The sequence below is a fragment of the Porphyromonadaceae bacterium W3.11 genome (genome assembly GCA_030434245.1).
In the GTDB taxonomy this organism is placed as follows: Bacteria; Bacteroidota; Bacteroidia; order Bacteroidales; family Porphyromonadaceae; genus Porphyromonas_A.
The window spans coordinates 1-57,671 of the sequence record JAUISX010000003.1 but is presented as its reverse complement, the minus strand read 5'-3'; the positions used below and the strand labels follow the sequence as shown (position 1 = coordinate 57,671).

The following is a 57,671-nucleotide window of genomic DNA, read 5'->3' as shown; positions in this document are numbered from 1 at the left end:
AACTAAAAAAAAGCAAGACAATCAAGAAAAAAGTATATAAAAATAGTTTTTTAGTGTATTCTCCAAACATTCAATCCTTTAATTAAAGATTTGATGATATTTAATTAGTTTATTTTTACATTCTTTTTTGGTTCTAAATACCCTTTTTCGGCGTATGGCTCTTTTTTGAACTTACAGTCATTTTCCTTTTTCAGGATAGAGGTATGAGTTCTTCATTGCCAGTTACGATTTATGAGGTCTTGTATGGCTGTAATTTTGAACTTGTCTATCGAGTTAACAGTGGGTGATGAATCGAAAGGTATTGTCCCGAAAATAGGTGTCTGAAGTCGTAAGAATTTATCCTATGTCTAACCGATCGCCTTCTCATAGGAAAAAGATTTTTTCTATATGAGAAGCATTTCTGTTTTATATAACTAAAAAATATGTTCTCTTTTTATGCTTTTAGAATTGTGGTGAAGATACCTTTCGGTCATTCCATTACTTTCTTATTATCAGTCTGTTATGGCCATAAATATTAGGCTGCCTGTTTTTTAGAAGCAGTATTGCTCAGGTTTGCCATCGAATGGTAATGATTAAAGTAGCTAGTAGGATGTTTTTATGGTTGTGATAGGATATTTTATGGTCTTTTGTGCTGTGTTTATAATGAATGATAGATACTAAAGAGAGTGGGGGATCATTCTGATGCGTCAGCTCTCGTTATCATGGATGAATCTTATATTAAATCAGCAGTTTTTTGTAAATTGCGGAAACTTTTCATCCTATCGGGATATTACTCAAATTTAAGACATGAAAGAAATAAAAAGCCCTATATCAAGTTTTGATTACATAGTCGTTGGTGGTGGGCTATCTGGACTCTACTCAGCTTACTACTTATCCAAGTCTGGGACGGTAGCCTTGATAGCCTTAGCGACCTTGGAGGATAGCAACTCCTACTATGCCCAGGGAGGGATGGCGGCCGTAACACACTCATCAGATACTCCAGCAGAGCACTATAGTGATACCATGGTAGCAGGTGCTGGACTGTGCGACTCTGAGGCCGTAAGAGTCCTTACAGAGGAAGCACCTGACCGCGTAGAAGAAATGATCCAGCACGGCATGAAGTTTGACACGGTTAATGGAGAGTTAGCAAGAGGGCTAGAAGGTGGACACCATCATCATAGAATCCTCCATGCTGGGGGGGATGCGACAGGGAAGAAAGTCACTCAATTCATGATCGGAGAGATTAAGAGCGAACCTAATATTCAGGTTTTTGAGCAGCATACCCTGATCGAACTTATTATGAGGGATGGTGAGTGCTATGGGGTTTGGGTCATGAATGCGGAGACGAATCAAATAGAAGGGTTTGTCTCTAAGTACACCATATTAGCTACTGGAGGTGCCGCTGCACTCTATCAGCCAACGACCAATCCACCATCGGCCCTTGGAGATGGACTGGCTGTTGCGTATCGTGCTGGAGCGAAAGTCCGAGATATGGAGTTTATCCAATTTCACCCTACGGCACTTCACAAAGAGGGAGCTCCATCTTTCCTGATTAGCGAAGCCGTTAGAGGAGAAGGGGCTCACTTATTAAATCCAGATGGCGAACGCTTTATGCTTAATAGGCACCCACTTGCTGAGCTAGCACCTAGAGACATAGTAGCAAGGGAAATATACAAGGAGATGGATAGGTATAAGGTAGATGAGGTTACGCTATCTCTCAAGCATCTCAACCCCGACTTTATCAAAAAACGATTCCCCACTATTAGCTTAGAGCTGCAGAAGTATGGTGTTGACTTTACTCATGAGATCCCTATTGCCCCCGCCGCTCATTATACTGTTGGAGGGTTGGAGGTGGATCTAAATGGACGCACCTCTATAGAGGGGCTTTTTGCGGTGGGTGAGCTAGCCTCAACGGGCGTTATGGGGGCTAATCGTTTGGCCTCTAATTCGCTTATCGAGTGTACTGTCTTTGCCAAAAAAATCGTTGAGTACGTCAAGCTGAATGACCGTCCAATGATTTCAGATGATGTAGTCCAAAGTCTTGTGCCTACACTCCAGTTAGACCCGACTTTTTCTGAAGAGGAGTGGCGAAGCAGCATAGGGGATAAGCTAATGAGAAAGCTCGGAAAGCAACTGATGAAGAGGGCTGGTATCATTCGCAAAGAGAAGAAGCTACTAAAGGGCTTGCAGAAAATCGAAAAAGTGTTGGATCGCTTAGAAGAAGACCAAAATAGGAGCGTGCAGGTTAGACTGATATACAATAGATACGTGGTGGGCAGTTTGATCATGTTATCTGCACTTCATAGAGAAGAGAGCCGTGGAGGGCATTACCGCAGTGACTTCTCCGAGCGATTACCCGATGATATGAGCTACCACACCATTATTCAAGATAATAAACTAACACACGTTAAGCATCATGGAGAATAATAACTTATTAGACGAATTAATCGACCTCGCGATCAAAGAGGATATCGCGACTGGAGACCTTGCGACGCAGTCTATAATAGCATGTCACGAAAGAGCTACAGCAGTTATCACAGCTAAGGCTGATGGGGTTATATCTGGATTAGGCGTAGCTGAAATGGTGCTTCGCAAGTTGTCAGATGACTATACATTTACCCCTTCCGTAAAGGATGGTGATAAAATTATTAAGGGGCAAGAAGTCTTACGTATTGAAGCCTCTTTTGATGCACTTCTATCTGCTGAAAGATTGATGCTCAACTTTATGCAACGGATGTCTGGGATCGCAACGCATACCCACAAATTGGTTCAACTGATTGATGGCACCAAAGCTAGGCTTCTTGATACTCGCAAGACCGTGCCCGGACATCGTACGACAGACAAACTTGCTGTAAAGCATGGAGGTGGACTTAATCACCGTATGGGGCTCTACGATATGGCGATGCTCAAGGATAATCACATCAAGGCTGCCGGTGGTGTGTACGAAGCCATTACTCAGGCGAAGAGCCAACTCCCCATCTCCATCAAGGTAGAGATAGAGACGACCAATTTGGACGAAGTCAAAGAGGCTATAAAGGCTGGTGCAGATATCATCATGCTAGATAATATGAGTACCGAGATGATGTGCGAAGCGGTTGCTCTCATTGATGGTAGAGCGAAGACCGAAGCCTCTGGAAATATCACCTCTGCTCGTATCCGTGAAGTTGCCGAGACAGGGGTCGATTACATCAGTGTAGGAGCTCTTACACACTCCGTCCAAGCTCTTGACCTGAGTATGAATTTTATTAGTTAAGGTCAGCTCTTATCGTGACCTTAATATCTTTAAGTTAAATTGAGTGGTCACATTTTATGTAGTAGATAGATAATAATACAGCTCTATGAGAGCGAGAAATGTTTTGATCGGAAACGTTTCTCGCTCTTGTTTTTAGTAAAAGCATCCTCTTCGGATTAAAAGTTATAATGGTGATGTCCTATGATACTGTCCCCAAAAAGTGTGTAAGTCCCAAGAATGTTATCTTTGAAAAGTTAAAAACAAAAGATAAACAAGAAGATGAGACTTACACAAATGCAATTTAATGAAATTCTATCAAACTTGATGACAGAGCCAAATGGAGTTGGCCGTTTAATGGAGTTAATCATCGAAATAGCGATGCAAGGGGAGAGGGAACTGTATAAAGAAGATAGTGGCGATGTGAGCAATGGATACCGCTCCCGTCGCATCTTTGCGAGTGGTAATATGCTAGAATTACGAGTACCCCGAACTCGACAGCAGGGCTTCATGCCCTTGATTTTAGGCGTTCTCAAAGATCAAGAGAAAGAGATGGGAGAACTAGCAGGTTATCTATATAGCTGCGGTAATACGATGGAGGATATCTCTGGAGTATTCGAGCGTTTGTATGGTAAACGTTATAGTACGAGTCAAATCAATCGTCTCTCCTTATCGACCCAAGAAGCAGTAGAAGAGTGGCGTCAAAGACGTCTACCGAGGACTTTAGAGGCACTTGTTATCGATGCTACATATCTTCCTGTACGGAGAGGAGAAAGTGTGAGCAAGGAGGCATTTTTTGTAGTGATGAGTTTAGATAGCGAAGGACGTCGAGACATCGTGGGTGTCTATAATAATCCAACAGAGGGAAGCGGCATCTGGGGCGAGTTTTTTGAGGATCTAAAAAGCCGAGGACTCGAAGAGGTAGGACTAATCATTTCAGACGGGTTGAATAACATTGAAGAGGTTGCACGTGAGCACTTTACAGAAGTGGAAGTCCAGCTCTGCACGGTGCATCTACAGCGAGAAATAACTCGAAAGATACGCCCTCGAGATAAGTCAGCCATCGCAAGTGATCTACAGGAGGTCTTTAGTAAAGACGGCTCAAGAAGCTCACCTTTAGATGGCCTAGAGAGCTTTAAAAACTTTGCGTTCAGATGGCGTAAGAGCTATCCTTTTCTCACAAAAATAGCTAACGGTCAGAGGATAGAGTATTACTTCACATACCTAAAATACGACGTCAGTGTTCGCAAGTACATTCATAGTACTAACTGGATAGAACGCTTCAATAGACAGGTAAAGAAAGGGGCTCGATATAAATGTGCATTACCTAGCGTAGAATCCGCTCTACACTTGATAGGTAGTATTGCAATCAATGCAAACTATCTGAAGAAAAGAATAGGAGATCTAACTCTTGGACTTAGGAAGAACAATGAAAAGTAAATAACAACAATGTGCTTTATTTTCCAACACAAAGATATCAACCTAAAAGAATACGGCAAGGCGGTGTCTCCGCGGTGCTACGACAGCCTTGCCTTAATTCTTTATTGGTCTATCTTTAATGTTTATGGAAAACAAAGCGAAAAAATATGTAGGTTTGCTTTTCAGAGACGCATTCTGCCGTACACACTTTTGGGGACACTACCTGTCCTATGGAGTTTTACGATGCTGTCCCCTATCTAGACTGAGTCATGCTTTCAGGTCGTTTTATGCCTTGGTCTCTCTATAATCTGTTCTTTTGTGTGATAATTAACTATAGAGTCTTCTTAAATAACTAACGGTTGTCAAAAAAAGGAAACGGACTTTTTCTCTTGAATCGGGCTTCATCATCAATAAAAAATGTATCTTGTGCTAACTGAGATTAAATTATAGAATGATGACTGAGATACAAAGCGGCCGAGCTGAATCGTTCATACCTAGAGTCGGAATGTGTAAAGCACTCAGTAGATCGCCATCGTGCAACTCTTACTAACAGCAGTTGGAAACGAGAATTTCTGATTAATTAATATACGATAGAGCCAAAATCTATATCTGGCAATATCTACCTAAAAAATAAACATATATACCATGAAAGAGAAAATTACTTTACTATGTACCATGTTACTAGTTGCCTCTACTGTCTTATGTGGGCAGGAGATAATTGGTAGTGCTGCTGCTAATCCAGTAGATAGTGCTGCATCTATAACTTATGACAGTTCCCAATATCGGGTCTATTATCAACTAAGTCGTAGGAAAGTTCCCAAGGGCACTAAGAAAGAGGAGGGCTTTACAGTCTTACAAATTGGTAAAAAGGGATATGTCAAAAATATGGACTACGCAACCTTCCGTACCGACTCCATAATACGTATTGCCGCACGCAATAAAGAGTCTATGGGGAGCTGTTTTGGAAAGTTGATGGGTCTGCATAAGCAGGTCGTACTAGATATAGACCTTTTATTCAGTCCAGCAGATAATCAATTTGTAGTACAAGAAAAAGTCCCCCTTTCTGAGCGATTTCAGTACACCGATGATATAAAGGACCTTGAATGGAATATGGTCGAGGGAGACACCATTGTGGCGGATTATAAGTGCCAAAAGGCACTAACCACCTTTAGAGGGAGAGACTATATAGCGTGGTATGCACCAGAAATTGCTTTACCCTATGGCCCCTATAAGTTTTTTGGATTACCAGGTCTTATCCTATGTATCTATGACACAGATAGAGACTATGTCTTTACCCTCGCTGGTCTTCAAACTATCAATGACTATGACCCCATATTTACCAAAGAAAAGTTCATAAAAGAATCTAGGGAAAATATACAGAGTATGATAGCTAATTACCATGCTGACCCGTCAATAACCATTAGAAACAACTCCAGAATTCATATTGATGAGAAGGATTTAGGAGATATTCCGCCCAAACCTTATAACCCTATAGAGCGACAGTGAATACTGAGCTAGTCTACCAGTCGTAAGAAAAAGTCTTGCACGATGTTTTTATCGTGTAAGGCTTTCGATAATAGACATTCTTCTAACTGCATAAATCCAATGTGTAATGAAGAGAAAAAACACTTTACTATGTATCGTCTTACTCGTTACATGCACGATCTTACAAGGTCAGACAGTAGGGGGAGCAGGAGCAGCTACTGCTGTAGATAGTACAAAGACGATCATTCATGACAGTTCCTTGTATCGTGTCTACTATCAGCTGAGCCGTAGAACTGATCCAGAGGGCAATAAAAAGAAAGAGGGATTTACAGTCCTTCAAATTGGCAAAATAGGGTATTTCAAAAGCTCAGACTACGCATCGCTTCGCACGGACTCCTTGACACGTGTTGCCGCTAGGAATGGAGACTCGTTTGGTTCTTATTTCGGTAAGGCTATGACTTTGGGTAAGCAAATGGTACACGATATAGACCTACTGTACAGCCCCGAAGAAAGTCAATTTATAGTACAGGAAAAAGTCCCCTTCTCAGAGCGATATCAGTACGCGGATGATATAAAGGATCTTGTGTGGTATATGGTAGCGGGGGATAGTATTGTAGCAGAGCAGAAGTGCAAAAAGGCTGTCACTACCTTTAGAGGTAGAGACTATATTTCGTGGTACGCACCAGAGATAACTCTACCGTATGGACCCTACAAGTTTTGTGGATTACCCGGTCTAATCCTATGTATCTATGATACGGATGGAGATTATATCTTTACCATTGCAGGCCTACAAACGATTGATTACTATGATCCTATTTTTACTCGTGAAAAGTTTGTAAAAGAATCTAGGGAGAATATTCAGAAGATGCAAGCCAACTACCATGCTGACCCTGCTTTCTCGATTAGAAATAGGCCCGGTATATACATTTCAGAAGAGGATTTAGCAGAGATTGAGCCATCACCGTACAATCCGATAGAAAGACAGTAACAGAGCTTATTCATATGAAAAAGAGTTATATATCAAGGGGGGTGTACATAGCCATACTTCTGCCATTAGTGATACTTATGTCCCAAGCACAGGTATATGGTACAGCAACTTACCGCTTCTTGATTAAAGATAAAGAGGATCATAGTATTATCTCTAACGCTATCGTACATGCCATAAGTAAGGATGGTAAGATTATTGGGTATAAGCTCTCTAATGAGAAAGGGGTAGCTGAGTTGGTCATAAAGAGTAAAAAACCTCAAAAGTTCAGATTTAGTTTACTTGGCTACGAAATGCTAGAGGTTCCTGTTGATAAAGTAAAGGAGGGAACCTCGAATGAAGTTTTTCTCGAATTTGGCAGTCATCAATTACAGGAGATAACGGTTACTGTTCCTCCCATTAAGGAGAAAGGAGATACCATCGTGTATAATGCCAGCTCATTTGTGGGAATAGAGGATAATTATCTGGATGACCTCCTTAAGAAGCTACCTGGCATCACCGTAAGTACGGCTGGGGTGATTAGCTATCAAGGCAATCCTATTAGTAAATTTTATATCGAAGGACAAGATCTATTAGGGAGCAGATACAATCAAATTACTCAAAACCTAACAGTGGATGCTGTGTCGAATGTAGAAGTCTTGGAAAATCACCAGCACATCAAGATGCTTAAGGATAAAGCCTTCACGGACAAAGCCGCACTTAATATTAAGCTGAAAGAGAAGTTTAAGCTACGACCTGTGGGTGAGGTAACACTAGGGGCAGGAGCTAGTCCATTTCTGTGGAATGCAGAGCTATTCGCCACACAAATCAGTAAGCACAATCAATTTCTGCTAACTGGGAAAACAAATAATAGCGGAGATGATCTCGCAAACTCTGTCGCCGAACTTATCAAATTTGGGACCTTGGATAATTATCAACTCCCACCTCCTCCCTTCTTGAGCATATCTAATCTGGGATCAACCCTTCAAAAAGAGCGGTGGCTGATGAATGAGGCCTACTCATTTGGTACCAACTACTTATATGCTATCAATGAGGATAGCAATCTAAAACTGAATATCGTTGGTTATCTTGATGAACAAGACAAGGATGACTATAATTCAATGAATATCAATGGCCCTCACCCCATTATTATCGAAGAGGGTAAAAACTTCATGACCAAGTGGAGGGAATTTGTGCCCTCTCTTACTTATGAATACAATAGCACGAGTAACTACCTCCTTAATGAACTAAAGTACAAGAATTCGAGGACTAAGCAGAGAGGAGTAATCAATAATCAAAGCAACCAGTATAGCCAAAATATAATTGATGACTATCAGTATATTGAGAATTCTTTGAAATCCACATTCGATCTGAATGAAACGCTCTTAGACCTGATGTCCTTTACTCGCTACCATTGGAGAGAGGAGACACTGCAGACCTTGGATGATACAATCAATCAGACGTACAAGAGCTCTAATTTCGTCACGAATAATTCGCTCTCCTCTCAAGTCGTCAACCGCACTAAACACAAGCTATTTCTTACAGCTCAGTCAAATTATGAGAAGAATCAGTTTCGAAATAGCTCTAAAGTCAATACTTCCCAATTAGAGCTAATACTCAATCCCAAATATACCTATAGCTATCAAGATGATAGCTATATAAATCTAGTGTTACCCATCAAATGGAATCATGATCAGCTGACCTTTGATGAGCACGCTGAAAAGGATCATACCCAACAATACTTCTCGCTCTCACCTAAGCTATTCTGGACCAATAAGTTTAATCAACGCTGGATTATGTCCACGAACATTTCGTATAGCAGACGCTCCTCCATGGCTAACTTTTACTCTCTAGCTCCTACTATGCGTAATTACAGGACCATATATGAGAGTCCTACGACATTACTCACCACCAAATCATTTCAAAGTGGCATTAGAGTTCAGTATAGGAATCTCCTTAAATTATTATTTGCCAATTTCTCAGCATCATTCACTCATAATAATATGGACCATCTCTGGGACTATACCTTTGAAAAAGAGGTCACAAGAATGAAGTTACTGAACATCCCTAATCAAAAACGCTCGTATCTGGCAAATATATCGGTTGATAAGTCCATTACGGCTCACCGACTGACACTAAAAGGAGATATTACTTACAGTGGAAGTCAATACGTTATTTCTCAAAATGGAGTACTTGTAGACAACCTCTCCAATACCATTAACTATTCGACTACATTCAATTGGCAACTTTTAAAATGGATGCACATTCTGTACTCCTTTAATGGGGCTAGTTTTTGGCAAAATAATAAGATGTATGATGCTGAAGTACGGTCGATATTTTCAAATAAACTCAAGTTCTTTTTCTCCATCACACCTAAGCTTCAAACAGCAGTTCGTTACGAGCATAACGCCAACCAAATCGAGTCTGACCGATATGTACATAATCACTTCTTTGATGCCGATCTGAAATATAAAGCCTCATCAAAGATAGAATTTACGGTAAGGCTTAACAACCTATTCAATAACAATGTGTATGAGGTCTATAGCCAATCTGGACTTAATACAACTTACTATAAACTCCCATTAAGAGGACGGGAACTATTAGCCTCGTTCAAATGGAAGTTTTAGACGCTGATAAGAGCTGTTTTTTTCATGAAAAAGGCTTGGCTTTTTTTATTCTATAAACTGGCAGATATTTTTGGTATTGTAACAAATTTGCCTTATCTTTGTCACGCTTGAAGATTCAAGCAAGGGAATATTAAGACATATCGACGACAATTGCGTTTACCTAATTACGAGACGCTTGGTGCTATAAATATATTAAGGAAAGGTGCTAAGTGTTTTCACTACACCTCTTCTTAGACGGCAGTGAGGGTAGGCAAGAGCCCTCACAATTGTCAGTCTCATTTTGAGTTACTGACAAAATACTTATGGGATTTTAAATGATGATTGCAGGTCACCTCAACGTCTTGTGGACGTTGGGGTGATGATTTTTTATACCCATTAGAAGAATACCCCATTTAGTTATATATATTCGATTGTTTTTTTAGGATATTATGTTTTAAAATAGGTACAATATCTTGAAGGTATCGGTACCTTCTTTTTATAACTCCTGTTGGTTTTAATGTAACTTCTGTAGAGATACGTGTTTTTGATGACGGAGCAATTTTCTACGACTGATAGGGTGAACACTAAAAATGTAGTAGATTTGTTGAGCCAATGAATTATACCTTGCCTTTTTATAAAAAAATTATTATGACATGGTCTTCTATCCTTTATCCTAAACCTACGCTTTCGGAAAAACGTTTGCACCATTTTTTTTCTGGTCGTATTGTGATAGTTACGGGTGCATCCTCTGGGATTGGTGAAGCCTTGGCCAGACAGTTGATAAACGTTGGTGCTAATCTGTTGCTGATAGCTCGGCGAGAGGAGCCTTTGCGAAAGCTTTGCGAGGAAGCACACGAAGCAGGGTGCTCTGCAGAGTATTATGCAGTGGACTTACGTGATCCTATAGCTTTGAAACATCTCTGTGAGGAACTACCGCAGAGGCTTTCTCAGGTCGATTACTTTTTTGCCAATGCCGGTAAGTCTATTTGTCGCTCACTCTTGGAGTCGCTCAATCGGGCACATGACTTTGATCGTACGATAGACCTCAATTATAGAGCAGTTGTACATCTATCTTTAGCCCTCATCCCGTTGCTTTCCAAGACGCAGGGTGCTATCATATATACTTCATCAGTTAGTTTACTCTATCCATATGCCCCTCGATGGAGTGCCTATCATGCTTCTAAGGGAGCGGCAGATATCTGGTGCCAGACTGCAGCATTAGAGCTTCGTTATGTAGGATGTTCACTCGGTATTGCCTATATGCCTCTGGTGGATACGCCTATGTCTGCAGCAAATGAGCTGTATCGTAATCTTCCCTCATATTCAGCTGACGATGCGGCACAAATCTTATGTCGCTTAGCGATTAGTCGTAGGCGTACGTATATTCCGTGGTGGGCAAGAGTTACGGCTCCTCTTGCACGACTCTGCTCTCCTTTGGTACGTACTTATTATCGATCCTTTCCCTAATTCTTTTGAAGCTGATATTTTTAATTTAGTTAAATTGGTTCGTCTAAAGATAATTCCATAGCATATTAACGCACAAGATCATTATTTCAACTATGAAATCGATTATACCCAGTACATATTCTCTATGGCGAGCCTTATGGCAGCTCCGTTTTATTACCCCTAAAGGGATCTTTTATTGGGGTGAGAGTATTTTTCGTGAAGGGGTTACTCTAATGGCTTTACTTCGATTCTCCGCCAAGAGTTATCCTAATCAGCTTGCTCTGGTGTCCAATGATGAGAAGATAACGTATTCCTCCCTGTACCGATCTGCTCAATCACTTACTTATCTGCTCTATAGACATTATGGACTTCGTAGAGGTATGCGTGTCGCTCTCCTCTGTCGTAATCATGCGTTAGTACCTTTTATCCTCGCTGCACTTTCTAGGCTAGGGGTGGCCGCTCATTTGCTCAATACAGATATGGGAGCAGAGAAACTTGGTCAGCTATTGGCTTCCAAGCATCGGTATGATCTATTTATTATTGATTCATCACTGATGGAGGGTTTTGAATTGTCTCTTAAAGGAGAACGAGTGGTGTATTCTGAGCAGCTATCTCAGGAACTTCAAGATTCCGCACTGACAGCTAGTATCTCTCTTCCATATATATGGAGAGGAGCTGAGATGACAGTCCTTTCGGGAGGCTCCAGTGGTCATTACCATGAGGCTGCCCGTCGTCCCTCCGCCGTACAGTTTTTACCCCCTTTGGTCGCTCTCCTTAGGCAGATCGGTATCCATCGCTATAAGAGTGTTTATATCGCTCTACCTTTGTATCATGGCTTTGGCTTGGCCACTTTGATTACTTCGTTGGTGATGGGTAAGATGGTCGTGCTCACACGTCGTTTTTATACAGAGGAAGCCCTTCATACAATTGAAAAGTACCAGGTGCAGGTAATGCCTTTGGTGCCTGTAATGTTGGCAAGGTTACTTCAAGAGGATGGAGCCTCAGAACAGTTACGCTCACTCCGTTGCATCTTATCCGGAGGTGATCGCTTGGAGCGTAAACTTGTTACTGACACAGAGCGTTTGTTAGGAAAAGTGCTGTATAATCTTTATGGCACTTCTGAGGCTGGCTTTTTTCTCCTTGCTACTCCAGTAGATCTTGCTAATAACAAACAAACGACTCTAGGCAAACCTATTGCGGGGGTGTATTGTCGTATCGAACGCCCCGATGATCAAGGTATTGGTACGCTATGGGTGCGATCTCGTTGGGCGATGAACGGTCGTCGCAATCGGTGGCAATCAACGGGGGACAGAATGTGCCGTAATAAGTTCGGCTACTATTTTCATGAGGGGCGTGTCGACTCAATGATCGTCAGTGGAGGGGAGAACCTCTATCCTGATGTGGTGGAGCGTACTATAGCAGCACATCCAGCTGTTCTTACCGTACAAGTACGACCAATTCCTCATCCTCAATGGGGACAAGTCTTGGAGGCTCTGGTAGAGCTTCACCCTAATCATTCTCTTAGTGAAAAGAACCTTAGAGAGTGGCTACGCCCTCGTATAGCACGTCATGAGATGCCTCATAGGATATATTTTGGTAAGGTACATCTTTTAGAGACTGGGAAACGACGTTGGGAGAGGTGATAGTATACTTCTTATCATATGTTATTCATCGATGGGAATACACCTCTTAGATAAAAGGATAGGTTTATACTAGAGCTTCAAGCACGGGTATTATTCACCTTCTCTTTCTTGAAATGCTATTTGGGGGAGATTATGGTAAATTTTATTTCTTAGATAAATAAGAGGGTTGATGCTATTGATTATTGGTGGATATGGCTTCTGCCAACATCTCCTGACGAAGTCGCTTACGTTCTCTAAAGTACCATGCGAATGCTACCGCCCCTTTGAGAATAGAGCTGATACTGATGATCCACCAAAGGACGATGATATCGGAAAAGATGGGCAGTAGTATCAGGGCGAATGGAATGCGTAGGAGGTTACCTACCATACTGATAAGTGATGGCGGTAGGGTGCGTCGGATCCCGTAGAAAAATCCCTGTGATGTGATCTCTAGCATTGAGAATATCTGGGCAATGGCTTGTATCTTAAGGTAGGTGGCTCCTGCTTTGTATGCCGCTTCCTCTGGGACAATGAGACGGAAGAGCGATTCTCCCCAAAAGAAGTAAAAGAAGAAGCCAAAGAGACCAACCCCAAGGGCAAGTTTGAGTGTAAAACGGAAAGCGGATATTATCCTATCCCTCTTTCCTGCCCCAAAGTTTTGTGAGACGAATGAGCTGAGGGCTGTAGAAAAACCTTGTGCTGTGTTCCAGCAGATCCCCTCTAGTTGTCCACCTGTGGTTAGGGTCATCACACCGATGTAACCACCAAATTGTGAGGCGATTCGTCCAAGAGCCATATTAATGAGAGCAAAAAGGCTATTCATAATCGCTACCGGCATCCCTAGCTTCAGTATAGTGCTACTGATCTTTCCTTGTAACTTAGTGAAAATCTGAATCCCCCCCAGTAGTTTATCCCGTTTTAATATCTGTATGAGGAAGAGAGTGAGTCCGATGGCCTGTGAAAGTACTGTAGCACAAGCGGCTCCCTTTATTCCGAGATCTAAGAGAAAGATGAAGATAGGATCCAGGACCATATTCAGCACTAGACCAATCGTGCTGATGATGAAGGGTATCTTAGAGTGTCCTGAGGCATTGTAAGTGCCAGTATAAGAGACCATCATGAAGATTAGGGGCATCCCCAAAGCTGCAATTCTTAGGTACTCTACACCCATCTGATGGATATGAGGTTCCAGTTGGTAAAAGCCAATGAGAGGTCCTGCTAGTAACCCATAGATAAGCATCATGCCAACCCCCATGATGAAGGCAATGGTGGAGGTGTGACTGGCATAGGTAGCTGCGTCATCTAGCTCTCCTCTCCCGATGGCGTTAGCAACCGTTACTTCCGAACCTACCTTATTGACAAGAGAGAATGAATTTGCAAGCCATATGAAGACTGAGGCCGCTCCTGCTGCCGCCACAGACTCTCCACTCAGTCGCCCCAGCCATGCCATATCGGTAAAGCTGTAAAGCAACTGTAGGAGGGAAGTCCCTAGGATAGGGATTGCTAGGCGTGTGATATGTCCGCCTATATGACCTGTAGTGAGATTTTTTACTTCTCTCGCCTTGCTCATTTATGTCACTAATTATAGACTTTATATCATCGATTTTTGACCGCTAGCATTCCGCAGGCAGCCGAGATATCTTCTCCTCTTGATCGACGAATGGTACAGCGAAGACCGTTTCGATTGAGGTAGTTTTCAAACCAAATGATTTGGCTCTCAAATGAAGAGTTGAGCTGAACATTCGGAATGGCATGGTATCTAATGAGATTGACCCTGCAATCCAGTGGGTGTAAAAGTTGGATCAGCTTATCTGCATGGTTCTGAGTGTCATTCATCCCACCAAAGATAATGTACTCAAAACTCAGTCTCCTCTGACCTGAAAAGTCGTAGTCTGCTAAAGTTTCTATCACTTTAGAGATAGGGTATGCCTTTTCCACCGGCATCAATTTCTGTCGCTCCTCACCAAATGGATTATGAAGGCTGATGGCTAGGTGTACGTTAGTCTCTTTTAGTAATCTTTTCAGCCCCGAACGAACCCCAATAGTACTGACAGTAATCCGTTTTGGACTCCATCCCAATCCATAATCGGCAGTGAGGATTTCAATGGTTTTGGCTACTGCTTCGTAGTTATCAAGTGGCTCTCCCATACCCATAAATACTAAGTTGGATAGACTTTCGGAGTGGGGGATGGATAGGACTTGATTGATAATATCGCCAGAGGTGAGATTTGCATGAAATCCCATCTTGCCAGTCGCACAGAAGTAGCAATCCATCTTACATCCTACCTGACTACTCACGCAGATGGTAGCTCTGTTACCATCAGGAATATAGACGGTCTCAAAGAGTGCCTCTGGATCATCCATGGTCTGAAAAAGGTACTTCTCAGTGCCATCAATAGATGTCTGAGTGGTGACGGGCTTGCTCCTACCTATGGAGTAAAACGTATTTAGTTTCTCGCGTAGGACCTTGGGGAGGTTCGTCATGTCATCGAATGATGTCGCTCCCTTCTGATAGAGCCATTCTGCTATTTGACGTCCTCTGAACCGAGGCTCAGCCATTCTAGATACTAGCTCCTGTAATTCATCTAGGGTTTTTCCTAGTAGTGCTTCTTTCATCATTTTATTTCCTCTACCTCAGTTAAATTGTACCAGAGATACCCTCGTGTCTGAAATCCACTGTTCTGAAAGTGCTTCATGTAACGTAGTACTTGTCGATGGTATCTAGAGTCTTTTTGTCCGAACTTATAATCAATTATAGTGGCTTCCTTTTTGTTATCCTCATATTGGTCTAGGATAACTCTATCGGGACGGAGTGTTTTGCGTTCCATTTTGTTGTATAGCATGGCTTCATTGAGGATGGTACGATGACATAGGGTGGGGTGCATCTTTTGTTTTTCATCCTCCAGCATAAACCAATCTTGTATAGTTGGATTATCCTTAATACTCTCTTGAGCTATATTTAGTAGTCCCAGGTACTCATCCTCACTGATGTCGTGCTGTAGTACTAGCCTTTTCAATGCTTTTTCGATGTCTTTCGTATCTAGAGACCGTGACATGACGTCGTGAAGCATAATCCCTTTTTCAGTGTATTCATCGGAATACTTTTTTGAATCACGTACCCCAGACTCTGTGTTGAGTAAGGAGTTGGGAACGAAGGATCTTTGTAATGTGATGGGTGGTACTTGAGCCATTGTTGGCTTAGATGCTTTGTCACTCTTTTCACCATATACTTTAGGAATGCCCGCCCCTTCTATATTTATCCTATTATGGATGATGTCGCTAACAAGATTAAATGGTTCCTTAGAACTAACCTTATTGCAAACAACGTATAATCGATTGACAGCACGAGTAAATGCTACGTATAGGAGGTTAAGATTATCCATATAATTTTCCTCATAAATACGCTTATACAGCCCGCCCAAATTGGAGTTCAGGTGAGTTTGAGATGTGGTGTCGGGGACGATATAGTGAGAGAAGAGTGGAATCTCGCCAGGTAATTCAAAGCCTTTAATGTCTTCTCGGCTACAGATCGTGATGCCATAACCTGAGTTTTTACTGATTTTCCAATCGGCAAAAGGTAGTATGACAATCGGAAATTCAAGGCCTTTGGACTTATGGATAGTTAGAATCTGAATAGCATTCAGATCGGCATCCCCCATCTCTATATACTTTTTATCCTTAATATTGTCCCACCAAATGCAGAATTGGACGTATGTCGGGGTCCTCTTCTCCATAAATTCTGTCACAAGATCTAGGAAGGCATTGAGATATATCTTTTCCTCATTCGGAATGTCGCCTAGCTGTGTGACGATTTGGAGAGAAAATTCTAGGATAGAGTATTGCTCTGCAGGTAAGTGGAGTAGGGTATCTTTGATACTCTGTACATCTACAGGGGTATGCTCATTGTAAAAGAACCTCTTCAGCATTACCTCCAGAATGACGTCTGTGGAGTATGCTCCCTTCAGTACCTGGTGACGTATCGTCGCCACGATGATTTGGACAATCGTCGAGTGGTTTATGAGGAGGGCTTCGTTTGATAGAAACTTATATGTCTCTGGATGAGAGTCAGGTGAAGTCCCATCTAAAGCCTCCACTGAGAATGACTCAAGCATCGCCGCAATCGTTACAGCCTCCTTATTATCTCTAACAAGGAAGGCGATATCTCGGGGCTCGTATCCACTATCTATACACTCGTCAATATAGCTCTTTAGTCGCTCAGCTTGCTTGATGGTTATTCCTTTAACCAGCTCTTCTTGTTCTCCTTTTTTCTCCTTCTCCGCAAGTACTACACTGACATATCCTTGGTCTGTACTCTCATTTTTACCTACTTTCTGTTCTACTCCCTCGTTATAAACAGTAGCTACTTTCTTTTGTGTTCCTGAATCCATAGCACTTTTAATGCTTGTATGAGATTCGAAGTCGTAGATGTTATTGAAGAAAGTGTTATTGAAATTGATAATGTTCCCATCGCTACGCCAGTTGGTTCCTAATAATCTTTCTTCAACTCTGTGATTGAAATCCTCTCCCACTTTACTATTTAGGATGGAACTATCTGCACCACGCCATCTGTAGATGCTTTGCTTAACATCCCCCACGAGGTAGCTATCCTTATTTCCTTCTCCACTGTCTAAGGATTCCTCTAGGAGTGGACGAAAGTTTTCCCACTGTGTATGATTGGTGTCTTGGAATTCATCAATCATATAGTTACTAATCTTCCCACCAACCTTTTCATAGATGAAAGGAACACTGGAGCCCGCAATGATCTCTTTCATCAAGTCGTTAACCTCGCTGATTAGTAGTATGTTATTATCATTTTGATAATCTTCTAGCTTACTCTTTAGTGCCCTCATGATAGGAATGAGGTCGAGGTGCTTGATAAGAATGTTAGCGGTGGTATGCTTACTTGTATGTTTATTAACAACATCTATAAAGAATTTGAGGAGAGGGATTAATTCTGGCTTGACCTTCTCTAGTTTATCTTTTGACTCGGGGCAAGCAGGATTTTTTTTGTATAGATCAAAATCCTCTCCTTTTTCCACCTTAGATTGGACCGTTTTGTGGAAAATATAGCCACTATCAATACAATCCTTAATGAAGTCAGAGACTTCATTAGTGAAAAACTTTTTCAGAAAAGTATAATATGAATCTTCGGCTAGTTGGATATCATTGTCTAAGAGATTTCTAATCTTCTCCAAAACTTCGCCAATTTCTTCTTCAGCCGCTGTAATAATACTTTTAAGGGCTACTTTCTGTCTTGCAATATTCTCTGGAGTGTACTCATCACTCTCTGTGATGATTTGTTCATACTCAGAATATAGTAGCTTCTCTGCTACACTAGCTGCACTTTGCTGGACATTGAACCTATTACCTTCCTTAAGAGCCTCATCGTATAAGGTTTGTACCCATTTGAAGATCGGATCTTCTTTGTCCAGCTCCCGAAGAAGCTTCTCTAGAGACGTGTTGATGGCTTCAGTATTACTTAGTTCTATCTCGGCACCTGCTTTAGCACTGCTTAATTCAAATACAAAGCTCTTTACTACCTCCTGAAAAAAGGAGTCTATGGTCTGTACTCTGAAAGAAGTATAATCTCCTAAAATTTCTTTTAGCAACTCAGTAGCCCCGTCTTGATAGCGAGACTTAAGAGATTGGTAGTCTAGGGTGGGGGTATCATGGCGTTGCTCCTCTATGATTTGTTGGAGCATAGAACTATCTTCCCCGATACTCATTTTATAGAGCTCGTCTAGAATACGCTCACGTAGCTCTGCTGTAGCTTTGTTGGTGAAGGTGACGATCAGTATGTGTCGGAACCTCTCCGGCTCGCGATACTTTTCACCCACACCTAATAGCAGAGCTATATACTCCTTCACAAGGGTGAATGTCTTACCACTCCCAGCAGAGGCCTTATATATGATTAGATTCTTTGCGGTGCCTTTCACGGTCATACCTTATAGCCCCATCCTCTAAGCAGGTCTTTGACTCTATCTACTAAGTTACCCTGAATGATTATTTCTCCATCTTTTACGGAGCCACCCACCCCACAAGAGACTTTAAGCCTCTTGCCTAGGTCCGTAAGGTCTTCGTCTTTTCCTTCGAACCCATTGATAAGAGTCACCATCTTCCCACCGCGTCCCTTACGTTCCATCCTTACTTTCAAGCGTTGTTGTGCAGGAGGAGGTGTGATGATGTCGTCATCCGATTGGTTGATGCTATCAATGTAGTCGCTATTAGTGGAGTATATTAAGCCCCCAGCTCTTTTCTTTGACATAGTCGTTATTATTCTTTTTTTGAAAGAATTTCTATTAGCTTCTGATCATCTTGTAGAAGGTCCAATGCTAGATTAGCCGTAGGATCTTTTTCTAGAGTGACTTGGTACTGCCCTTTAGCTCCAAAGTAGTGCTGAGCGAGGAGCCCACGCATCATGTTCTTGGTTTGTTCTTTGCTAGCAGCAAGATCTTTTCTGAGATTAGGGGTCAGAGTCGCTCGTAACGCTTCAAAAGCTTCTTTACTCTGTTCTTCAAATCCTTCAAACTCCGCCAGCTCCTTTAGCTGGTCTAGAGCACGAAGACTCATCTCTGAGGGTTTGAATTTCTTCTCCTCTAGGTAAGCAATAAATCGTTCGTAGTCTTCGTCTGTGATCTTAACGTCACCGACGTTATTAATGTTTGGACGCTCAATGTATAGCTGGTTAGTAAATTGGAATATCTCTCCCTGGTTCATTAGCTGGAATACCAGTAGAGATAGGCTCTCGTCCTTTACTTCAATATCAGGGCGAATTCCACCGCCATCCCTAACGGGTCTACCATTAGCTGTATAGAATACTTTTGTGAGACTATCAGGCACAGCCGCTACTGAACCATCTGGATTTCTGTGGGAGTAATCGAGCTGCTGGATACATCTACCACTTGGGATAAAGTACCGAGAAATGGTCACCTTAAGTATCCCATCGTTCGGTGCTGGAAGTGTGGTCTGGACCAAACCTTTACCAAAACTCTTACTGCCGATGAGTACAGCCCTATCTAAGTCTTGAAGAGCTCCTGCTACGATCTCACTGGCTGACGCCGATGAGCCATTGATTAGAACAGCAAGAGGCATATTAAGAGCGATTGGATCTGATTCTGTGAAATATTCTTTGGAGGTCTCTGGCATACGCCCTTCAGTGTAGAGGACTTTCGTACCTTTGGGTACGAACATGCCGATAATGTCGATTGCCTGATCCATAACACCTCCAGTATTACTACGGAGGTCTAGTATAAGACGTTTGAGTTTCCCTGTTTTATTCAGGTTGTCAAATGCGTCTTTGACATTGTCATAGCTTTTGTCAGTAAAAGAGGATAGCCTGATAAATCCAATGCTATCTCGATAAATAGCACTATGAACTACCTGGTCCACCTTAACGTTGTCACGAGTGATGGTTACTTCTACCGGCTCCTCTATGCCAAGCTTTTTAAGCTTTACCTTGACGGTTGTTCCGATAGGGCCTTTCAGTTTGCCACTTACCGTAGCAGGGGTCCCTGGAACTACACTTTCACCATTTATCTCTAAGAATGCGTCGCCCATTTTAAGTCCCGCACGCTCGGCTGGAGATCCTGGCATAGGATCTTGCACGTACACTATGCTATCAACTAATTGGATATAGGCTCCGATACCTCCGTATTGTCCAGTGGTCATAAACGTAAAGTTGTCTCGCTCCACTTCAGGCATGTATTCAGTATATGGGTCTAACTGAGCTAGCATTGCATTGATGCCTACTTGTGTGACTTTCTGTACATCGATGGTATCAACATAATAGTTGTTGGCTCCAATAAGCACGGTGCGGAATATATCCACCGCTCGTCTTACATCCAATTGACTCTTTCCATTCGTGTCACTTTGTGCTGAGGTCAGTGCTGGCAATAGTATAAGACAAAGCAGCAAAGCGATAGGTCTAATTTTTTTCATATTTATAGTGTATGTTTCTATTAATCTATATCCTTAGAGGTATCAAGAGGACACCTATTTATATTAGTGCAAATTTCGTTTTTTTCTTGCACCTAAACAACCGATCTATTCCTAATATATTAAAAATCAACTTTTTTTATCTCTAATCTAAGGCGTTTATTCCTACTTTAAGTAATGAATTGGTTTTATTTCTGTCTAAGGAATATAATAAAGCTTTTTTATGAATATTATTATGAGGTGGTTTTTATTCCTATTGTCTATATCTGTTTTAGGGTATATATCAAATTAAAGGGAAGAATAAGTAAGTGAAGAACCAATTTGCTAATGGATTTAGATAAGTGGACATTACAATTGTCTCTTTGGATATTACATATTAAAATATTTTAAAAACTAGTATGTGTTATTTGAATGTTAATATCCACTGTAAATTATCTATTTGTATGTAAAAAGCATTCCTTATTTCTTTCTTAATGTTGTGAATATTCCGTAAAGTTGTTGTATAGCAATATATAGTTGATTTATATCTGTAATTTCTGTAATTAATTATGGTAAATAGGATGTTTTTATTATTTGTGAACTTTGTTTTTATTTATACGATATTTCTTATTTTTTTTCATGAGATATAATCTATACATTTGGACACTATTCAAGATAAGAAAGGAATTTTTAACCACAAACACGAGAAATTAACAACTATGAGAAAAACCATTTATGGTATCTTCAGTTTGTTCTTGCTCATATCCTGTACTAACCAAACAGGTCCAGAGCTGAGAACAAAGAGTGATGAAGTACAGTCTGTTATTATGGATGAGTATTTTATCCCTCAGTCAAAAGCGAAACAGATCGCTGATAACTTTTTCCCTGACGGAGAATTAGTTTTGGTCGGGGCCGAAACAGCTGAGGCACTTAGATCTTCTACAACTAAGGATCTTCCAGCTTATTACATTTTTAATAACTCTAGTAACGGTTTTGTGATTGTTTCTGGGACTGAAACAGCCTATCCAATTCTTGCATATTCTCAAGAGGGTAGTATAGATATTAATAATTTGCCAGATGGACTTAGATATTTGCTAAACCAATATTCTGGAGATATTAATATTGCAAGAAAAGGTGGAGTACAACCTAGCGAAAAGATAAAGAGACTAAGATCTTATCTTAATCTCACGTGAGTTCGATGTAAGAAAAGGATATAATATTGTTAGTCGTTAGATGTTCTAACAGTTTAAAATAGAGGAGATTATATTAGGAAAAGTGGTAAATTATTTGTATCTTTATAACTGATAATCAATAAGATAAACAAATAAAATACCACTTTTATGTTCACAAATATAGTTGAAGTTTTTTGTATTCTAGATGATTTCTCCAAAAAGTTTGATCAGGTGATGAAGGCTCATTCTATGGAAACTGGTCAGACAAAGAGAAGAAGAAATAGGAAGTTTAAGCTTTCTGACAGTGAGGTGATGACCATTCTCATAATGTTTCACCACTCTCATTACCGTGATTTGAAGTCTTTCTATCTGAAGTACATTTGCACACAGTGTCACTCTCTTTTTCCCGAAACGGTCTCCTATAATCGCTTCGTGGAGTTGCAACAAAAGGTAGCCTATAAACTGATTGCTTTTCTCAATATGTGCTGTTTGGGGGAGTGTACAGGCATCTCCTTCATTGACTCTACACCGTTAAGGGCTTGTCATATTAAGCGAGAAAGGAGTCACAAAACAATGAAGGGGTGGGGTGCAAAAGGAAAGTGTACAATGGGATGGTTTTATGGCTTTAAGCTACATATAGTCATCAATGACAAGGGAGAGATTATCAAATATCAAATCACTCCTGGTAATGTTGATGATAGGGCTCCACTCAAGGACGATGCCTTCACAAAGAAGCTTTTTGGGAAATTAATAGGAGATAGAGGATACATCTCTCAATCTCTATTTGACAAACTCTTCATTGATGATATACACATAATTACAAAAATCAAGAAGAATATGAAGAATTCACTTATGTCCCTTTACGATAAAATTCTTTTGCGAAAGAGAGCTATTATCGAAACCGTGAATGACTTACTAAAGAACGTCTGTCAAATTGAACATACAAGACATAGAAGTGTGAATAACTTTGTCGTTAATCTCATCTGTGGTTTAATTGCATACAACCTAATGCCTAAGAAGCCAGAGCTGAATTTAGAAATTATCAAAAAAACTAACGAAATCGCTATCGCTTAGGTCGAACTCACGTTAATCTCAGAGCAAAGGATCCTGCTGGAGAAGTGGTAGTAGAGCCATTGTTAGGAGATATTGCGTGGGATCAGATGCCACATTATAATGCTCTTGCTCCTAATCCCCAAGTACCTATAGGTTGTGTCGCAACAGCGACATCCCAAATCATGAGATATTGGGAGTATCCAGAAAAAGCTATAGGAAATTATTCATATCGATCTAAGATCTTTGGAGTGATATCCTTTGATTTTAATCATACATTCGATTGGGAACATATGCCTAAGGAGACCTTGACCGAACCAAATGAGGATATCGCTATTCTTTGTTATGGTGTGGCAGTTTCAATTAATATGAATTTTGATTATGCTTACAATGGCGGTAGTGGTGCTATTCATGGTGATGTACCTCCTGCTCTATATCGTCATTATGGTTATCCTAAGACTGTCCAAAACGTTCGTAGAAGTGATTTCGATGATGCTACATGGACTCAGATGCTTAAGAAAGAGTTAGATAATCGCCGTCCTGTACAATATGGTGGTACTGGTTCCGGAGGAGGTCACTCTTTCGTTCTTGACGGTTATGACTCTACAGACCTATTCCACGTAAATTGGGGTTGGGCTGGACAGTCTAATGGTTGGTTTAAGTTGAATGCATTAGATCCAGATGATCTTGGTACTGGTGGTGGATCAGGTGGGTTCAATAAAAATCAGGATATGATTATCAATTTTGCTCCACCTGCTCGCATTGATGGTGACCATAATGATTTAATTCAAGATGACGAAGAGACGGACCATGCTATACTAGATAATGGTGTTAGCTATGATGAGGTTTATGTCCCTAACGTGCTAGATTTCTATATCCGTTATACTAAGTTCGGTACCTTAGCAACCACCTCAAGAGGTTCTGGATATTCGGCATATTTGGATAAGGCTATTGACGTAGTCGCTGGACAAAACCTAGACTTTACTATCGAATATGTGCAGAATGCTGATAAGGTATTCCCAAAGATTGCGATTTTTATTGACCTCAATGACGATGGTAAGTTCGATGCAGACTCTGAGATGATGTACGACACACCAATTGGTGAATATAGTGAGTTACAGAGTGGTAGCTATTCAATTAAATCAGATGTTAAGAAAGGTCTACACCGCATGAGAGTCATTAATTATAATGCACACCTTAAAGACCCTAATACCAAAGTATTAATCAATGGTGAAGTTGAGGATTATTACGTTAATGTCAAGTAATCAGAATTATTATGAAAAGAATATATAAGATATCAGCACTGTTAATGGCATCTATGATGCTCATGTCAGCTTGCTCAAAAAAGAATAATGAGATAGACGCACCAGTGCCTGGCGTGTTAAGAGTCTCTTCATCAAATATCGAGGGCCTTCGTACTCAAGGAAATGCTTGGGAAGTAGGTGATGCTATCGGACTATTTACCTATACCTCTGGTGAGGAACTTTCAGAGAGTAGCCTTTACGATAATTATAGTAACATAAAGTTTATCACGAAAGTTGGAAATGGGGTCTTTACGCATGAGTCCAATCCGATCGTGCTACCCAAGGTTAACTCGGTAGATGTTGTTGCTTATTACCCATATAGTGCCGATGTTAAGGACTTCAAATACAGCTTTAATAATAGTGATCAGAGCAATCATGCTAAGATTGACCTGCTCTATGCTAATGATGCGAAAGAACTTAGCTCTAGCAAGTATAATGCGGAGATGACATTCAAGCATCAGCTGACAGCAATCCAAGTGGAGCTTAACACTAATGGTGTCGAAGTCGTGAACCCTGTACTAACACTAAAAGATGTGCTAGTGGATGGAACAATGTCTATTATAGACGGAAGTATAACTACAGGTGCTACTATGGACAGCCCGTCTATTACTCTAACTGAGAAAAGTGCTGAGGGGAAAATGTTAGGCAGTATGATTTTGCCACCTCAGAAGTACGAAGGTAAGATGTTGACCCTAAAAGTGGATGAAAAAGTGTTTGAGGCTAAAATTCCTACTTTTACTTCATTAAGTGGCTATCGTTATGTGTTAACTATCAATTATGTAAAAGCCGATGGCAAGGTACAGCTTCGAGTCTCAGGAGCGAATATCTCAGATTGGAATGAGGGAGAAACTCTTCCTGGCGTCGATGTCAATGATGGTGAGATCACGGTAGAGGTAACCCAAGTAACTGTTACACCCGAAACTTCGACAATGAAAGTGGGGGAGTCTATGACGCTTGCTTATAATGTGTTGCCAGAGACTGCAACTGACAAAAGCGTAACATGGGCAAGCTCTAACGATGCTGTAGCTACAGTAGAGAATGCTGTTGTTAAGGCCATCGCTGCTGGATCTGCAACTATTACAGCTTCCTCCAAAAATGGAAAGAAGGGGACTTGTGTTGTAACAGTGAAAGCAGATAATCCTGATAAGTCTATCCCAGATGTGCCAGGTGAGAATCTATAACCCTAGAAGAGTATTTTAACGATGAAAAAGATATATACATTAGTTGTCTCTCTACTGCTCCTCTCTATTGCAGGGTGTATTCAGCAGAGGGAAAATATGCAAGAGTTAGAGCAAAAGGCGTACGATGGTACCCTTACGCTAACCACATATGCACCCTCGTGGGATGCCGAGACCCGTGCCATGGTTAAGGAGCAAGAGGGATCATTGGAATTGATTTCCTCATTCAAGTCAACAGACAAAATTCGTCTCTTTGTCGTACAGGCAGAGAAAATTCATGATTTAGGAGATGTCGCTTTTGCTTCACTATCTGAGGACGGACAGGTGGCTAAGCTGACTATTACCCTTCCTGATGATGTAGATGCCACTCAGCCTGTAGATATTATAGGCTATAATGGTCTTAATCAAAAAAGAATTAAGATGGTTGATGGTCATCCAAGGGTTAGTGCCAATGCTTTCTTGCATCATGATATAGAGAAGTTTGATGCCCCTGTTTATTTCCGTGTGAAAGGTTTAGTTCCATCTGAGGAAGCAATTACTGAAAGGTCAGTGAAGTTTGAACACTTAGGAGCCTATGCAATTGTTCACTTTGAGAATAAAAGTGCCGAGACGATTAAAGGTAAAGTGACGATTTCAGAGGTAAGTAGTTATGGACCGAAAATGTCATGGGCTTATATGGATGGCTATGATAGTTCACAAGGAGGGTCAGTTTATTATCAGTATGATATCATTACTGGTGAAGTGATAACCAATACAGAGAGAATTATGGCTGATTGGTATCAGGAACCTGATATTGAACCTAATGAGACGAAGTCGGTTATTTCTTGGATGTTACCAAGAGATGGTGCTACGATTCCAAACCTAGTCCTTGATTATGTGAAAAAAGGTGACTATAAGTCGATACAATCAAAAGGGATGATTCCTGGGAAGTCTTATGGCATGCAAGCGGGTAAAGTGTACCATGCGTATGGCTATTGGGATGGAGAGGCAGTTGTCTGCATAGATCCTGAAACAGATGAGGTCCGTCCTCAAGCTTTCTTTTCAGTGACTACCAATATTCCAGTAGGGAAAACTATTACATTGAAAACTTACACTCCTTACGGATCAGATGCATGGGTTGACCTCAATAATAATGGAGTCAAGGATGTTTATTATGAAAATGCTCCTAAAAACTTTAGTCCAGCTACTCTTACGGTAAAGGATCCTAAGATTACATTCTATGGGGCTTTTGAGTCTATAGAGATTGTTAAGCAGGGTATTACAGAGGTTCACTCAAGTCCAGTGGCACCGGTAACTCAGATTGACCTTCGTGATAATGAATTGTCCAAAGAGGCTCTAAATACACTTTTTGAAGAGCTGCCTGATATTAATAATATAGAAAAGTCAATCTTGTCTCCTAAGACGCTTAAGATAAGCGGTAACCCTGGAGCAGATAGGTGTAATGCTAAGGTCGCAATAAAGAAAGGATGGATTCTTGACGTGCTTATTGTCGATGAAAGCCAGCCTTATGGTATGCTTGGTCTTGGATCGTATGGGTCTAAGGATTTTTATATCATTATCGATGCTCCTGAAGAAAGTCGGGAAAATGTCTGGATTGATCTTAATGGAGATGGAGAGAAGAATGAAGGCGAAAAGGTAACTGTCTTTGGAAATCTATCCAAGTACACAGCACTTAATGATAATGTAGTCTTTTATGGTGATATTACTACTATTAACCTTATTCAGGGTAATGCATTTGCTTACTTTGGAGGCAATAATGATAAGTTGAAGTATCTTAACTTAGCCAACACAGGCGTGGTCGCTGCCGTAACTAAGGGGCATCCTAACCTAGAGGTTCTTAACCTAAATGGCAATAAACTCTATACCGAAGCTGTGCCTCTAGATGTTTCTAATTTGACAAAGCTTAAGGTCCTCGATATTGGTAATTGTGAGGCAGGTCAAATTGATTTTTCTAATAATACAGCACTTACTTATCTCAATATAGAGGGTAATAAAATGGAGGCATTAGACCTCACCCCATTGACTAAGATTAAACAGTTGATCTGTAGCTCTAATAAAATTAAGACATTAGATATCTCTAAATTGACAGATCTAATTCACTTAGAGGTTACACAAAATGAGCTATCCTCAGAGCAAGTAAATGCTATTATTGATGCTCTCCCAGATCGTACTGGAAAGTCTAAGGGTGGTTTTTGGATTGCTAATAATCCAGGGACTGGTACAGGTAATTTCCATATTGCTACTGGTAAGAACTGGACCGTTGATGCTCGTAATAGTAAAGCCGATAATAAGGTTCGCCGTCCTATTATGGAGGGTGAAGATTGGTAAGTATAATCATAGAACTAAGATAGATTTCAATGAAAAAGAATATTGTATATACATTACTAATGCTCTGTGTCCTCTCCTTTGTAGCTTGTAGCACTAAGGAAAATAGGATACCCAATGAGCAAAATGTACTAAGCATAAACCTAAGCCCAAATGCTGAGGATCGTGCCATTATCAAAGACCTCAACTCTAAGAATGTATTCTTTAAGTGGGAGGTGGGAAACTTTGATATGAATGTGGTCTTCAAGCAAAAAGATTTTTTGAAGATTGTAAAAGGAATAGAAATAAAGGATGCAAAAGGCGAGTTCTGCTCGTTTGACGTTACTTTGCCTGAAGGCATTGACCCACAAATGCCATTTGACCTATACGGTATTGTTGCAGAGCAGGTTAAGGTAAGAGATGGCAAGATATTGGTGGGCGTCGGAGCACACGGTCTTTACGAGCTTAATAATAACTCTGCTAATCGTGATGGTGCCGTACCAGTATGGTTCAAGAGTGAAGGCGTAAGCTTAAAGAATACTGAAGTGAATGCTACATTTGAGCACCTTGGTGCCATGGCTGTGGTGACGATTAAGAATACAAGCGATAAACCTTTGAAAACGGCTGGCTTTGCTGTTCGTCCAATAGATGGAGCACCTGAGTTTTATCAGAAAGGGTCTCACCCATTTTATGGTAATGATGAACTGCCATACGTAGATCTTATGAATCTTGACAAAGCTCCTGAAAATATCCTAACAAGGGTGGTCTATCCAAGTGTGGATATTCAGCCAGGAGATGTGCAGTATGTAGGTTTTTGGTTTAGACCAAATTCAGAGACTACACCAGCGGTTAATTTAGTTGCTTATAATGCAGAGACTCGCCAGCCTATCGTCTCTACTAACACCCGATCAGAGCGTCCTACAGCAATGCAGGCAGGAAGAGCATACAACATTTACGCTACTTGGGATGGTACTAATCTAGTAATGCAAGATCAACCGATCGAAAAAGAATTACCAGCTGAGCAACCTAAAATTATCTTTACTACCAATCAGGAGATAGGCGAAATGATACCTCTTGTCATTGGTGCCGCTAGCCCTCAAGCAGAAAGAAATGTCTGGATTGACCTTAATGACAATCAAAAACGTGATGCTGGGGAATATGTGACTGATTTCGCGAATGAAATGAGTGCTAAAAATGCTCATAAATATAAGTTAGGGGCTAAGAAAATTACCATCTACGGTGATGTGGTGGATTTTGCCTTCATTGGTATTGCAAATAAAGAAGGTATGTATGATACAGAGAAGGGGCTTACATCAATTGATGTTTCGGAGAATAACTTACTAGACCAACTTTTCGTCTATGGAAGTAAGCTTGGATCTGTAGATCTTACTGCCAATACTAAGCTTAGAAGAGTAGGATTTGAACATTGTGGCATAAATACCTTTAAGATGCCAGAGACAGCTGAAGGGTTGCAAGAGCTATACCTAACAGGTAATAACTTAACAACGATTGATATCTCGGCAGCTACCAATGTATTAGGGTTCTCCTTGTCAGAGAATAAACTGACTCAGGTGACTTATCCACGTTTCACAACATTGTGGATTGCTGATATTTATAGCAACCAACTAAGTGCAGCAGCTCTAAATCAGCTGTATAACAGCCTTCAAAAAGCTGGTCAGAAGTATGCTGAGTGGTTCTACACCATCGAAGTTTATGATAACCCTGGTGTGGCAGGAGCTAATCATGCCGCAGCGAAAGCAAAAGGTTGGACTGTTATTACTGGGAATCAAAATGCTTCCGAAGCTAACACTTCATCTATAAGCATGGGACAGCAACGTATGTCTAGGCCATTAAAAAACTACGTAAAGTGATTAGGATAATCTAATTATCAAAAGTAGAGGAGAGCGAAATACTCAATAGTATTTCGCTCTCTTTTTTTATCAATAAAAGGATGATACACATATAATATTATATATCGTGTGAACGTTGTAGGACGTCATCCACCGTCTTTCTCTTTTTAGATATGAGTTTTTGTTTTTTATCTTGGTACATTCCCTGAATTGGTAGTTAGAGAGCTAATATCTTTTTCATGATGTATCCGCTCTTAGTTCTTTAATCATTACTCTTATTCACATTTTATTGATGCTAAAATATATCCATTGGGGTGTTTGTCGATAAATTCAATAGGTGATATTCTAGTTATATGAAGGAGAAAAGTTTCCTATAGGAAAAAAATATGCTCCTAATAGGACGGAGATATCTTTTATATAGGAAGAATCTTTGCTCCTTATCATGAACTTTTTCTATGAGGAGCATTTCCATTTTGTTATTGGTCTTTGTTCAGTAATAAAGGTGTGAAAACAAAAGCAATGTTTTTCATGTGGATAGATCTGTTTAATGTATATTGTGTTGTAGAAATAAATTTGATTTGCCTTTATATCAGCGTTCTATTTGTTGTCATTACACTAATGTGGCTACTATATTATCCGTTGATAAAAAGCTAAAAATAAGTGGCCGTTATTTATATTCAGTAATTTGTTTTGCAAAATACTGATTTTTTCGTATCTTGTCCACAGAAAGAGAGAAGAATGCTTTTTTAGTTATGGATTATTACATTATATATTACTTATGAAAGAGAGTTTGATGAAGACCAAGTCGCAGATGCGAAAGGGGATTATGGAGTATGCTATACTTCTGATCCTCAAGCATCGTAAGGCTTATAGTGCAGACCTTCTGGATATACTCAAAGAGAATGATCTCATCGTCGTAGAGGGTACCCTGTATCCACTATTGATACGTATGAAGAAGGAGGGGTTTATTGAATATAGTTGGATGGAGAGTACTTTGGGACCTCCGCGCAAATATTATTTTATCACAGAGGAGGGAGAAGCTCTTCTAGGAGATCTCAGAAAGTTATGGGTTGCTATGCGTGATTCTATTGATTCACTTGATGTCGATAATCCTGAGTGGAAGGAGAGAGCGACAAGAGAAGGAATTCGATTATCATCCGAAGAGACTGTTGTTAATATTGCTACAAGCGATATCATGAGTTTTGATTCTGATGGCCATAGTGATGCAAAAGATGCAGAAGGAACAGACGTTGAAGATAATACTATTGAATCATAATTTAGAAGAATCATGAAGAAGACAATTAGCGTAAATTTAGCGAATCGCAACTTTTATATCGAAGAGGATGCGTACAATATGCTGGATGAATATATTAAGACTATCCGGAATTACTATCGTAATCTAGATCCTGATGGCGAGGTAGCACAGGATTTTGAAGCAAGGTTATCAGAGCTCTTTGATGAGAAGCTACGTTTAGGATACACTGTAATATCTGTCTCAATGGCTAATGATGTTATTAGACAGCTGGGTAAAATAGAGGATTTGCGAGACGAAGCTGTGCCTGGAGCTGAGGGGGAAAGCCCTCAAGATGAATCTCACTCGTATGAATCCGATGCACAAAGTAGTAGTCAAGACTATGCTACTACTGGTGATACTTATGAGCATGACAAGACGCATCGTAAGCTCTTCCGTGAGCCACGAGGTAAGATTATAGCTGGCGTTTTGTCAGGCGTTGCTCATTATTTAGATACTGATCCGATGCTGATACGCCTTCTGTTCATTATCTTATTGTTTACGCCCGTCCATATGGTGGTTGTGATTCTTTATATCGTTGGCTGGATTTTTATTCCAGAGGCTGTCAGTGCTGCCGATCGGTTGGAGATGGAGGGCAAGGAGGTCAATTCAGAGAATCTATGGACCAAGATTTCTAGTGATGCCGTTGACGAGAATAGTATTAAGTCAGATGGAACAATGAGCAAAGGCATTATTGACAATCAGCCAGTAACGAAGAAGTCTTCTAAAAATTGGGTGTGGTGGATCTTGGCATTTATAGCATTAGCTGGTGCTATAGCTACTCTAATCTGGTTGATTCAGGCTGTTGATAATGGTTATTTATTACAATTTGACTTTTTGCCACCAGCCTTTGATACAGGTATAACCATTTTTGCTGCTATTCTATTAGCACTATTTGCGATCGGATTGGGACTGCTTATCATAGGGCTTATAATTTATGTGTTAGGTATCTTACCAATCGGAATAATCATTAGATCCAAGAAAATGTCATCATCATTGAAGGTTCTATTGATTATTATCTGGGTAGTATTATTAACTGTTTGGATTTGGTAATGAGCAAATTATGTCTATTTTCATGTCCGTTTACACTAGGATTAGCTGTTAAATTTCAATAAATCCGAGTGTTGGTCACGATTTTATACATATCTTTGCTTCGTATTTAGTTCATGGCGAGTTGCAAATTATTATATGGCAATGAGCTTAATTTATAACTAGAATTTATTTTAAAAAATTATGAAGAAGTTTTTTTTAGCTGCTATTCTTAGTATTTTTGCTGTAGCAGCAATGGCGCAAGATCGTCCAACCTATATCATTAATGCTGGTTATCAAGGAGCCAATTTGCATTACAATGACAAGGAATCTGACAATAAGATGAAGCCAGCTTTCCGTGTTGGTGTTGCTGTAGATTTCCCAGTTTACTATTTCGGAGCAGGAGAATTATCTATTCAGCCAGGTCTTTATTATTCAGCAAAGGGTTCTAAAGTAAGCAATAAACTTTATGAGTACAATGTTAATCTAGGTTACATCGAAATGCCAATTCTTGCTAATGTACGTTTTGGCGTAACTCAAGATGTGAATGTATTCGTGAATGCTGGTCCATACTTAGCTTATGGTGTTTATTCAAGTTCTTCATCGAAGTTGTTGGGTAAAGAAGTAGGTAAAGAAGGAGACGCTCTTGATTTATATAAGGATGCGTTCAAGAAAGATGGTGCCCTTAAGCCATTTGATGCTGGTATTCAAGTAGGTGCTGGTGCTGAGTATAAAAGAATTATGCTAGCAGTTGGTGGTCAGTTCGGTCTATCAAATATCAATAATGTTGCAAAAGACGATTTTAAGACTACTAACAGCACATTCTTTGTAACTCTTGGTTATAGATTCTAATATCAGGAATTATAGATAATATGTAGTATCGAAGGTACTACAATTGAATAGAGACGCTGGGCTTTTCTGAAATGGAGAGCTCAGCGTTTTTATTGGTCTTTTTACAATAGGTCAGTTCAATAGCATGCATATTAGTTTCTCTTGAAAGATTATGGGGGTTGCTTTTTAGTCTTGCGGTTTATATTTATATTTGCGTATTCAAAAAATGTGAAAAATCATAATGAGATCATATCTTAAGAATGAAATGATATTTAACCTAGAAGATATTCTCGCTGCGAGTTGAAATGATTTTTCAATCAGTGGCATGAAAGAGAGTTGATACTGAGAATACAATAAATGAAGATGAATTATAATATCCGCATAAGTCAGGGTTGTTTTATTAGAGTAGGATTACTCGTGAAAAAATCTTAAGCCTATATGAAAAGTATGAATAAAAGAGTGGACTTTCGGGCCTTTATTAAGCCAGCCACTTCACCTAAATGGTGGTTATCATGGGGTCAGTTATTATTGGGTAGTACCATAATGGCTGCTGCCTTTGTTTATTTTATCAACCCTTATAAATTATCCCCTGGAGGGGTCTATGGGGCTAGTGTGGTCCTTCATAATATATTCCCCTCAATACAAGTGGGTACATTTGGATATATGTTTGACATCCCATTAATCACGATTTCCATAATTTTATTAGGAAAAACCTTTGGGATACGCACAATCGTCTCAGCATTGACGGTTCCTGCTATCATGAATGTTATGACCTATTACTCTTATGGAAAAGATAAAGAAGCCATTGCTGCTTTGGATCCAAGTCAATTACTGGGTGGTATCATGGATCTTTCAGATCACATGATATTGGCGACAATCTTAGGTGCTGTTATGGCTGGGATAGGTAGCGGTATCATTATTCGAGCCAAAGCGACATCAGGTGGTACTGACCTAATCGCGATGTTGATGCAGAAGTATTTGCGAATCCCTTTTTCATCAGCTATATTTATGGCTGATGGATGTGTAGTATTATTTGGATTGATTGTACTTGGTTTTGGAGTTGGACTAAAGGAACCAAACCCTGAGCCTATGATGTATCTAACATTTTACTCACTTCTAGCCATTTATATTACCTCACGTACCGTTAAATTTGTGCTGAATGGAACAAAGAATGATAAGGTAATACAAGTGATTACGGATGAACGTCCAACAGAACTTCATGACTATATTATTAATGATATAGACCGAACAGCGACAATCACAAAATGTAGTGGATTGTATTCTAAAAAAGAAAAGGAGGTCCTAATGCTTGTGGTACAAAATAGAGAAGTACTGAATATTACGAAGAAAATTAAGCAAGTGGATCCCAAAGCGTTCGTAGTGGTATCGGACTGCTATGATGCCTATGGAGAAGGGTGGAAGATACTTCCTGAGCATGATGAGATTGCTCCAGAATAACGAATATATATGATTTTATACTTGTGATTATGAAAAGGTTTTTTTTAGGAATTGTTTTTATGCTAGCGGCGGTTGTCGCTATGGCACAGTATCGTCCGACTTTTATCGTTCATGCCGGCTATCAGGGAGCCAATATTTATAATATGTTCGATAATGCATATGTTGGTGACATGAAGCCGGGCATAAGACTTGGTGCCACAATGGATTATACCATATATAAGCTTGGTTTTGGGGAGATTTCTATCCAGCCAGGTCTTTATTATTCAACTAAAGGGACTAAACTATCAGATGCACCTACAGTAAATCTTAGGTATCTAGATCTACTGGTCTTAGCAAACTGTCGTTTTGGGGTCAGTGAGTATGTGGATTTCTTCGCTAACGTTGGTCCATATGTGTCCTATGGTTTTGCAAGTAATATATCAGGAATTGTCGCTGAAAGTAAACATGATATTGGGGATGATGATCGTGACTCGGAAAATCTTTTTAATCCATTTGATACAGGTATTCAAGTAGCTATAGGGACTGAATACAAAAGGATTCAACTGACGGGTGGAGTTCAGTTGGGCTTTGCCAATATTGCGAAGAGGAGACTTGGGGCAGATGATATAGGTTTAAAGGCCAATAGATCCTTTTTTGTGATGCTTGGCTATCGCTTTTAAAAAGAGATAGTGTTTTTATCACTTTAATTACTCACGAATACTGAGCTTTTCATCTCTGAAGAGCTCAGTATTTGTTTTATGTTTATGCCTTATTTTCTAGTCGTAACGCAAGGAGTATAAAGAACGAGGTAAGTCATTTGAAAAAATGAGTGTAGCCATGATTAGCTAAACAAGTATGAGTTCAGCAGTTTAAGATAAAATGGTTAACTTTGTCACTATTAGGGGAGGAGTAAATACATTAGAATTTTTATAATCTAACTTAGATATTACGCGTTATATAGATGTTTAATAATTTATCTGATAGACTAGAGAGATCCTTTAAAGTCCTTAAGGGAGAAGGATCTATTACAGAGCTAAATATAGCTGAAACGATCAAAGAGGTACGTAAAGCACTTCTGGAAGCTGACGTTAATTACGATGTAGCAACAGACTTTACAGATAATATCCGTAAGAAAGCTATTGGTGAGAAGGTCCTCACAGCTGTGAAGCCAGGTGAGCTTATGGTGAAGATCGTTCATGATGAGCTTACGACCTTAATGGGTGGTGAAACGTCAGAGCTGGAGCTTGATGGGAAGCCTAATATCATATTGATGAGTGGTCTCCAAGGATCTGGTAAGACCACCTTTAGTGGAAAGCTCGCAAAGTATCTGAAGGAAAAGCGAGGACAAAAACCTATGTTGGTAGCTGGAGACGTTTATCGCCCTGCAGCTATAGAGCAGCTAAAAGTAGTCGCTAGCCAGGTTGATGTGCCAGTGTACTGGGAAGAAGGAAATAAAAATCCTGTAGAGATTGCTGAGCATGCTATCGATAAGGCTAAGAAAGAGGGGTATAGCACGGTCATAATTGATACCGCAGGTCGTCTAGCTGTTGATGAAGCACTGATGACAGAAATCACCAATATTAAGAAAGCTGTTTCGCCAACAGAGATTCTTTTTGTGGTGGACTCCATGACTGGTCAGGATGCTGTCAATACAGCGAAGGAGTTTAATGATCGACTGAATTTTGATGGGGTTGTGCTTACTAAGCTGGATGGTGATACTCGTGGTGGAGCCGCACTATCTATCCGGACGGTGGTAGAGAAGCCAATCAAATTCATCGGTACAGGAGAGAAGCTAGAGGCTATAGATGTCTTTCATCCAAAGCGTATGGCTGATCGTATTCTGGGGATGGGTGACGTGGTGTCACTTGTGGAAAGAATGCAAGATCAGTACGATGAGAAGAAGGCTGCTGAACTTGAGAAGAAGATCAAGAAGAATGAATTTGACTTCAATGATTTCCTTGACCAGATTAAGCAGATCAAGAAGATGGGAAATCTTAAGGATCTGATGGCGATGATTCCTGGTGTTGGTAAAGCTATACGAGATCTGGATGTGGATGATAATGCCTTTAAGGGTATTGAGTCTATTATCTATTCAATGACCCCAGAGGAGAGAAGTAATCCTAAGATTATTAACGGAAGTCGTCGTAAGCGTATTGCTGATGGTAGTGGTACAGATGTGGCGGCGGTTAATCAATTGTTGAAACAATTTGAACAAGCAAGAAAAGCTATGCATCTCCTTAGTGGTGGCGGAAAAGGCAAAATGGCTAGGGGTATGAATATGGCTCAAATGCAGAAACAAATGCGTAAAAGGAGATAAGCAGAGGAATCTGTATTGAATAAAATCGATTTATTGAACAACCTTATACTTATTGACTTGTTCTATAACTAGATGAGAGTGAAGGTTGTTATTCAATCAAATAAAAAATAAACTAGAGTATGGAAGAAAAATATACGTTGTTAGATGGTAAGAAGATCTCTAAAGAAATGAAACAAGAGATCGCGGCAGAGGTGAAAAAGATAGTTGATGCGGGGCATAAACCTCCGCATTTGGCTGCCGTACTTGTTGGGCACGATGGGGGCAGTGAAACGTATGTGGCTTCAAAGATGAAGACATGTGAGGAACTTGGCTTTAAGAGCTCTCTTGTTCGTTATGAGAATGACGTGACAGAGGATGAGTTATTGGCTGAGATAGAGAAGATGAATAAGGATGAGGATCTAGACGGATTCATCATACAGCTACCTCTGCCTAAGCATATTGACGAGCAGAAGATTATTGAAGCGGTCGATCCTAGTAAAGATGTAGATGGGTTTCATCCTATAAATGTGGGTAAAACAAGTATTGGATTACCTAGCTTTGTTAGTGCTACACCATCTGGTATCTTAGAGTTGATGAAGAGATATAATGTGGAGACTAAGGGTAAGAACTGTGTGATCCTTGGTCGGAGTAATATCGTAGGCAAACCAATGGCTCAGCTGATGATGCTGAAGGGTTATCCTGGTGATGCAACCGTGACCGTATGTCATAGTCGTACTAAGGATATTGCTTCCTTTACTCGTAATGCAGATATTATCATTGCGGCATTGGGCTCACCAGAGTTCCTTACTGCTGATATGGTCAGTGACGGTGCCGTTGTCATTGATGTCGGTACTACACGTGTGCCTGATTCATCTAAAAAAAGTGGTTTCAAGCTAACTGGTGATGTTAAGTTTGATGAGGTAGCTCCTAAGTGTTCATTTATTACCCCAGTACCTGGAGGTGTAGGACCTATGACCATCATTTCGCTGATGCGTAATACTCTTATTAGTGCGTATCGTAGAAGAGGAATGACAGAAAAGTAACTAATCACATCTAAGTAGAGGGGAAGAAGAAAGACTGTTTATGAAATTACATAAGTCAATAATAGCTAAAAGTCTGATATTATTCATTTTAGCCGCAGTGTTGGTGACTATTAGCTATCCAAGGAAGGTCAAGTTCATATATGATTATGCGATTGATCAGCCATGGAGATACGAGGGCGTTCTAACAGCTCCGTATAACTTCCCCGTTTACAAGAGCGATGCTATGCGGGCTGCGGAGCGAGATAGTGTAGAACGATCTCGGATATATTATTACAAGATTCAGCCCGATGTGCGTGTCAAGGAAAGAAATAGACTGACGGAGGACTTCTCGAAAGGGAAGTTCCCCGACGCTCTGACTTCACGCTATATGAAGTATTTGCTTAGATCTATGGATGAGGTCTATGCAAAAGGAATCCTATCGATCGAGGCTTATGATGAGGCTAGCCTCTTGGAGACGTCATCGCTATATCTAGTAGATGATAAGAACGTGGCAAAGCGTAGAAATCTCTCAGAGATGCTAACAGCCCGTCAGGCCTACGAGTTGATACTTGATCAGCTTCCGAAAGATATGGATGAAGACGTTCTAAAAGGGATTCATCTCGAGGCATATCTTGCGGTAAATCTACAGCTGGATGAGGAGAAAACAAATCAGATGCATAACGCCCGACTTGCTTCTCTAACTGATATTATTGGCTCGGTCCAAAAAGGTGAGAGGATCGTGGGGCAGGGTGATATGGTAACACCTGAAATCTATCAAGAGCTAGAGGCTTATAAGAGGGCTCATGAGGGAGTTAAGAATTCTTCCAGAGATAATGCTCTTCTCTTTACAGGACAGTTCGTCATTATTCTCATATTATTCATGGTGCTGTACATATTCTTTCTAGTGTTCCGCCCTGATTTTTTGAGGAATTTCAAGAATGTCTTTTTTATCGTCGTTCAGATTGCGACGTTCACTATCCTCACTTATGTGTTGGTTCCGATTGAGCCAGCTGTAGTATATATAATTCCGTACTGTACGGTGCCTATCTTGGTGCGAATCTTTTTTGATACACGTACTGCTGGTTTGACTCACTTGGTGATGATTTTGCTTAGTGCATTAGTGGTTCCTTCACAGATGGAGTTTCTTTTGGTTCAGTTTGTGGCTGGACGTAGCGTGATATACACCCTAAAGAATCTATCACAGAGGTCAGATCTTATACGTACTAGCTTTACGGTATTCTTTACCATGCTAGTAACATATAACTTCTATATGCTCTCTAATGAAGGTGGTGCATTTAGGTTTGATTGGATATTGCCGATCTATTTTGCTATTAACTTTGTATTCCTAATGTTTACCTATATCATGGTTTATGTTATAGAGCGAACATTTGGTTATGTCTCAAATATTAGTCTTGTAGAGATAGCGGACATTAATAAACCATTATTGAGGCAGTTAAGCGAAGTCGCACCTGGTACCTTTCAGCACTCTTTAAATGTTGCTACCATTGCTACAGAAGCGGTAGAGGAGATAGGAGGAGACTCACGGCTCATTAGAGCGGGGGCGCTATATCATGATATTGGTAAGATGCGTAACCCTACCTACTTTACCGAGAATCAGGGTGCGGTCAATCCTCACGATCAGCTAGATTATGATGAGAGTGCAAGGATCATCATAAGGCATGTGACAGATGGTATAGAGATGGCTGAGAAGCATAAACTACCACAAGTATTGATCGACTTTATTCGAACTCATCACGGTTTGGGAATGACAAAGTACTTCTATATTAAGTATAAAAATGAGCATCCTGATGAGATTATTGATGAGTCGGTCTTTAGGTATCCAGGTCCTAATCCGTTTACGATGGAACAAGGAGTGCTCATGCTCGCTGACGCTGTTGAAGCCTCGTCACGAAGTCTTAAGATCATTAATGAACAGATCATATCGGAGCACATCGATAAGATTGTTGATGGTATAGTTAATGAAGGACTTCTGAAGGATACACCGCTGACATTTAAGGATATTGGTACCATCAAATTTATCTTTAACGAGAAGTTGAGAAATATGTATCACTCAAGGATTGATTATCCAGAATTGAAGGCTACAGACACTTCCATCGTTTCGGAACATAGCGAAAAATAGTAATGACTAAGGGTATGGCGAAAAAGTTGGACATCCCATTAGCTATAACAGATGAAGAGCTGGTGAAGAAGCTCTCAGATAGGAAATATCGTGAAGCGGCTTTTGCTTATCTAGTAGATCGTTATTCCCAACAATTGTATGCAGTGATACGTCGCATAGTGTATCGACATGAGGATGCGGATGATGTCCTCCAAAACACTTTCATTAAGGTTTGGAAGAATATTAAGTCGTTTAAGGGCAATTCAAAATTATCAACTTGGATGTACTCAATAGCGACAAATGAAGCACTTTCATTTATTCGAAGAGAAAAACCTGAGCGGAAGTTGCCTATGACGACAGAAGACTATGATATAGCGGAGACGCTTATTAGCGACCCATATTTTGATGGGGATGAATTGGAGGCTCAATTCCTAGCGGCTATTACTGAACTTCCCGAGAAACAAAGATTGACTTTTGAGCTTCGTTACTTCGAGGATCTTCCATATAAGGAGATATCGGAGATTACTGGGACTAGTGAAGGTGCCCTCAAGGCGAATTACCATCACGCAGTTAAGAAGTTGAAAAAGTATTTGAATTTGGATGAGGAATAGATTAAACTATTGCGTGGGTCTGTTGTCAAATGTGTAAATGGAATAAATGATATATATTATGGAGGTGACTTTATGAACAAGAATAACCAAAAAAGGCGGTCTTCGGTTGATAGTAACCCTCTTCATCCATTCGTTACTCCAGAAGGATACTTTGAAGATTTCAAAGTAAACATTATGGAACGAATTAAAGATGAGGAACAAGTGGAAGTTACCACGAATAACAAAATAAATCACAAGACGATATGGTACTATGTCGCTGGGATAGCAGCGGTCATTGCAGTTGTTCTTGGGGTTAACTTTCTATCCTTTGAGGAGCAGAGTCAGGACTTACAAGCAAACCAAGTAGAACTTCTGTCTGAGGACGAGTTTGAACAGTTTTTAATCGATGAATCTGCGGATGATTATTGGAGGATAATTTTATTAGAGAGTGAGGGAGATGAGAATATGATTGGTAGCTCAGTGGAGTATTAAGTTCGGTAAGTGGCTTTTTATTTTATTGGTATATCAATTTCAAAATATTTAGTGATCAAGATGAAGAAGACGATATTATTAAGGCTAAGTTTTATAGTGAGTGTGTGGCTCTGTTTTGCGGGACTCTCTTTTGCTGCCTATGATCAATTCCCTGTGCCATCGGGAGAGTTTGGTATGGAGAAGCTTTCTGAACAACAGCGAAAGAAGAAAATGCATAAGTTCCAAGAAGATCGTCTCAATTATATTGTAGAGATAGCAGACCTTAATAGTGATGAAAGGGAGTGGCTGGATTTGGAACTCAAGAAGTTTGATAATGCTCGAGCCGAGGTCTGGATAGAAATGAGGAAGGTGAGATCTACTATTGAAAAAAGTGGAGCCGACGTGACGGATCAGAAATATACTGAATGCCTTAATAATCTCATTACTTTGCATCAAAAGATGGGCGAGATACATGAAAGGTTTGTAAAAGAGCTACAGAATAAGTTTACACCGAAGAAGGCTTATATAACCTTTGATGGAATACGTTCGTATAATGATAGGGTAGCTAAAAAAGTGAGGCGAGACTAAACGACGAGGAAAATATATTAAGAGAGCAAGTACCGAAGGGGCTTGCTCTTTTTTTATTATATTTGTATTAAAGCTTATTTCAATGAATTATGGATAGGAAGGATAATATTTTAAGTCGCTTCGAGCACTATCTTCGATATGAAAAGAATCTATCTGATCTATCGATAAATGCCTATATGGGAGACCTTTTACATTGGTTGTCGTTAGAGAAAATAGATACTCAAGATGATGATATATTGACTTCCTTTTTGCTCTCCATTGATGTTCGCAAGGCGAGGAAATCATTGATTAAACTTATGAGTGTGGGGGATACTCCGCGCACAGTAAGACGTCGTATGAGTGCATTGAGAAGCTTCTATGGTTACCTACATAAGTTAAATCTGACCGAGAATAATCCCTTCTTAAATGTTAAAGTTCCTAAGAGTAACCAAGTATTACCGACCTTTATTAATACTGATGTCCTAAGTAAAAGGATCGAAGAGTTATATCATACGGCTGAGGTGGCAGACAATGAAGAGACTCGACAATTAACTTGGAAGCAAGCGTTTGTCGTAGATCTTCTTTTTCAGACAGGGATGCGTTCCGCAGAGCTTAGGGGATTAAAACTGGATTCTATAGATTTAGAAGGAGGAAAGATCAAAGTGTTAGGAAAACGAAATAAGGAGAGAATAATACCAATAGGCCCTTTTATTTCTGAGAAAATAAAATTATATTTGTCTTATAGATCTCCCAAAAAGACTAGTGAGTCTTGTTTCCTTCTAAACGAAACGGGTGAACCTGCAAGCGACGTTTACTTATACAATATGGTGCATTCGGCTTTGGAGCCCTTGCAACAGTACTCTAAAAAAAGTCCACACGTCCTAAGGCATAGTTTTGCAACTGCCTTGCTTAATGAAGGAGCTGATCTAATGAGTGTAAAAGAGCTATTGGGGCACGAGTCCATATCAAGTACAGCTATATACACACACACTACCTTTGAGGAGCTTAAGAAGATGTATAACGCTCACCCAAGAGCAAATAAAAAAATAAATAAAAAGTAAAAGCTATGAAGATTAAATTACAATGCATTAATTTTGATGCAACCGAACAACTTAAAGAGTTTGTAGAAAAAAGGGTGGGAAAGCTAAGTCGATTCTATAGTGATATTATCGATGCAAGTGTAGTGCTAACCGTTGAAAAACCAGAGCAATCAGAAAATAAACGAGCTCGCATTACACTTTCTATTAAGGGTCCAGACCTTTTCAGTGAGAAAAAGGCTGATACATTTGAGGAAGCTGTTGTCGAGGCATGCGATGCCCTTGAGGTTCAGCTTGAAAAGCATAAAGCAAAAAAATAATTTGTCTATCAAAATAGTATTTCAAAGGGGTAAAACAATGATTGTTTTGCCCCTTATTTCTTTCCTGATGGTGCGATTTTTTGTGATTTAGTGCTTTTTTGTGTTATTAGTGGGTAGTGTCCCCAAAAGTGTGTACGGCAGAATGCGTCTCTGAAAAGGTAGTGTCCCCAAAAGTGTGTACGGCAGAATGCGTCTCTGAAAAGGTAGTGTCCCCAAAAGTGTGTACGGCAGAATGCGTCTCTGAAAAGCAAACCTACATATTTTTTCGCTTTGTTTTCCATAAACATTAAAGATAGACCAATAAAGAATTAAGGCAAGGCTGTCGTAGCACCGCGGAGACACCGCCTTGCCGTATTCTTTTAGGTTGATATCTTTGTGTTGGAAAATAAAGCACATTGTTGTTATTTACTTTTCATTGTTCTTCCTAAGTCCAAGAGTTAGATCTCCTATTCTTTTCTTCAGATAGTTTGCATTGATTGCAATACTACCTATCAAGTGTAGAGCGGATTCTACGCTAGGTAATGCACATTTATATCGAGCCCCTTTCTTTACCTGTCTATTGAAGCGTTCTATCCAGTTAGTACTATGAATGTACTTGCGAACACTGACGTCGTATTTTAGGTATGTGAAGTAATACTCTATCCTCTGACCGTTAGCTATTTTTGTGAGAAAAGGATAGCTCTTACGCCATCTGAACGCAAAGTTTTTAAAGCTCTCTAGGCCATCTAAAGGTGAGCTTCTTGAGCCGTCTTTACTAAAGACCTCCTGTAGATCACTTGCGATGGCTGACTTATCTCGAGGGCGTATCTTTCGAGTTATTTCTCGCTGTAGATGCACCGTGCAGAGCTGGACTTCCACTTCTGTAAAGTGCTCACGTGCAACCTCTTCAATGTTATTCAACCCGTCTGAAATGATTAGTCCTACCTCTTCGAGTCCTCGGCTTTTTAGATCCTCAAAAAACTCGCCCCAGATGCCGCTTCCCTCTGTTGGATTATTATAGACACCCACGATGTCTCGACGTCCTTCGCTATCTAAACTCATCACTACAAAAAATGCCTCCTTGCTCACACTTTCTCCTCTCCGTACAGGAAGATATGTAGCATCGATAACAAGTGCCTCTAAAGTCCTCGGTAGACGTCTTTGACGCCACTCTTCTACTGCTTCTTGGGTCGATAAGGAGAGACGATTGATTTGACTCGTACTATAACGTTTACCATACAAACGCTCGAATACTCCAGAGATATCCTCCATCGTATTACCGCAGCTATATAGATAACCTGCTAGTTCTCCCATCTCTTTCTCTTGATCTTTGAGAACGCCTAAAATCAAGGGCATGAAGCCCTGCTGTCGAGTTCGGGGTACTCGTAATTCTAGCATATTACCACTCGCAAAGATGCGACGGGGGCGGTATCCATTGCTCACATCGCCACTATCTTCTTTATACAGTTCCCTCTCCCCTTGCATCGCTATTTCGATGATTAACTCCATTAAACGACCAACTCCATTTGGCTCTGTCATCACGTTTGATAGAATTTCCTTAAATTGCATTTGTGTAAGTCTCATCTTCTTGTTTATCTTTTGTTTTTAACTTTTCAAAGATAACATTCTTGGGACTTACACACTTTTTGGGGACAGTATCTATTAGTGGTCTTTTTTTTTACCGTTCTGAGAAATTTTGGGTATCTTACAAACCGAAAATAAGAGGGATGCCTAGTGGTTTTTTCAGGATTATTTATTTTGGCACTTTTAGGCATCTTTCTGTTTTGTGATAATCAAATGGCCTTTGGAAAAGAGGACCAATTTATTAACAAAAGCTGAAATACATAGATGGTTACAAGATTAGCGAGCCTACTTTTTGCTGGCGTTTTATCTGTAGGAATGGTATCTGCTCAAACAGTGCAAGTTCAGAAAGAGACAAGTAAAACAGTAGGTGGAAAAAATCCTGTGGGGGGAGTCACGGACATCGTGACACAGAAAGGAGACAGTATTCCTGAAATAGCACAGCTATTTGCGGATAACGTTAACTTAAAAGATTCAAAGAAAATTTCTAATTTTGCCACAGCAATTAATGAATCTTTAGGGTGTGATGAAGTATCAGAGGAGGATCTGATGTATCCTGCAGTCGATTTGTATGGTGAAAATTCTTGGCGTACAGATTGTGTTAATCCTTTCGTAAGGGGAGCCGTTGCGAATATCCCCGATTCTTTTTCTATTAATCTTTCTCAGTTTTCATACCCTTTGGACGAGGTTCAACGTATTACTAGTAGGTATGGCTATCGTCCTCGTTTTAGACGCATGCATTATGGTATCGACGTCAAAGTACAGGTCGGTGATACGATAAGAGCAGCTTTTGACGGCAAGGTGCGTATGGTAAAGTATGATCGTAGAGGATATGGAAAGTACGTTGTGATTCGCCATGTCAATGGGCTAGAAACGATTTATGCTCACTGCTCTAAACATTTAGTAAAGAATGACCAGATTGTTCGTGCTGGTGAACCGATTGCCTTAGGTGGTAATACTGGACGATCTACAGGTTCTCACTTGCACTTTGAAGCAAGATTTTTGGGTCAGCCTATTAATCCTGAGCACTTGATTAATTTTAACACAGGTATTCCTCTTAACGAGAATTATTTGTTCGTTAAAAATGGTCGTAGCAATAGGTCAAATAGGAATGCTACCTATGCTAAGCGAAGTGGTACACCTAATGGAAATGGAGTGGTGGTTCATAAGATTAGAAAGGGTGATACCCTCTCTGGTATTGCTAGTCGTTATGGCACTTCTGTGAGTCATCTTTGTAAAGTTAATGGGATCTCTAGACGTTCTACACTTAGGGTAGGGAGGACACTTCGTGTGAACGGATAAAGTCAATCACTATAGTTGAATTAAAAACGCAGCGGATAATTTGTTCGCTGCGTTTTTAATTTAATAGACTTATACCGATAAATACTCTCCGGACGCATTGTGTTGAAAAAATGAAATGCTACTTTTAGTAGTCTAGGACAAGGGTAGTGTCCCCAAAAGTGTGTACGGCAGAATGCGTCTCTGAAAAGCAAACCTACATATTTTTTCGCTTTGTTTTCCATAAACATTAAAGATAGACCAATAAAGAATTAAGGCAAGGCTGTCGTAGCACCGCGGAGACACCGCCTTGCCGTATTCTTTTAGGTTGATATCTTTGTGTTGGAAAATAAAGCACATTGTTGTTATTTACTTTTCATTGTTCTTCCTAAGTCCAAGAGTTAGATCTCCTATTCTTTTCTTCAGATAGTTTGCATTGATTGCAATACTACCTATCAAGTGTAGAGCGGATTCTACGCTAGGTAATGCACATTTATATCGAGCCCCTTTCTTTACCTGTCTATTGAAGCGTTCTATCCAGTTAGTACTATGAATGTACTTGCGAACACTGACGTCGTATTTTAGGTATGTGAAGTAATACTCTATCCTCTGACCGTTAGCTATTTTTGTGAGAAAAGGATAGCTCTTACGCCATCTGAACGCAAAGTTTTTAAAGCTCTCTAGGCCATCTAAAGGTGAGCTTCTTGAGCCGTCTTTACTAAAGACCTCCTGTAGATCACTTGCGATGGCTGACTTATCTCGAGGGCGTATCTTTCGAGTTATTTCTCGCTGTAGATGCACCGTGCAGAGCTGGACTTCCACTTCTGTAAAGTGCTCACGTGCAACCTCTTCAATGTTATTCAACCCGTCTGAAATGATTAGTCCTACCTCTTCGAGTCCTCGGCTTTTTAGATCCTCAAAAAACTCGCCCCAGATGCCGCTTCCCTCTGTTGGATTATTATAGACACCCACGATGTCTCGACGTCCTTCGCTATCTAAACTCATCACTACAAAAAATGCCTCCTTGCTCACACTTTCTCCTCTCCGTACAGGAAGATATGTAGCATCGATAACAAGTGCCTCTAAAGTCCTCGGTAGACGTCTTTGACGCCACTCTTCTACTGCTTCTTGGGTCGATAAGGAGAGACGATTGATTTGACTCGTACTATAACGTTTACCATACAAACGCTCGAATACTCCAGAGATATCCTCCATCGTATTACCGCAGCTATATAGATAACCTGCTAGTTCTCCCATCTCTTTCTCTTGATCTTTGAGAACGCCTAAAATCAAGGGCATGAAGCCCTGCTGTCGAGTTCGGGGTACTCGTAATTCTAGCATATTACCACTCGCAAAGATGCGACGGGGGCGGTATCCATTGCTCACATCGCCACTATCTTCTTTATACAGTTCCCTCTCCCCTTGCATCGCTATTTCGATGATTAACTCCATTAAACGACCAACTCCATTTGGCTCTGTCATCACGTTTGATAGAATTTCCTTAAATTGCATTTGTGTAAGTCTCATCTTCTTGTTTATCTTTTGTTTTTAACTTTTCAAAGATAACATTCTTGGGACTTACACACTTTTTGGGGACAGTATCAGGACAAGAGAATGATGCTTTGTTAGAAATTATTGTGATAGCTAAGCATAATCATGCTACCACAATAAATGCACGTGTTGGATTACCTACCTAAGAGGTTACTTTGGTATAATGGTTTTATACATCGAGTTTTATTACTTTTTTTTTTGTCTAAAATATGAATTGGTTTTCATTTATGGAGAGGATATACGGCAGGGTTTTGTGAGGTGCGATCTACATTAAGACTCGTGATATATAATTAGAGCTCGCTTATTTCGCTCTAAATCTCAGGAAATCGTGCCATGTACAACGTTTAATATGTAGGCAAATAGTTTTTGGGATGCTTCTTAGTGTAGTATACTCATATTATAAAAAGAGAGAGTGGGGGAGAACCCTCACTCTCTCGTGTATTTTAAGGACCTATTTTTTTGGGGGGGATTTAGAGATTAAGGAGTTCTTTAATCTCCTCAACTTCATTTGCAACTCTTGTATTTGTGGCTATATCATCCTGAATACGATTAATCCCATGTATTACTGTTGAATGATCACGACCACCTAGGTCAGCACCGATAGCTGCTAGAGAACTTTCACTATACTCTTTTGCTAATAACATTACGATGTGACGCGCCTGTACTATTTCTCTTTTTCTTTTCTTTCCAATGAGGTCTTTAGCCTCAATGTTATAATAGTCGCAGACAGTGTTTATGATACTAGGAGTATTAATCTTTACTTCATCTATACCTACTGTCTGAGCCAGCACACGTTCGGCAAGTGCTAGATTTAGAGGCACATTATTGTATAATGCATGAGCTAATAAGGACGTCAGTGCCCCCTCTATGTCACGTACATTATTCTTGGCATGCTTGACGATGAATCGAAATACATCCTCTGGTAATGAAGCACCAGCTTCTTGAACCTTTGCCATAAGTATTTGCTTACGAAGCTGTACGTCAGGACGCTCAATTTCTACAGTCAATCCCCATTTTAGTCTGGTAAAGAGTCTGTCCTCAAGTCCATTGAGATCCACAGGAGCCCTATCACTAGTAATAATGATTTGCTTTCCCAGTAACTTCATATTATTGAAAATCTGGAAAAAGGCATTTTGGGTACTTCTCGCCTCGCTAAACTCTTGGATGTCGTCAATTAATAGGACATCAATGTTCTGATAGTAGTTGAAAAATAGATCTTTGTCCTGTCTCTTTATAGTTGCTTCTACGTATTGCTGTTTGAATGTTTGGGCCGGTACATATACAGCTCTGAGGTTGGGCTGTCGTTTAATCAATTCATTACCAACTGCATGTAAGATATGCGTTTTTCCTACACCAGAAGCCCCATATACAAATAGGGGGTTAAAGGCATTATCACCAGGTTTAGCAATAATACTTTCAGCCGCAGCACATACTAAACGATTACATATGCTCTGGTAGAAGTTGTCCATCCGCATTCTATTATCCAAGTGAGTGACAAAGCCGACCGCTAGGTTATGGTTTTGTACGACTGGCTGCGAAGCCATGGAGTTCTGGTCACGCCTTGGTCTTTGTACTGAAGCTCTGGGTGCTTCATACTCAAGTTTGATGCCTTTGCCAAAGACTTTCTCCAAGCTCTCCTTGACTATATCTAAATAGACATCCTCTATCTTATGACAATATTCCTTAGAAGGTACTCTGATTCGCAACATATCCCCCTTTAAGTCCACGGGGCGTAGTGGCTCAAACCATAAGTTGAAGTCCCTTTGCGAATGGAGTAGTGTATGTACCTCCTTGAGAAATGAATCCCAAGAATTTTGAAGATGTTCGTTCATGTTGTTAATCAAAAAAATGTCTTTAATCCTCCCCGAGATGAGCGATTTTGTTCTATTAGTAAATCGTTATACCCATAGTAAGATATACTGTTTTCATATATCAATCTATCTTTCTTTTACTGTTTACTGTCAATTCATAATATAGCACAATATCTGATCATTTGCCAGACCCAAAAATAATCCTCATTGTCATGGTCTGATTCAGATCCTCCGTAGAGTTTTTCGCTCTCTGTTCTGCAAAGATTACTAATCATTTGCAAATAAAAAAACTCGTTTTTACTTGTAAAAGTCGATCCTCGTAGCTCTCAAACAGTTAGCCGTAAGCTATTGATAATAAGTCTATAAGCCTTTTGTTGGAGTTGTAACTGATTGACATGTAATCACTTTGATTACGCTGGCTCTAATCCTTAATAAACCTAAATAATCCTTAATTCCTTTTTCTCTCGAAAGGTAATTGAGCAAGAGATTTATGACTTTAGTTGCATCTGAAAAGTCTGTTAACTTCTAATAATTAGTGTGTTTCAATCTTTTTGTTGAGGTGGTGAGATATTGTTTTTTGAAGGAATGTGAATTTGACATCAATGAATTATTCCAAGTAATCTTTGAATGAAATAAAGTGAAGAATATGCATACTTCGCTAGCCCTAGAGTGCGGGTAGGGTGAAAGTCCAACTTTGAATAATATTTAGACAGTGAAATTTAGGGGGGAGGGAACGAAGCGTACTTGGATAATATAGGGGTTTAGGTGTCGTATGTGTTTATATAATAGGGTGTTATGGGGGAATGGTGGAGAGGTGATGGAGAAAACGAAATGTATATTTTGGTTGATTTTGGGTTAATTTTATGGGAGGATGATCGAAGGATGGTCGAGTAAATGTTAATCGGGTGATGCTGGAGCATTGAAATAGCATCGTAATTGTGGGTAAAAAGGGCGGAAAGCTGGCTTGTGGGCTGGCTTTCCGCTTTTGTTGTGTCTGTGGTCGAGGGGTGGTCGAATGGTGGTCGTTTGGGCGAATTTTGAGCACCGATTATTGGCGATTTGAGGGGTGGTCGGAGGATGCTCGAGCGGTGATTTTTGCTCTTGGGGGTGCAGTAGGGGGTGCAGTAGGGGGTGCACTTTTAATTGTTAAATCAAAACGAAATGGGATTGTAGGGGGTGCGGTAGGGGGTGCAGTTGAGCACACAAATTGGGTAAGTAGGATATGGACAAATGCACCTTTTTAAGACGTAAACAGGTGAAATATGGTTTTAAGGTACCCACTATGTACCCCCACAAAATACCTGCTTTTTTGAGAATAAACCGCTTAACCTCTTGATTGTGAGTGTGGTATGTGTCAAAGTGCCCGTTTGATTGATTTTTGAGGGGTACGAGTCGTTTATTATGGCAGGGAGATAAAGGGGGTTGGCATGCCCTATTAGCCCATTGAATTGTACCGAATGGAGAATTTAATGAGGGCTATTTTGTGTATGTGTCTTAATAGTACGTCTCGTGGTGAGTAATTTGGATTATGCGACTCCAAGACCGCTTTATTTGGATCGCTTGGGTGCTTTTTCACCCACTTTACAGTGATATAAGTATCCCCATCCTCATTAATAGATACAAGGTACATATCCCCAAAGTGAATATTATTGATATCATGGACCACTTGAAATGCCACGATGTCTCCCGATTTTAGAAGTGGATACATGGAATCTCCAGTGATTGAAACTGCTCCATCGCATCTGGGCATATTAGGAATCATAATTTGCCCAATTTGGTACTCTGCAGAATTATCAAGATGCTCCAGAACACCTGCAGTTGCTTCTATTGAATAGTATGGAATAGATTGTTCTTCAATAATTGACTCTTGAAATTTTGGAGTATATAGTCTTTTAGTGTTAGTGGGTGGCATTTTTATATTTTCTCGGAGCATGCTTCCATTACCAGAGAGAAGCCACTCGGAAGATACATTTTCGCATTTCGCGAAAATTAATTCAGAGTCAAAAGTGCCACGAGAAATCCAAGAGTGTATTGTTTGTGGTTTTACTCCAATCTTCTCTGCAAATGAGGATTTACTACCATCTGAATAGTAATTCACAAGGTCTTCAACCATCATGCTTTTATTCATATTCTCAAATTGCATATAAAATACTTCGCGAATTGCTTTGTTTTTATTCTCACTTTGCGTATCTTTGCTTTAGAAACCTTATTAAGGTTTTGGTTGTAAATATAATCAATTTATTTATTGGTATGAAAAAGGTAGTTGTTACAAGAGCATTACGAAGCGAGCTCGTTAAATTATTTTCCGTGCATCCAGATACGGTAAAGGGTGCTTTGAACTTTAAGACGAACACCGATTTATCACGAAAAATACGAAGTTTAGCAATACAAAAGGGTGGTGTCTTAATAGGTGGTGAAAATGAGATGGAGACAATATTTAAATCCAACGGCGATATGATTCAGTCGTGGGGTGGACAAGCTCAGATCATTGCTAAGAAAAGTGGTCTTGTGAAAATAATCATTGACGGTGAAGTTGATCGAGAAGTAAAAGACATGACCGTCAATGAACTCATGAGAGAGCAAAATAGAATTTCCACACTTATCGCAAGCCGTTAATAGTGAAGATGGAGTATTACCAGGGGCGTATATGTATGAGTTTTGATGACCTTACGAGTGGCGAGCCGCCCATCGTAAATTATCAAACACTCAAAAGCTGGCTACGTCGCAAAAATGCGATCTATGCCCGTAAGGCGTACGGTGAGGGTGTAACTGCCCTCGTTGACTACGATACCCTGCCCAAAAAAGCCAAGGCGGCAATCATAGAGAGGTATGGTGATCCGCACGAGCTCCTCCAGCCTAAAGGTGAACTGGCTTGGCTTCCAGAGGATTTTGACGCAAAAATATACTTCAATTATGAGTTCCAATATGAGTTGGGTGGGCAAATGGTTGGTCTTGAGGATCACATCGCGGATGAATATGAGCTTAATGCCCGAGTTCTGAATGCGATCATCGCCCGCCAAGCTGAGCTCCAGCAGATGACTAATAAACTCAACAACAGACGCACGAATACTTGGAAATTGCTCCACCAGTATAGCGAGGAGCTACGCCAGGACTACGCCCATACCCTCCCTAAGAGTATGAGCCGCCTACAGAAGAAGGTGAACGAATATAAGCGAGAGGGGTACAAGTGCTTGATTAGTGGCAAAATTGGCAACAGCAATACGGCGAAGATCACCCAAGAGGCAGGCGAATACCTCATTGCCCTGATGCGCAATCGTGAGTATGTGCATGACTTCGATAGTGCCCTCTTGGCATACAATCAATTTGCCATCGAAAAGGGCTGGGAAACTATCCAGAGTGTCAGTACCATCCGTGATTATCTCAATGATCCCGCGATTAAGCCCTTGTGGCTCGGACAGCAGGTGGGCGAGAGCGAAGTCAATGCTAAGTATGGTGCACAGCTTATCGGACTCGAAAAGCCTAGATACGCCAATGCCCTATGGGCGGCAGACGGCACGAAGTTCAATATCTACTACCTCAATAAAGAGGGTAAAAGGGTCCACACCGATATCTACATGATATTCGACGTCTGTACAGGCTATTGCGTTGGGTGGTCCTTGGGTCAGGAGAGTGCCTTCGGTTCGCAGTACCAAGCGTATCGGATGGCGATGGATGTAGCAGGGGTGAAGCCCTTCCAGCTGGTGATGGACAATCAGAGCTCACAGCGTAAGCTTGATAGAGTAGGATTTTTCTCGAAGATGACCGAAGTTGGGGTTCGATTTAAGGCTCCATACCGAAAGCAAGCTAATCCAGCAGAGAATTTGATTGGTCAATTTCAACATAGTGTGCTCCGCCACTACCCATATTTCACGGGATTTAATATTACTTCAAAGAGTGAGCTGAGCGCAGCCAACCTTGAGTGGATTAATGCTAATCTCGACAAATTACCGACCTATGAAACCTTGAAAGAATTTACAAGTAATTGCATCCATCAGTGGAATAGCCAAGTGGTAGAGGGCGAGTTTACCCGTGAGCAGCTGTACAAAGTAGAGCGGGTCAATCCAGATCGTATGGAGCTCACCACCGAAGATTATGTGGAACTATTCTGGGAGAAGCGACCAAGGCAAAGCACCTTCCTGCAGGGCGGGCTTACGATTACAGAGGATAATAAGGAGTATTATTACGAAGCCTATACACCCGATGGCGAAATTGATATCGAGTGGCGTATGAGCAACACCCGCCGACAATTTGGCGTGAAGTATGACCCTCTGGACCTTACGAAAATCGCCATCTACCGAGTGGATAAGGGCGATGTGTGGAGGTTTGAGCGTTATCTACACCCAGCCATTAAAGTGGCTATGGCGGCAGAAGACCGCACCGCGAAGGATGACGAACTAACCAAGAAGGTCCTAGATGCGGATAAGGAGATGCGGGTGCGTAGGGATGCGATTGGCAAGGCCATCGACATCAAGTATCAGCAACATCAGCAGAGCAATTACCCACGTATGCTTGGGGCATCCAAGGCGGATAATGAGCGTGCTGTGGAGCTTGCACAAGAGCTTGCCAAAGTGGATGATGTTACTATTTCGCTTAAGAATGCCACCACATCGCTGGCGGTGATTAAGAAGGTAGAGAGTAAGATGGATTGGTCCGATGTACGACCACTCACCAATCAAGAAATGAAAGGAAAACTAATCGAGAAATTATAATATAAAAACATTACTACTAATTATGAATAAAGAACTTATTAGAACTAAACTTAAAGAGCTGGTGGCACGACTAGGCTCACAGCGAAAGGCCGCTAACCACCTCGCTATCGGTACCACCACCGTTGGCGATATCATCCGAGGCAATAGAGATGAGGTGATATCGGATGAGATGTGGAGTAGCCTATTTGCCAAGCTCTGCACCAAGAGCGATGGATGGGTGGAGGTGGAGACTGCGGCATATCAGGAGATATGTGCCGTGATCAAAGACTCACAAGATAAATCAAGCTGTACTTGGTTGGTGGCTGACGCTGGAGCAGGTAAAAGCACTACTGCCCGCAATTACTCTGCCCGCAATGCCAATGCCGTATATGTGTTGTGCAGTGAGGATATGAAGCGTTCGGATTTCCTCGATGCTTGTCTATCCGCCCTCGGTGAGAAGAGTGTGGAGAGTGGTTTGCGGGCCCGACTTGAATTTTTGATTGAGGTGCTTAGGAATAAAAATAACCCAGTCTTGATACTTGACGAAGCCGACAAGCTGATAGATAGCATCCTACTCTATTGCGTTACCATTTATAATCACCTCGAGGGGCACTGTGGTATCGTGATGCTTAGCACCGACTACATCGAAAAGCGTATGAATAGCGGGCTAAGACATAACAAACGAGGGTACAACGAGCTACACTCGAGGATTGGTCGGAGGTTTTATGTGGTGGACAAAACCACTCCGAGCGATATCTACGGTATCTGCAAGGCGAATGGCATCCTCGATGACTCCACCATCAATAGCGTGATTAGAGATGCCGAGCAATTTGATTTTGACCTGCGACGAGTAAAGAAGTGTGTGTTGAAGTTAAGGGCGTGAGTAACGGTGTGTACAAACGGAGAAATCCGTGTGTACAAACGGATTTACCCGTTTATAGAAACTGATTAACCCGCATTTATAAATGTTGAACTCCAAGAAAAATATAAAACTCTCCGAGAGCGTGAAAAAACTCTCCGAGAAAAAAAGAAGTGAATTATGGATATTAAAGTAATACAGACGAACGAAAGAACAGAGGTAAATATATCAGCGATAAGTGCTGATGACCCTAAAACAATTGATTTTATATTGAAGGTAATAGAGGGGTGCCGTCCAATCGCAAGTCCAGATTTGAGACCTCAACATTATCCTTCGGCATGCAATACTGAAGGGACGCGTGTAGCTGCTCCATTAGGGCCGACATTCGATAGGCTTTACTTAGATTCTCGACCTGTATTTCCACATCAATGTCCCAACAATGAAAGTGCGTGCACTCTCTTGAAAAACGTGGATGTATCTCGTCCTCAGGAGCAGAGCGAAAATCAAAAGCCCAGTTCTTGTACCCAACCTGTAGAAGTTCAGGGTCAAAACCAAAGAGCTCAAGGATGTAGCGGAAGCCCTGAAGGGTCTGCTTTAGTAGATGAACATCTTCGGAAGAGAGCTCGGACGCACCTCCTGAGACATAAACCTCTGTAAACATACTTAATTGTACCATGGTGAATTTGTTTTAGTTAATAATGCTACAAAGATAGTGAATTATGAGTAAGCAAGCATTATCGGTGAGTCAGGTGCTCAATCAGAAGCTGGAAACCTTTGAGCTGTCAGAGGAGTGGCAAGCCTTTTTCGGCAAGCCAGAGCAGTGTGGAACTTGGATTATATGGGGAAAGTCAGGAAATGGAATAACAAATGAATCAACTATCAATAATGTGATTAGAGATGCAGAGCAATTTGATTTTGATTTGAGGCGGGTGAAAAAGTGTGTGTTGAAACTTAGGGCGTGATATGGAGTTGGATTGGGGCTTAGCGAAAAAAGAGTTTAATCGGTGCTTTCCAGAGATCGCACACGAGCTAGGAAGTATCAACTATATAGATATACAACTAACAAAAATGCATAAAAGACCAGTCTTTGATATCGTTAAAGTGATAGAAAGGCTTGAAAAGGTGGGTGCCTTAAAAGAGGATGAGAGTCTTGCAGATTATGCAAATAAAAGACCTAACAACGAAGAAAAAATAAAAGAAATACTAGGATTATGATATACGGTTATTTAAGAGTGAGCTCTTCGGAGCAGGATATAAATAGTCAAAAGCAGGGGGTTGATGAATACGCGAAGGATAAGGGGTGGGTTATTGATGAGTATGTAGTGGATGATGGCGTATCAGGTGGTGTTGATTACGCAAAAAGACACTTAGGGGAGCTTCTTAATCAAATGGAGGCGGGTGATATACTCATTTCTAGCGAGATCAGTAGGCTCGGTAGAAATCTCTTAATGGTAATGGAGATCCTGAATAAAGTGATGAAATTGGGAGGGGAAATTCACACTGTAAAGGAGGGGTATCACATGGGTAATGACATTCAATCTAAGGTACTTGCATTTGCGTTTGGATTGGCATCCGAGATTGAGAGACAGCTCATACAGCAAAGAACGCTGGAAGGTTTGGCACTACGAAAAAAGATGGGAGTGTTATTAGGACGCCCTCCACGAAAAAATTCGGGTACGTTTACGAATGCAAAACACGTAGAGGAGAAAAAGGATACGATTGTGACACTCTACAGATATGGGGTGTCTATCAACGAAATATATAGAGTTACAGGAATTGATAGAGCTACGATTTCTCGAAGTCTCGTCCTTTGGAAAGTTCATAAAAATTGGGAACAACTTTATGATGCCCGACAGAAGAGATGGGAGGAGGAGATGGAGCGTAAGCGACTACTCTCAGAGGCTCCAGAGATTGATACTAATAGGCTTAAAGTGCTTATCGAGTCAAATATGACGTTACCTGAGATAGCAGCAACTATGCCAGAGTACACTTACGATCAGGTCTACTATACTGTGCAGGGTTCACGAGAGCTTCATCTACTATATCGCGATCATGGGCATAAGAGATTAGCGAAGGAAGCAAATAAAATAAACAAGTTATTAAAAGATGAGTGGGAAAATGCTAAAGCATCAGTATAGAATGCTGAAATGTATGGTGAATAGCATCAGGAAGGCATCCGCGTCTATTAGCGGATTTATTGGGAAGTACTAACGGATTTATCCGCGACTATAAACGGATAAATCGGACGATATAGGAGAATAATATGGCAAAGCAAGCATTATCGGTGAGTCAGGTGCTCAATCAGAAGCTGGAAACCTTTGAGCTGTCAGAGGAGTGGCAAGCCTTTTTCGGCAAGCCAGAGCAGTGTGGCACTTGGATTATATGGGGCAAGAGTGGCAATGGCAAGAGTTCGTTTACGATGATGCTCGCCAAGGAGCTCTGCAAGTATGGCATTGTGCTATTTAACTCGCTGGAGGAGGGCACAGGCCTCACCATGGCGAACACCCTCAAGCGATTTGGGATGATGGAGGTGAACGGCTCCCTACGAATTATCAGCGAAAGTATGGAGGAGCTCGGAGAGCGACTCGAGAAAAAGCGGAGCCCACGCATCGTGATTATCGACTCCTTTCAATACACCCGCATGAGTTATATCGATTACATCCAGTTCAAGGAGCGTTTCCCGAAGCACCTGCTTATTTTCATCAGCCATGCCAGTGGCAATAACCCAGCAGGCAACGAAGCAGTGAGTGTGATGTACGATGCCTCCTTAAAGATATGGGTGGAAGGGTATAGGGCTTTCAGTAAGGGCCGCTTTATCGGTGAGCGAGGCGAGTTCGACATTTGGAAGGAGAAGGCAGAGATTTATTGGGGAAAAGAGCAATAAAAAAGGAAACGATGAATAGTATAGAAGAAAGAACAGTGTACAACAGCCGTCTGCGGATTATGCACGAGAGAAAGAAAATGAAGTTATCCTTTGCTGAACTAAGAAGTGTGGCGATGGTCACACTGATAGCTGTCTCCTTTTTCGAGGCGAGAAAGGGACTCACTCAGGAAGAGGAGGGAAAATTCTTCAACCTGGTGCAACTATCACAGAGACTCGGGCAACGTCTCCTGAGTCAGAAGGAAAAGTACACTATCAGTATGAATTACTCTGAGGTGGCGACTATGGCGATGGTCTATCGGATGGTGACAGGAGTGATGATGGGGCCTTACGATAGGATGGTGGCCTACACCGTCAGCGAACAACTAAACATAAGAGAGTGACATGAGAGGATATAGCGACATCTGGGCGATGATTAATAAGCTAGCAGGAGAGCTGGAAGCAGAGGAGCTTAAACGTGTGATGTGCGAAAGTGTTTCCGATGGGAGGACAAATAGTTTGCGTGAGCTGA

At 40.7% G+C, this 57,671-nt stretch carries 47 protein-coding genes; 37 read left to right on the top strand and 10 right to left on the bottom strand.

Going from position 1 to position 57,671, the window contains the following annotated elements:
* Positions 1-786: 786 nt before the first annotated feature.
* The 8 genes from nadB (at position 787) to QYZ87_05240 (ending at position 12,771) form a co-directional block, all read left to right on the top strand.
* Positions 787-2,406, top strand: coding sequence for an L-aspartate oxidase (gene nadB, locus QYZ87_05275; protein MDN4753942.1), 1,620 nt, complete (start codon positions 787-789; stop codon positions 2,404-2,406).
* A complete protein-coding gene (gene nadC, locus QYZ87_05270) occupies positions 2,396-3,232 on the top strand; it encodes a carboxylating nicotinate-nucleotide diphosphorylase (GenBank protein ID MDN4753941.1) in 837 nt (278 codons plus the stop codon). Before nadB ends, nadC begins: the two co-directional genes overlap by 11 nt.
* A 273-nt stretch (positions 3,233-3,505) precedes the next feature.
* On the top strand, positions 3,506-4,648 hold the full coding sequence (locus tag QYZ87_05265; protein ID MDN4753940.1) for an IS256 family transposase: 1,143 nt from the start codon (positions 3,506-3,508) through the stop codon (positions 4,646-4,648).
* Between the two features lie 624 nt (positions 4,649-5,272).
* A complete protein-coding gene (locus tag QYZ87_05260) occupies positions 5,273-6,133 on the top strand; it encodes a GLPGLI family protein (GenBank protein MDN4753939.1) in 861 nt (286 codons plus the stop codon).
* Between the two features lie 106 nt (positions 6,134-6,239).
* Positions 6,240-7,100 (top strand): GLPGLI family protein, encoded by an 861-nt coding sequence (locus tag QYZ87_05255; protein MDN4753938.1) that lies wholly within the window; start codon positions 6,240-6,242, stop codon positions 7,098-7,100.
* Between the two features lie 14 nt (positions 7,101-7,114).
* A complete protein-coding gene (locus tag QYZ87_05250) occupies positions 7,115-9,703 on the top strand; it encodes a hypothetical protein (GenBank protein MDN4753937.1) in 2,589 nt (862 codons plus the stop codon).
* 627 nt (positions 9,704-10,330) lie between these two features.
* The gene (locus tag QYZ87_05245; GenBank protein MDN4753936.1) at positions 10,331-11,149 is read left to right on the top strand and encodes an SDR family NAD(P)-dependent oxidoreductase; all 819 of its coding nucleotides are present in this window, start codon (positions 10,331-10,333) and stop codon (positions 11,147-11,149) included.
* Between the two features lie 92 nt (positions 11,150-11,241).
* A complete protein-coding gene (locus QYZ87_05240) occupies positions 11,242-12,771 on the top strand; it encodes an AMP-binding protein (protein ID MDN4753935.1) in 1,530 nt (509 codons plus the stop codon).
* 172 nt (positions 12,772-12,943) lie between these two features.
* On the opposite strand, the gene QYZ87_05235 is transcribed toward QYZ87_05240, so the two are convergent.
* The 5 genes from QYZ87_05235 to QYZ87_05215 are packed head-to-tail and all read right to left on the bottom strand — an operon-like array spanning position 12,944 to position 20,688.
* Entirely contained in the window at positions 12,944-14,320 is a 1,377-nt protein-coding gene (locus QYZ87_05235; GenBank protein ID MDN4753934.1) for an MATE family efflux transporter, read from the bottom strand.
* Positions 14,321-14,346: 26 nt separating this feature from the next.
* Positions 14,347-15,369: a 23S rRNA (adenine(2503)-C(2))-methyltransferase RlmN gene (gene rlmN / locus QYZ87_05230; protein ID MDN4753933.1), complete on the bottom strand. Its 1,023-nt coding sequence runs from the start codon at positions 15,367-15,369 to the stop codon at positions 14,347-14,349.
* Positions 15,366-18,692, bottom strand: a complete 3,327-nt coding sequence (locus tag QYZ87_05225; protein MDN4753932.1) for a UvrD-helicase domain-containing protein — start codon at positions 18,690-18,692, stop codon at positions 15,366-15,368. The genes rlmN and QYZ87_05225 overlap by 4 nt, the downstream gene beginning before the upstream one ends.
* Positions 18,689-19,015, bottom strand: coding sequence for a translation initiation factor (locus QYZ87_05220; GenBank protein MDN4753931.1), 327 nt, complete (start codon positions 19,013-19,015; stop codon positions 18,689-18,691). The genes QYZ87_05225 and QYZ87_05220 overlap by 4 nt, the downstream gene beginning before the upstream one ends.
* Positions 19,016-19,023: 8 nt before the next feature.
* Positions 19,024-20,688, bottom strand: coding sequence for a S41 family peptidase (locus QYZ87_05215; protein MDN4753930.1), 1,665 nt, complete (start codon positions 20,686-20,688; stop codon positions 19,024-19,026).
* A gap of 695 nt (positions 20,689-21,383) precedes the next feature.
* Between QYZ87_05215 and QYZ87_05210 the strand changes: the two genes are divergently transcribed.
* The 19 genes from QYZ87_05210 to raiA all read left to right on the top strand — a co-directional run bounded on the left by QYZ87_05210 (position 21,384) and on the right by raiA (position 42,532).
* A complete protein-coding gene (locus QYZ87_05210; GenBank protein ID MDN4753929.1) occupies positions 21,384-21,857 on the top strand; it encodes a Spi family protease inhibitor in 474 nt (157 codons plus the stop codon).
* 147 nt (positions 21,858-22,004) lie between these two features.
* Positions 22,005-22,910: an IS982 family transposase gene (locus QYZ87_05205; GenBank protein MDN4753928.1), complete on the top strand. Its 906-nt coding sequence runs from the start codon at positions 22,005-22,007 to the stop codon at positions 22,908-22,910.
* Positions 22,911-22,954: 44 nt separating this feature from the next.
* Entirely contained in the window at positions 22,955-24,151 is a 1,197-nt protein-coding gene (locus QYZ87_05200; GenBank protein MDN4753927.1) for a C10 family peptidase, read from the top strand.
* 11 nt (positions 24,152-24,162) lie between these two features.
* A complete protein-coding gene (locus QYZ87_05195; GenBank protein ID MDN4753926.1) occupies positions 24,163-25,371 on the top strand; it encodes a fimbrillin family protein in 1,209 nt (402 codons plus the stop codon).
* Between the two features lie 21 nt (positions 25,372-25,392).
* Positions 25,393-27,696, top strand: coding sequence for a hypothetical protein (locus tag QYZ87_05190; GenBank protein MDN4753925.1), 2,304 nt, complete (start codon positions 25,393-25,395; stop codon positions 27,694-27,696).
* Positions 27,697-27,725: 29 nt separating this feature from the next.
* Entirely contained in the window at positions 27,726-29,543 is a 1,818-nt protein-coding gene (locus QYZ87_05185) for a hypothetical protein (protein MDN4753924.1), read from the top strand.
* A 757-nt stretch (positions 29,544-30,300) separates the two neighbouring features.
* Complete coding sequence (locus QYZ87_05180; GenBank protein ID MDN4753923.1) at positions 30,301-30,798, top strand: PadR family transcriptional regulator; 498 nt, start codon at positions 30,301-30,303, stop codon at positions 30,796-30,798.
* A 12-nt stretch (positions 30,799-30,810) separates the two neighbouring features.
* Complete coding sequence (locus tag QYZ87_05175) at positions 30,811-31,866, top strand: PspC domain-containing protein (GenBank protein MDN4753922.1); 1,056 nt, start codon at positions 30,811-30,813, stop codon at positions 31,864-31,866.
* 180 nt (positions 31,867-32,046) lie between these two features.
* The gene (locus QYZ87_05170; protein MDN4753921.1) at positions 32,047-32,694 is read left to right on the top strand and encodes a porin family protein; all 648 of its coding nucleotides are present in this window, start codon (positions 32,047-32,049) and stop codon (positions 32,692-32,694) included.
* A 426-nt stretch (positions 32,695-33,120) separates the two neighbouring features.
* Positions 33,121-34,131: a YitT family protein gene (locus tag QYZ87_05165; protein MDN4753920.1), complete on the top strand. Its 1,011-nt coding sequence runs from the start codon at positions 33,121-33,123 to the stop codon at positions 34,129-34,131.
* 29 nt (positions 34,132-34,160) lie between these two features.
* Positions 34,161-34,790 carry a porin family protein gene (locus tag QYZ87_05160; protein ID MDN4753919.1) on the top strand — a complete coding sequence of 210 codons (630 nt, stop codon included), beginning with the start codon at positions 34,161-34,163 and terminating at the stop codon, positions 34,788-34,790.
* A 281-nt stretch (positions 34,791-35,071) separates the two neighbouring features.
* Positions 35,072-36,427 carry a signal recognition particle protein gene (gene ffh, locus QYZ87_05155; GenBank protein ID MDN4753918.1) on the top strand — a complete coding sequence of 452 codons (1,356 nt, stop codon included), beginning with the start codon at positions 35,072-35,074 and terminating at the stop codon, positions 36,425-36,427.
* A 119-nt stretch (positions 36,428-36,546) separates the two neighbouring features.
* Complete coding sequence (folD, locus tag QYZ87_05150; protein MDN4753917.1) at positions 36,547-37,449, top strand: bifunctional methylenetetrahydrofolate dehydrogenase/methenyltetrahydrofolate cyclohydrolase FolD; 903 nt, start codon at positions 36,547-36,549, stop codon at positions 37,447-37,449.
* Positions 37,450-37,489: 40 nt separating this feature from the next.
* Positions 37,490-39,568, top strand: a complete 2,079-nt coding sequence (locus QYZ87_05145) for an HDIG domain-containing protein (protein ID MDN4753916.1) — start codon at positions 37,490-37,492, stop codon at positions 39,566-39,568.
* 14 nt (positions 39,569-39,582) lie between these two features.
* Positions 39,583-40,158: an RNA polymerase sigma factor gene (locus QYZ87_05140; protein MDN4753915.1), complete on the top strand. Its 576-nt coding sequence runs from the start codon at positions 39,583-39,585 to the stop codon at positions 40,156-40,158.
* A 72-nt stretch (positions 40,159-40,230) separates the two neighbouring features.
* Complete coding sequence (locus tag QYZ87_05135; GenBank protein MDN4753914.1) at positions 40,231-40,629, top strand: hypothetical protein; 399 nt, start codon at positions 40,231-40,233, stop codon at positions 40,627-40,629.
* Between the two features lie 60 nt (positions 40,630-40,689).
* Positions 40,690-41,196: a hypothetical protein gene (locus tag QYZ87_05130; GenBank protein ID MDN4753913.1), complete on the top strand. Its 507-nt coding sequence runs from the start codon at positions 40,690-40,692 to the stop codon at positions 41,194-41,196.
* An 89-nt stretch (positions 41,197-41,285) separates the two neighbouring features.
* Entirely contained in the window at positions 41,286-42,236 is a 951-nt protein-coding gene (locus QYZ87_05125; protein ID MDN4753912.1) for a tyrosine-type recombinase/integrase, read from the top strand.
* A gap of 5 nt (positions 42,237-42,241) precedes the next feature.
* A complete protein-coding gene (gene raiA, locus QYZ87_05120; GenBank protein ID MDN4753911.1) occupies positions 42,242-42,532 on the top strand; it encodes a ribosome-associated translation inhibitor RaiA in 291 nt (96 codons plus the stop codon).
* Positions 42,533-42,937: 405 nt separating this feature from the next.
* Here the strand turns inward: raiA and QYZ87_05115 are convergent, their stop codons facing one another.
* Entirely contained in the window at positions 42,938-44,080 is a 1,143-nt protein-coding gene (locus QYZ87_05115; GenBank protein ID MDN4753910.1) for an IS256 family transposase, read from the bottom strand.
* 279 nt (positions 44,081-44,359) lie between these two features.
* On the opposite strand from QYZ87_05115, the gene QYZ87_05110 reads away from it, so the two are divergent.
* Positions 44,360-45,394: a M23 family metallopeptidase gene (locus QYZ87_05110; GenBank protein MDN4753909.1), complete on the top strand. Its 1,035-nt coding sequence runs from the start codon at positions 44,360-44,362 to the stop codon at positions 45,392-45,394.
* 345 nt (positions 45,395-45,739) lie between these two features.
* On the opposite strand, the gene QYZ87_05105 is transcribed toward QYZ87_05110, so the two are convergent.
* Both QYZ87_05105 and dnaA read right to left on the bottom strand, forming a co-directional pair.
* Positions 45,740-46,882, bottom strand: a complete 1,143-nt coding sequence (locus tag QYZ87_05105; protein MDN4753908.1) for an IS256 family transposase — start codon at positions 46,880-46,882, stop codon at positions 45,740-45,742.
* A 509-nt stretch (positions 46,883-47,391) separates the two neighbouring features.
* Positions 47,392-48,753, bottom strand: a complete 1,362-nt coding sequence (gene dnaA, locus QYZ87_05100; protein ID MDN4753907.1) for a chromosomal replication initiator protein DnaA — start codon at positions 48,751-48,753, stop codon at positions 47,392-47,394.
* A gap of 917 nt (positions 48,754-49,670) precedes the next feature.
* On the opposite strand from dnaA, the gene QYZ87_05095 reads away from it, so the two are divergent.
* Complete coding sequence (locus QYZ87_05095; protein ID MDN4753906.1) at positions 49,671-49,976, top strand: hypothetical protein; 306 nt, start codon at positions 49,671-49,673, stop codon at positions 49,974-49,976.
* Positions 49,977-50,167: 191 nt separating this feature from the next.
* On the opposite strand, the gene QYZ87_05090 is transcribed toward QYZ87_05095, so the two are convergent.
* A complete protein-coding gene (locus QYZ87_05090; protein ID MDN4753905.1) occupies positions 50,168-50,860 on the bottom strand; it encodes a S24 family peptidase in 693 nt (230 codons plus the stop codon).
* Positions 50,861-50,982: 122 nt separating this feature from the next.
* Here QYZ87_05090 and QYZ87_05085 point away from each other — a divergent pair, with 122 nt between their 5' ends.
* From QYZ87_05085 to QYZ87_05075, 3 genes are read left to right on the top strand one after another with little or no spacing between them, the layout of a single operon-like run.
* The gene (locus QYZ87_05085; protein ID MDN4753904.1) at positions 50,983-51,348 is read left to right on the top strand and encodes a hypothetical protein; all 366 of its coding nucleotides are present in this window, start codon (positions 50,983-50,985) and stop codon (positions 51,346-51,348) included.
* Between the two features lie 8 nt (positions 51,349-51,356).
* The gene (locus tag QYZ87_05080; GenBank protein ID MDN4753903.1) at positions 51,357-53,441 is read left to right on the top strand and encodes a hypothetical protein; all 2,085 of its coding nucleotides are present in this window, start codon (positions 51,357-51,359) and stop codon (positions 53,439-53,441) included.
* Positions 53,442-53,463: 22 nt separating this feature from the next.
* Positions 53,464-54,303: an ATP-binding protein gene (locus QYZ87_05075; protein MDN4753902.1), complete on the top strand. Its 840-nt coding sequence runs from the start codon at positions 53,464-53,466 to the stop codon at positions 54,301-54,303.
* A 241-nt stretch (positions 54,304-54,544) separates the two neighbouring features.
* Here the strand turns inward: QYZ87_05075 and QYZ87_05070 are convergent, their stop codons facing one another.
* Positions 54,545-54,955, bottom strand: a complete 411-nt coding sequence (locus QYZ87_05070; GenBank protein MDN4753901.1) for a hypothetical protein — start codon at positions 54,953-54,955, stop codon at positions 54,545-54,547.
* Positions 54,956-54,998: 43 nt separating this feature from the next.
* Here QYZ87_05070 and QYZ87_05065 point away from each other — a divergent pair, with 43 nt between their 5' ends.
* The 5 genes from QYZ87_05065 to QYZ87_05045 all read left to right on the top strand — a co-directional run bounded on the left by QYZ87_05065 (position 54,999) and on the right by QYZ87_05045 (position 57,543).
* Positions 54,999-55,241, top strand: a complete 243-nt coding sequence (locus QYZ87_05065; protein ID MDN4753900.1) for a hypothetical protein — start codon at positions 54,999-55,001, stop codon at positions 55,239-55,241.
* Between the two features lies 1 nt (position 55,242).
* On the top strand, positions 55,243-55,494 hold the full coding sequence (locus QYZ87_05060) for a hypothetical protein (GenBank protein ID MDN4753899.1): 252 nt from the start codon (positions 55,243-55,245) through the stop codon (positions 55,492-55,494).
* On the top strand, positions 55,491-56,417 hold the full coding sequence (locus tag QYZ87_05055; GenBank protein ID MDN4753898.1) for a recombinase family protein: 927 nt from the start codon (positions 55,491-55,493) through the stop codon (positions 56,415-56,417). The genes QYZ87_05060 and QYZ87_05055 overlap by 4 nt, the downstream gene beginning before the upstream one ends.
* A 125-nt stretch (positions 56,418-56,542) precedes the next feature.
* Positions 56,543-57,163: a hypothetical protein gene (locus QYZ87_05050; GenBank protein ID MDN4753897.1), complete on the top strand. Its 621-nt coding sequence runs from the start codon at positions 56,543-56,545 to the stop codon at positions 57,161-57,163.
* A gap of 11 nt (positions 57,164-57,174) precedes the next feature.
* Positions 57,175-57,543 carry a hypothetical protein gene (locus tag QYZ87_05045; protein MDN4753896.1) on the top strand — a complete coding sequence of 123 codons (369 nt, stop codon included), beginning with the start codon at positions 57,175-57,177 and terminating at the stop codon, positions 57,541-57,543.
* Positions 57,544-57,671: the final 128 nt, after the last annotated feature.

Coding starts and splice junctions, on each gene's coding strand:
- nadB (MDN4753942.1), top strand. CDS start 787: ATGAAAGAAATAAAAAGCCCTATATCAAGTTTTGATTACATAGTCGTT.
- nadC (MDN4753941.1), top strand. CDS start 2,396: ATGGAGAATAATAACTTATTAGACGAATTAATCGACCTCGCGATCAAA.
- QYZ87_05265 (MDN4753940.1), top strand. CDS start 3,506: ATGCAATTTAATGAAATTCTATCAAACTTGATGACAGAGCCAAATGGA.
- QYZ87_05260 (MDN4753939.1), top strand. CDS start 5,273: ATGAAAGAGAAAATTACTTTACTATGTACCATGTTACTAGTTGCCTCT.
- QYZ87_05255 (MDN4753938.1), top strand. CDS start 6,240: ATGAAGAGAAAAAACACTTTACTATGTATCGTCTTACTCGTTACATGC.
- QYZ87_05250 (MDN4753937.1), top strand. CDS start 7,115: ATGAAAAAGAGTTATATATCAAGGGGGGTGTACATAGCCATACTTCTG.
- QYZ87_05245 (MDN4753936.1), top strand. CDS start 10,331: ATGACATGGTCTTCTATCCTTTATCCTAAACCTACGCTTTCGGAAAAA.
- QYZ87_05240 (MDN4753935.1), top strand. CDS start 11,242: ATGAAATCGATTATACCCAGTACATATTCTCTATGGCGAGCCTTATGG.
- QYZ87_05235 (MDN4753934.1), bottom strand. CDS start 14,320: ATGAGCAAGGCGAGAGAAGTAAAAAATCTCACTACAGGTCATATAGGC.
- rlmN (MDN4753933.1), bottom strand. CDS start 15,369: ATGATGAAAGAAGCACTACTAGGAAAAACCCTAGATGAATTACAGGAG.
- QYZ87_05225 (MDN4753932.1), bottom strand. CDS start 18,692: ATGACCGTGAAAGGCACCGCAAAGAATCTAATCATATATAAGGCCTCT.
- QYZ87_05220 (MDN4753931.1), bottom strand. CDS start 19,015: ATGTCAAAGAAAAGAGCTGGGGGCTTAATATACTCCACTAATAGCGAC.
- QYZ87_05215 (MDN4753930.1), bottom strand. CDS start 20,688: ATGAAAAAAATTAGACCTATCGCTTTGCTGCTTTGTCTTATACTATTG.
- QYZ87_05210 (MDN4753929.1), top strand. CDS start 21,384: ATGAGAAAAACCATTTATGGTATCTTCAGTTTGTTCTTGCTCATATCC.
- QYZ87_05205 (MDN4753928.1), top strand. CDS start 22,005: ATGTTCACAAATATAGTTGAAGTTTTTTGTATTCTAGATGATTTCTCC.
- QYZ87_05195 (MDN4753926.1), top strand. CDS start 24,163: ATGAAAAGAATATATAAGATATCAGCACTGTTAATGGCATCTATGATG.
- QYZ87_05190 (MDN4753925.1), top strand. CDS start 25,393: ATGAAAAAGATATATACATTAGTTGTCTCTCTACTGCTCCTCTCTATT.
- QYZ87_05185 (MDN4753924.1), top strand. CDS start 27,726: ATGAAAAAGAATATTGTATATACATTACTAATGCTCTGTGTCCTCTCC.
- QYZ87_05180 (MDN4753923.1), top strand. CDS start 30,301: ATGAAAGAGAGTTTGATGAAGACCAAGTCGCAGATGCGAAAGGGGATT.
- QYZ87_05175 (MDN4753922.1), top strand. CDS start 30,811: ATGAAGAAGACAATTAGCGTAAATTTAGCGAATCGCAACTTTTATATC.
- QYZ87_05170 (MDN4753921.1), top strand. CDS start 32,047: ATGAAGAAGTTTTTTTTAGCTGCTATTCTTAGTATTTTTGCTGTAGCA.
- QYZ87_05165 (MDN4753920.1), top strand. CDS start 33,121: ATGAATAAAAGAGTGGACTTTCGGGCCTTTATTAAGCCAGCCACTTCA.
- QYZ87_05160 (MDN4753919.1), top strand. CDS start 34,161: ATGAAAAGGTTTTTTTTAGGAATTGTTTTTATGCTAGCGGCGGTTGTC.
- ffh (MDN4753918.1), top strand. CDS start 35,072: ATGTTTAATAATTTATCTGATAGACTAGAGAGATCCTTTAAAGTCCTT.
- folD (MDN4753917.1), top strand. CDS start 36,547: ATGGAAGAAAAATATACGTTGTTAGATGGTAAGAAGATCTCTAAAGAA.
- QYZ87_05145 (MDN4753916.1), top strand. CDS start 37,490: ATGAAATTACATAAGTCAATAATAGCTAAAAGTCTGATATTATTCATT.
- QYZ87_05140 (MDN4753915.1), top strand. CDS start 39,583: ATGGCGAAAAAGTTGGACATCCCATTAGCTATAACAGATGAAGAGCTG.
- QYZ87_05135 (MDN4753914.1), top strand. CDS start 40,231: ATGAACAAGAATAACCAAAAAAGGCGGTCTTCGGTTGATAGTAACCCT.
- QYZ87_05130 (MDN4753913.1), top strand. CDS start 40,690: ATGAAGAAGACGATATTATTAAGGCTAAGTTTTATAGTGAGTGTGTGG.
- QYZ87_05125 (MDN4753912.1), top strand. CDS start 41,286: ATGGATAGGAAGGATAATATTTTAAGTCGCTTCGAGCACTATCTTCGA.
- raiA (MDN4753911.1), top strand. CDS start 42,242: ATGAAGATTAAATTACAATGCATTAATTTTGATGCAACCGAACAACTT.
- QYZ87_05115 (MDN4753910.1), bottom strand. CDS start 44,080: ATGCAATTTAAGGAAATTCTATCAAACGTGATGACAGAGCCAAATGGA.
- QYZ87_05110 (MDN4753909.1), top strand. CDS start 44,360: ATGGTTACAAGATTAGCGAGCCTACTTTTTGCTGGCGTTTTATCTGTA.
- QYZ87_05105 (MDN4753908.1), bottom strand. CDS start 46,882: ATGCAATTTAAGGAAATTCTATCAAACGTGATGACAGAGCCAAATGGA.
- dnaA (MDN4753907.1), bottom strand. CDS start 48,753: ATGAACGAACATCTTCAAAATTCTTGGGATTCATTTCTCAAGGAGGTA.
- QYZ87_05090 (MDN4753905.1), bottom strand. CDS start 50,860: ATGAATAAAAGCATGATGGTTGAAGACCTTGTGAATTACTATTCAGAT.
- QYZ87_05085 (MDN4753904.1), top strand. CDS start 50,983: ATGAAAAAGGTAGTTGTTACAAGAGCATTACGAAGCGAGCTCGTTAAA.
- QYZ87_05080 (MDN4753903.1), top strand. CDS start 51,357: ATGGAGTATTACCAGGGGCGTATATGTATGAGTTTTGATGACCTTACG.
- QYZ87_05075 (MDN4753902.1), top strand. CDS start 53,464: ATGAATAAAGAACTTATTAGAACTAAACTTAAAGAGCTGGTGGCACGA.
- QYZ87_05070 (MDN4753901.1), bottom strand. CDS start 54,955: ATGGTACAATTAAGTATGTTTACAGAGGTTTATGTCTCAGGAGGTGCG.
- QYZ87_05065 (MDN4753900.1), top strand. CDS start 54,999: ATGAGTAAGCAAGCATTATCGGTGAGTCAGGTGCTCAATCAGAAGCTG.
- QYZ87_05060 (MDN4753899.1), top strand. CDS start 55,243: ATGGAGTTGGATTGGGGCTTAGCGAAAAAAGAGTTTAATCGGTGCTTT.
- QYZ87_05055 (MDN4753898.1), top strand. CDS start 55,491: ATGATATACGGTTATTTAAGAGTGAGCTCTTCGGAGCAGGATATAAAT.
- QYZ87_05050 (MDN4753897.1), top strand. CDS start 56,543: ATGGCAAAGCAAGCATTATCGGTGAGTCAGGTGCTCAATCAGAAGCTG.
- QYZ87_05045 (MDN4753896.1), top strand. CDS start 57,175: ATGAATAGTATAGAAGAAAGAACAGTGTACAACAGCCGTCTGCGGATT.